Source organism: Acinetobacter sp. YH12132, assembly GCF_013418645.1.
Classification (GTDB): Bacteria; Pseudomonadota; Gammaproteobacteria; order Pseudomonadales; family Moraxellaceae; genus Acinetobacter; species Acinetobacter indicus.
Genome location: NZ_VPBR01000011.1, coordinates 1 through 57,671, shown reverse-complemented (window position 1 = coordinate 57,671; position 57,671 = coordinate 1). Strand labels below are relative to the sequence as shown.

Below are 57,671 nucleotides of genomic sequence, written 5' to 3'. Positions count from 1 at the left end.
GCCGATGGTGTCGATGGAACGGGCAGTATTAAGATCCAGACCTGGGCCAATGTGCGCGGTCTGTATATGCCAGATGCAATTGCCAGCTTTGACGTGGCCGGCAAAACCTATATTGTGACGGCCAATGAAGGCGATGCACGCGCCTGGGGTGAAGACACACCAGAATATTTTAATAACGACACCAGCAAAGGTTTTGTAGAAGAATGGCGAGTGAAACATCTGGTACATGCCGATGGCTTTGCCCGCCGTTTAGGCGATGATTTACCGGCACACTTAAGCCAGCTGGCCAAAGGTGCCGAGCTGAATCCGGACAATTTTGGCTACTGCGGTGCCACGGCAGGCAATGCTGGTGACTGCCGTAAAGATCATCTGCTGGGTCGTCTGAATATTACCTGGACTGAAGGCTACCAGAAAAATGCCGATGGTACGCCAAAGCTGAATGAACGCGGCAATCTGGTATATGACCATCTTTATAGTTTTGGTGCACGCTCGGTCAGTATCTGGACAGAAAATAGTGCGCAAAATGGTCTGGAACTGGTCTGGGATTCAGGGGATGATTTTGAGCAGTACATTGCCGAGCATCATCCGGAAATTTTCAATGCCAACCATGAAGAAGCAGGCATGGATAACCGCAGTGACAACAAAGGCCCTGAACCTGAAGGCGTGACGCTGGGCCAGATTGGCAGCAAAACCTTTGCCTTTATTGGTCTGGAACGTGCTGGCGGGGTGATGGTCTATGATGTATCGACTCCATCTGCACCAAGTTTTGTGCAGTATCTGAATAGCCGTGAGATGAGTGCGAGCACTGAACAAATTGAGCTGGGGCAGGCCGGTGATTTAGGCCCGGAAGGTCTGGTCTTTATTGCGGCAAAGGACTCGCCTAATGGCCAGCCATTACTGGTGGTGGGCAATGAAGTCAGCGGCAGCACCGCGGTATATCAGCTGAACCTGAAATAAGTGAGCAAAAAAGAGAAAGGGCACTACGGTGCTCTTTTTTTATTTTAAATTTTTATTGTCACTAAAATGTCATAGAACTGAAATAGTATTGTCATCATTTTAAGCTAATGCCAGCCCGATAGGGGGTGGTGTTCCCTTTTTGAACATAGGCTTTGTTCTTATGACAATTGAACTTTTAATGGTAATCGGCTTCTGTTTGGCGGCCTATTCTATTGTCGGAAATGATGTACCTCAAACCTTAGGGACTTTTATTTCTTCTAACTCCCATCGTCCTTGGTGGGTACTGTGGGTGTATATCAGCAGTATCCTGGTTGTGGTCTTGGTCTATGGCTGGTATGCATCGGGCGTCGGTGATGCCTCTTATGGGCGACTGGAAACCATTCCGTTCCCTGAAGGCGGAATTACCTGGCTGTATATTGTGCCGCCAGTTTTACTGTTGCTACTGACCAAATATGGTATTCCGGTCAGTACCACCTTCCTGGTACTAACCATCTTCTCTCCTGCGAGCTTGGGCTCGATGATGGTCAAATCCATGATGGGCTATGCCGTGGCCTTCTTGGCGGCGCTGATCATCTATCGTTTTGTGGCCAACAAAATGACGGTGTACTTTAACCAGACCAAAGATCAGGAACATTCGACCAAATGGGTGATTCTACAATGGTTATCTACCGGTTTCCTGTGGAGCCAGTGGCTGATTCAGGATCTGGCCAACATCTTCGTGTATGTGCCGCGTCAGGTACCGTTTGAATTCCTGATGTTTGCCATTACGGTCTTTGTGATCTTGCTGGGGGTTATTCTGTACCAGCGTGGTGGTGCCATCCAGAAGATTGTCGATACCAAAACCGATGTTACCGATGTACGTGCTGCGACCATCGTGGACTTTATCTATGCAATGATCCTGCTGATTTTCAAAGAGTGGAGCAATATCCCGATGAGTACCACCTGGGTATTCCTGGGTCTGTTGGCCGGTCGTGAATTTGCCATCTCAATGATTGTGAACGGGGTCAGCAAATACCGTACCTCACGCAATGTCAGCAAAGATGCGATGAAACTGATGTTTGGTCTGGCCATGTCGGTATTCCTGGCGACCACTTTGCCATGGTTCTATAACCTGATTTCAGGCTAAGCCTGGACTGAACATCAAGTACAAAAAAAGCGAGCTTCGGCTCGCTTTTTTCTTTCTGGATTTTTGGGTTCAAGCGCTTTAAATGGCAACGTGCTGTGGGGCATCCAGATTATGTAATGCAGTCAGGATTTCATCGGCATGATTGCAGATAATCAGCTTGGCGCGGTGCTGCGGCGGCAGGAAGCCTTCAGTCACGGCATGGTCAAGTTGGGCAATTAGCGCATTATAGAAGCCATTGACGTTATACAGCATCATCGGTTTTTGATGCTGGTTCAACTGGCCCCAGGTGGCAATTTCCAGAATTTCTTCAAAGGTACCCAGTCCGCCCGGCAAGGCCACAAAGGCGCTGGCACGTTCGGCCATGAGGGCTTTACGTTCATGCATGCTGTGTACAATATGCAATTCGGTCAGACGATGATGGGCAATTTCATAATCCAGCATAAATTCCGGAATCACCCCTACAGTTTCACCGCCGTGATCAACCACGGCATCGGCGACCTGACCCATTAAACCGATACTGGCGCCGCCATAGACCAGACCAAAGCCATTTTCCGCCAGACGGCGTGCCAGTGCCACGGCCTTTTCCTGATACACCGGTTTATTTCCGGAACGTGAGCCGCAATATAAAGCAATTAAAGGTTGTGTTGTTTTAGGAGAGGGATGTTTTAAATTATCAGTCATTTTTACTACGCTATTCATGATTCTTGTTTCACCTTAACATGTTCTTTTTGTCTGCTCTAGCTTATGCAAAAAATATGACAAACAATGCCAGCGCCGTGCAGTGTGATTGCAAAGAATTGTTAAAGCATGCAGCACAACCGTGACCAGGCCAAAAAAAGAGTGATTCTGGCGCCAATCTTTTCTATACTGAAATTGTGTTTGACAACAATAGAACCGTCATGGGTAGTGGACACTATCGCACCATACAACAACAGCCGCTTTTAATCTCTTTTCTTTTTCCCTTTCATTCCCCAGGTTTTGAAACAGCCGGTCTTGGCTGTCGCACAGCCAAAACGATACTCGTGGAGCATCGCCCATGATTTTTGAATGGATGTCTGATCCAGCCGCATGGGTGGGTTTGCTGACCCTGATTATTCTGGAAATTGTGCTAGGTATTGATAACCTGGTGTTTATTGCTATTCTGGCTGAAAAATTACCACCGGAACAGCGTAACGCCGCACGGGTGGTCGGGCTGATTCTGGCTTTGGGCATGCGCCTGATTCTGCTGGCGTCAATTGCCTGGGTGGTGACCCTGACCAATCCGCTGTTCCATATTTTTGATCATCCCTTCTCCGGTCGTGATCTGATCTTGCTGTTTGGTGGGGTGTTCCTGCTGTTTAAAGGCACCATGGAGCTGCGTGAGCGTATTGAAGGCAAGCCGCAACTGAAAGAAGAAAATCCGGTACACGCCACTTTCTGGATGGTGATTGTGCAGATTGTGGTACTGGATGCGGTGTTCTCGCTCGACAGTGTGATTACCGCAGTCGGTATGGTCAAAGAGCTGTCGGTGATGATGATCGCGGTGATCATTGCCATTGGTATTATGCTCTGGGCCTCTAAACCGCTGATGGACTTTGTTAACAAACATCCAACTGTGGTGATTCTGTGCCTGTGCTTCCTGATGATGATCGGTTTCTCACTGGTGGTGGAAGGTTTCGGTTATCACATTCCAAAAGGCTATTTATATGCCGCGATTGGTTTCTCGGTGATGATCGAGTTCCTGAACCAGGCCATGCGCAAAAATCAGGAAAAAATGGTCACCACCACTGACCTGCGTTATCGCACTGCTTCCGCGGTAATGCGGATGCTCGGCGGCAAACCGAACGGGCCGGAACCGGAGCATCCAAGTCCGGAAGAAGTGTTGGCGACACGTGCTTTTGCCGATGAAGTCTTTGCCGAAGAGAACAGCGTCTACCATACCGTGATGGTGCAGGGCGTACTCAGTCTGGCCGAGCGTCCGGTAAAATCGGTGATGACCCCGCGACCGGAACTGGAATGGTTGGATTTAGATGAAGACCAGGACAGTATTCAGGCCCAGCTGATGAATACCTCGCATTCACGTTTAATTGTGGTGCATGGCGAGCTGGACAATATTGCCGGGGTGGTGCTGACCCATAAGGTTATGAATGAATTTATTGAAACCGGCGTACTGAATTTTGAAAAACATCTGCGCGAACCGGTGATTGTGCATGAAAATGCACAGGTGTTGATGGTGATGGAACAGCTGCGTCAGGCGCCGCTGCAAATGGCAATTGTGCTGAACGAATATGGCTCGATTGAAGGTGTGGTCACCCCGATTGATGTACTGGAAGCCATTGCCGGTGAATTCCCGGATGAAGATACCCTCGACGCGGTTGCAGAAACCCTGGAAGATGGCAGCCTGATGCTGGATGGCTCGACTGATATCCGCCATGTCTCGTTATTGCTCGGTCGTGATCTGGTCAATGAGCTGGAAGAATATTCGACCCTGTCGGGTTATATCCTGTTCCATCTCGGCCGTTTGCCGGAAAATGGCCAACGTCTGCTGGCTGATGATCATATTTTTGAAGTGGTCACCATGGACGGGCATAAAATCGAGAAGGTGCATGTGCTGCCACAGCCGCCAGCCGAGTAGCACTCAGAATATTCCTGTTTTCAGCTCCAGTTCCGTTAAAATAGCCTGCATTGTCAGGCTATTTTTTTGGAAAATATTTATGTCAGAACAGCCTTGTCCTTGTGGCGCTGGGTTTTATCACAGTTGTTGCCAGCCTTTGCATTTAGGTCAGCAGCAGGCCCAAACTGCCGCTCAGCTAATGCGTTCACGCTATAGTGCCTTTGCCTTGCAGCAGATTGATTATATTGTCAAAACCACCGCAATTGGTCAGCAGCAGGCCCTGGATGTGGCCGCCATTCGGGACTGGAGCAGTGCCAACCAGTGGTTAAAACTGGAAATCATAAGTGCCCAGGAAAAGCTGGACAAAAGCCATGCCCAGGTCGAATTCAAGGCCTATTATCAGGATGGCAACCAGCCGCAGATACATCATGAAGTGTCGCATTTCGTCAAACATCAGGGTGTGTGGTATTTTCTTGATCCGACCACCGATCAGCAGATCACCATGAAACAGCCCTGTATCTGCGGTTCGGGCAAGAAATTTAAGCAATGTTGTGCGCAATTTTTATAACATTTGCCGTATTTTCGCTTATGATAACGCGCATCAATTCCCCTAGTGAAAGAAGGGCAGTTCATGTTGCTGTTGGTCATTTATATTATTGCCATTACTGCAGAAGCAATGACAGGTGCATTGTCGGCAGGACGGCGAAGCATGGACTGGTTCGGGGTGACCCTGATTGCCTGTGTCACCGCACTGGGCGGCGGCTCGGTACGTGATGTATTGCTGGGCCATTATCCTTTAACCTGGGTCAAGCATCCGGAATATCTGGTCCTGACCTGCGCGGCAGCCTTTGTCACCATTTTAATTGCCAAATGGATGCGCCATCTGCGTTCCATCTTCCTGGTGCTGGATGCCTTGGGCCTGATTGGCTTTACCATTATTGGCTGCCAGATTGCGCTGGAAATGGGCCACGGTTTTGTGGTGTCGGCGGTGGCCGGTGTGCTGACCGGCGTCTCGGGCGGGATTCTGCGTGATATTCTGTGTAATGATGTGCCGCTGGTGTTCCGCCGTGAGCTGTATGCCAGTATCTCTTTTGTGTCGGTGATCTGCTATTGGGTCTGTATTGAAATTGGCCTGTCGCTAGAACTAACCGTTATCGCCACGCTGATTTTTGGTTTTACCTTACGTTTAATTGCGATCTATTTTGGTCTGGAAATGCCAAAATTCATTTATAAGGATGATGATGAGCAGTCGGCCTCATCCAAAGATGCCTCCTAGCCACAAATCTCCTATAAATTAAACGGCATGACCGCTATCCAGATAGCGGTCATTGTCTTTAAAATCAAAGCTGATTGCTGTTGTCATAACAATAACCAGGCGCGCCATCCGCGTTTTCCTCTCCACCCTGTCAGAGCGTTTATTATGGATCTAGTTTCTCGTGTACAACGCTTACCGATTGGTAAGTTCCACTATACCTTGCTATGGGTCATCGGACTGGGCTGGATGTTTGATGCCATGGATACCGGTTTAATTTCCTTTATTCTGGCCAAAATGGCGGAAGACTGGCAAATGAGCCCGGCAGAAAAAGGCTGGGTGGTGTCAATTGGTTTTGTTGGCATGGCCATTGGTGCGGTGTTCTCCGGCGGGTTGGCCGACCGGATTGGGCGTAAAACCGTATTTGCCACGACCCTGGTGATTTATAGCCTGGCCACAGCGGCCTGTGCCTTTGCCCCAAATTTAAGCTGGTTACTGTTTTTCCGCTTTATTGTCGGTTTAGGGCTGGGCGGGCAGTTGCCGGTTGCGGTGACTTTGGTCAGTGAATATATTCCGGCGCATGTGCGGGGCCGTTTTATTGTGCTGCTGGAAAGCTTCTGGGGGCTGGGCTGGCTCTGTGCGGCGCTGGTGTCTTATTTTGTGATTCCGACCTTTGACTGGCATATGGCCTTTTTAATTGGTGGTTTGCCGGCGCTCTATGCCTGGGTCATCTGGAAAAAAGTACCGGAATCGGTGCCGTATTTGATTAACCGCGGCCGGGTCGAAGAAGCGCACAAACTAGTACAAAGTCTGGAACGCCGCTGCGGTGTCGAGGTGATTGAACAGCTGGAAGTGAAACCGGTGGCCGCCAAACAGAATATTTCTTTTGCCCAGCTGTGGTCGGGGCCATTTGCGCGTCGTACCCTCATGCTGTGGCTGATCTGGTTCGGCATTGTCTATTCCTATTATGGCATTTTTACCTGGCTGCCAAGTCTGCTGGTCAAGGAAGGCTATACCATTGTGCAGTCCTTTGAATATGTGCTGATCATGATTCTGGCGCAGTTGCCGGGCTATATTGCGGCGGCCTGGCTGGTGGAAAAACTTGGCCGTAAAGCCACACTGGCCGGCTTTATTGGGCTGTGTGCGGTATCAGCCTACTTCTTTGGACAGGCCAGCAGCGTCGGCATGATCGTGTTCTGGGGTTGCCTGATGTCCTTCTTTAACCTAGGCGCCTGGGGTGTGCTGTATACCTATACGCCGGAACAGTATCCAACCAATATCCGTGCCTTTGGTTCGGGCTGGGCTTCGGCGGTGGGCCGTATGGGCGGTATTGTTGCGCCTTTGGTGGTGACCCAGATGATAGTGATGCACAACGGCTTTAGCTATGTATTTATGATGTTTACCGCGGTGCTGCTGGCCGTGGCACTGGTGATTGTGCTGCTGGGTGAGGAAACCCGCGGCAAGACCCTGGAGTCGATTGGTTTATAAGCAGCCGCTCATACAGACAATGCAAGATGCGCTGGCTATTGTGCCGGCGCATCTTTTTTATTTCTGGAATATGTTTTTCAACGTGCAGTCAGACTTGTGTATTTTTCAGTTGATTGACGCACCTAAAATGGATATTTTTACGCCATAAGACATAAATTGTCGCAGAGTGTGATCGGCTACCCTTGTGCTGGCCGCGGCTGCGGCATAGCATAAGAACGTCAAAACTATAACGCATTAATTTAGGATTACAGGTTGTTATGACAAGCCTCGCGCATCATGCGACAGAAAACCGTTCCGTAGCAGAATTTACTGAACAAGCATATCTCAGCTATGCCATGTACGTGATTATGGACCGTGCATTGCCTCATATCAGCGATGGCCTGAAACCGGTACAGCGCCGTATCGTCTATGCCATGAGCGAGCTGGGTCTCAAGCCAAGCAGTAAACCAAAAAAATCTGCACGTACGGTCGGTGATGTGCTGGGTAAGTACCATCCGCATGGTGACTTGGCCTGTTATGAAGCGATGGTGTTAATGGCGCAGCCGTTTAGCTATCGTTATCCATTTATTGAAGGGCAGGGCAACTGGGGTTCACCGGATGATCCAAAATCCTTTGCCGCAATGCGTTATACCGAAGCCAAATTATCCGCATATAGTGACCTGTTACTGTCTGAACTCGGTCAGGGCACCTGCGACTGGCAGGACAACTTTGATGGTTCCCTAAAAGAGCCAGTGACCTTGCCGGCACGGGTTCCAAATATCCTGCTCAATGGCACCACCGGCATTGCCGTGGGTATGGCCACCGATATTCCGCCGCACAACTTGCGTGAAATCATTAAAGGCACCATCGCCCTGATCCGTAATCCGAATTTAAGCGATAGCAAGGTTGCAGAATATATTCCTGGCCCGGATTTACCGACCCGGGCTGAAGTAATTACCCCGCCAGATGAACTGTTAAAGATTCAGACCACTGGACGCGGCAGTTATCGCATGCGTGCGGTGTATACCATTGAAAAAAATGAAATTGTTATCAGTGATTTACCGTATCAGGTCTCTGGCTCAAAAGTCATTACCCAGATTGCTGACCAGATGCAGGCCAAAAAGCTACCACTGGTGACCGATGTACGGGATGAGTCGGACCATAAAAATCCGACCCGTCTGGTGATTGTGCTGCGTTCCAACCGGATTGATGCCGATGCAGTGATGAGCCATCTGTTTGCAACCACCGATCTGGAATCAAGCTATCGGGTCAACATGAACATGATTGGTGCCGATGGTCGTCCACAGGTGAAATCGATTCGCCAGATTTTATTGGAATGGATCGAGATTCGTAAACATACCGTCACACGCCGCCTGCAATATCATCTGAACAAGATTGAAAAACGCCTGCATATTCTGGCCGGCTTGCTGATTGCCTATTTAGACATTGATACCGTGATCCGGATTATCCGCGAAGAAGATCATCCCAAAGCAGAGCTGATGGCGCACTTTGGTATTGATGAGATTCAGGCTGAAGCCATTTTGGAACTCAAGTTGCGCCATCTGGCCCGACTGGAAGAAATGGAAATCCGTCGCGAACAGGAAGAACTCGAGGCCAAAGCTGCCACAATTCGTGAACAGTTGGCCAATCCGGAATCATTAAAAAACCTGATTATTACGGAGTTAAAAGACGACGCCAAAAAGTTTGGTGATGACCGCCGTTCACCAATTGTGCAGCGCGCTGAAGCCACCGCGATTAATGAACAGGACATGCTGCCGGCCGATCCGGTAACCGTGGTGCTGTCTGAAGCTGGCTGGATTCGCTGTGCCAAAGGCCATGATGTCGATGCCGAAAACCTGAATTTCCGCGCTGGCGACCAGTATTTAAGTCACGCCCAAGGCAAATCCAACCAGCGTGCCTATGTGCTGGATGACACCGGACGCAGTTATGGTGTAGCCATTAACAGCCTGCCATCGGCACGTGGTTTGGGTGAACCGCTCAGTTCACGTTTATCACCGGCCAGCGGGGTCGGCTTTAAACAGGTGTTTGTGGCAGAAGATCAGGCTGAAATTCTGGTCATGAGCAGCAAAGGTTATGGCTTTAAAACCCAAGCCAAACAGCTGGATACCAATGCCAAAGCCGGTAAGGCTTTCCTGAGCCTGTCTGAAGGCGCCAGCGTGATGAATCTGCAAACTATTGAGCAGTTCAGTCATGTTGCGCTACTCAGTTCTGCCGGCCGTTTACTGATTGTTGATCTGGCAGAATTACCGGTGCTGAACAAAGGTAAAGGTAATAAATTGATACAACTTGAACCGAAAGATCAGATTGTATCCATGACAATGCTAAATTTAGATGAAATAATTCAAGTGTTTGCAGGACAACAGCAGTTAAAATTAAAAGGTGATGACTTGCAGAAGTATATCGGTAAGAGAGGAACTAAGGGACAGCTTTTACCACGGGGATATCAAAAAGCAAATAAACTGTTGATTCAGAGATAAGACTAGCGTTGTTTACATAAAATACGTTATATATGAATCGAATTCGTGAAAATGGATCCACTGCTGTACATAAACAAGCCAAAAAATGAAGTGCGGCAGTGTATAAAACAGTTGAATACTAAGGATTACTGATTGGAGAGATTGGCATTATGGAAAAAATTTGGTTTGAAGAATACCGAAAGACAGGGATTCCAGAAACTGTAGAGTTGCCACCGGAGAATACGTCACTGGTTGATATCTTTGAACGTAATTTCCAGAAGTTTGGTTCACGTGATGCCTTTATCTTTATGGATAAAGTGCTGACCTTTGCTGAACTGGAAGAAGCAAGCCGTAAATTTGCAAGCTATTTGCAAGGTCTGGGCTTGGCCAAAGGCACACGTGTTGCAGTGATGATGCCAAACGTTCTTCAATATCCAGTGGTGGCGTTGGGTGTATTCCGTGCCGGTCTGGTGCTGGTGAATGTAAACCCGCTGTATACCTCACGTGAACTTGAGCATCAGTTAAATGACTCTGGCGCAGAAGTGCTGGTAATTATTGAAAACTTCGCTTCTGTATATCAGGCGATTCTGGGTAAAACCCCAGTCAAGCACGTCGTGGTTGCCTCTGTAGGTGACATGCTGGGCACCCTAAAAGGTACGTTGGTGAACTTTGTCTTACGCTCAGTGCGTAAACAGATTCCGGCGTGGGATCTTCCGGGGCATGTCAAGTTCAATGCGGCCATGTCGAAAGCCAATATCAGCAACTACAAGCGTCCAAGCCTGACCCTAAGTGATACGGCAGTACTGCAATATACCGGTGGTACGACAGGGGTATCTAAAGGTGCAGAACTGACCCACCGTAACCTGGTGGCCAACCTGATGCAGTGTGATGGCATTTTCCAAAGTAAATTTGGTGCTCAAGATGGCGCGCCAGATGACCGTATTTTCTGTGCCTTACCGCTGTATCACATCTTTGCTTTCATGGTGTGTGCACTGTACGGCATGTACAAAGGTCAGGCCAACATCCTGATTCCAAACCCGCGTGATTTACCGGCGGTAATTAAAGAATTGCGTAAATACCAGCCATCGTTCTTCCCGGCTGTGAACACGCTGTTTAATGCGCTGGTCAACAATGAAGAATTCAAACAGCTGGATCACAGCAAACTGAAGATGGCGATGGGCGGCGGTATGGCTGTATTACCATCTACAGCGGAAGCCTGGAAAAAAGTAACCGGTACCAACATCATTGAAGGTTACGGTTTATCTGAAACTTCACCGGTGGCTACTGCGAACCCGCCAGCGTCTGAAGCCTTCAGTGGTACTATTGGTATTCCATTGCCATTAACTGAAGTGGCGATTCTGGATGATGCCGGCAATGAAGTGGCACTGGGCGAGCAGGGTGAAATTTCAATTCGTGGTCCACAGGTCATGAAGGGTTACTGGAACCGTCCAGATGAAACCGACAAAGTCATGTTCAATGGTTTCTTCCGTACCGGTGATATCGGGGTGATGGACAGCCGTGGTTATGTGAAGATTGTTGACCGTAAGAAAGACATGATTCTGGTGTCTGGCTTTAACGTTTATCCATCTGAAATTGAAGAAGTTGTAGCGAAGCATCCAAAAGTGCTGGAAGTGGCGGCAATTGGTGTGCCAGACGAGAAATCAGGTGAAGTGCCGAAACTGTTCGTGGTGAAGAAAGATCCATCGCTGACCACAGAAGAAATTCTGGCCTTTGCCAAAGAAAATCTGACCGGTTATAAACGCCCACGTTATGTGGAGTTTATTGATGAACTGCCGAAGTCGAACGTCGGTAAAATCTTGCGTAAAGATTTACGTAAAACCGCTTAAGACTGTCATGAAAAAGCGCCGATTGATCGGCGCTTTTTTTATTTCTTTTGCGGGCTTTATTTTTTCATTAGCCAGCGGTCGAAGTAGGGACGTCCAACCCCCATCACCCCGAGGAAAATAAACATTGAGCCAAACTGACGGCTAAAACCGGAGGAATGGAAGCTGCCATAACTTAAAATATTATCAATCAGGCAATACACCAGAATTACGGTCATCCAGTGCCATAAAGGTAGACGTTTAATTCCCACAGCATACAGGGCCACCCACAGCACCACAAAGGTAAACAGGGTCGACCAGATATTCAGGTTGGAACAGATGACCGTTAATAAAAAGGCCACAATGGGAATCACAATTTTTAAGGCCCGATCGACTTGCAGCTGATGCTGGCGCTGTTTTTCAAGTACATCGAACATTTCTTTTTGATCAGGATTGACCATCATGAATCCTACACAATGAATAAAAACACCCTATTTAACAAAATTTATGCTTAAAACACCATGCTATGATAAAGTTTTGAAGAATTCCGATGAGAAAAAATAGATGCAAAGTATTAGTGGAATCGTCTATCTGATTCTAATCGCCTGCCTGTTGCCTTATTTATTTGCAGTAATTGCAAAAATGGCTGGCGGCTTTAAATCTGAAGATAATCAAAATCCACGTTCTTTTTTAGCCAATACTACCGGTCTGGCGGCGCGTGCCAATGCTGCCCAGCAAAACAGCTTTGAAAGTCTGCCGCTGTTTATTGCCGCCATTTTACTGGCCGAATATATGGTGATTCCGCAGTTTATTATTATGACCTTTGGCATTGCCTATCTGGTGTTTCGTCTGCTGTACGGGCTGTGTTATCTGGCCAACTGGGCGACGTTGCGCTCGATTATCTGGTTATTATCGTTACTTTGCCCGATCTGTTTATTGCTGCTGGTGATTAAACTGACCGCGTGATTGCACAGCAAAATATCTATTTTTATGTCATGAATGTATAATCGCGAAGTCATTAATAGCCGAAACCCGTTATAATTGACGCGGTTTAAAAAATTTAATTTGTGAAAGAGTGATGCCATGAGCTACAGCAATATCCCAGCGGGTAAAGATGCGCCAAATGATATCTATGTAATCATTGAAATTCCTGCCAATGCAGCGCCAATCAAATACGAAATTGATAAAGATTCTGATGCGTTATTTGTAGACCGTTTCATGGGTACTGCAATGTTCTACCCAGCAAACTACGGTTATGTACCAAATACTTTGTCTGAAGATGGTGACCCATTAGACGTATTGGTGGTAACACCACATCCGGTTGAACCAGGTTCAGTAATTCGTTGCCGCCCGGTCGGTAAATTGAACATGGAAGATGACGGTGGTATTGATGCGAAACTGATCGCGGTACCGCACGACAAATTGACTCCAATTTACAAAGACGTGAAAGAATATACCGATCTTCCACCGTTACTGATTCAACAGGTTGAACACTTCTTTGCCCACTATAAAGATTTAGAGCCAGGCAAATGGGTGAAATTGACCGGTTGGGAAGGCGCAGAGGTTGCCAAAGCTGAAGTATTAAAAGCGATTGAAGCTGCAAAATAATACGGCTTTTCCCCCCCCTCACTGATCTGTCTTGTTTAGTGAGGACGCCATAAAAAAAACCTGCACACTGTGCAGGTTTTTTTGATTTAGACCTTCGCTAGGAAATTAGAATAATTTCACTGGGATGTCTAGGAATAAACGCCATTCATTGGTGTCACCAATGTAGTTATTTTGGTAGTCATCACTTGCACGGTAATAAGAATGACGTACACGTAAGCTGGCATCTTTAGCAAAGCCAGATTGAACGGTGTATTTCACCTGGTTAAAGAATTCGCGCTCATGTTCATTATCACTGATCATGTTACCAACATTATCAGTAGCTTTAATATCCCAACCATAAACAAATGCACTGGTCCAGTTCAGGCCAGGAACACCGTATTGATCAAAGTTTAAAGAATATTGAAGCTGTACAGATTTCTCATCGTTACCAATAAAATCAGACAGGTAGGAGTTTGGCATATAAATGGTTTGACCACCATCTGCAATACCCGGACCCAGGTTATAGTCATAACCTGTATTACCTGTATTTTGCTGGTACGCCACCATGATGTTGTGTGGACCAGTGTTATAAGCAGTTGAAATCGCCCAGATCGAGTTCTGGAATTTATCATCAGCCGAGCCAATATGAGAATACAGGCGACCATTTGCTTCACGATCCCAATCAGTGTGGTAACCGCTAAAATCAAAGGTCAGGCTGCTTTGGTTTGCCAATGGAAGCTTATAGTTAACATTGGCATAGTGACGCTCTAAACGGTCTTTATTGTCTACACCAAAATACGCTGTATTCAGCTGATCATTCACCTGATAACGTGCACCCCACACAATGGCACGATCTAAATCATTTTGATCGGTGGCAATCTGGTCAGAGAACTGGTTTTTGGTAAATTTACCGGCAGTTAATTCCAGGCCATCAATTTCACGGCTCGTGGCTAAAACACCAGTGAAATATTCTGGAACTAAACGCGCCGTGTTGCTGGCCAATACCGGCAGGTCTAGAACTTGGGTACCGTAACGTACTTCAGTATTGGAAATACGTGCTTTGACATTGACACCACCACGAGCCCACTGGTCATATGGTTCGCCATTGTTGTCACGTGGAATCATATTGTTGGCTGAGTTGTTATTGCTGCCCAGTTTAAATGACCAGTCACCTACTGCACCCACACCCACGCCTACAGTGCCTTGGGTATAACCAGATTCAAGTTGAACAATTGCGGTTTGTGCATAAGAGCTTTGATCTTTTACACCGTTAGTTTTGTCACGGTGAATAAAACCAGTACGGAATAATACCGAGCCTTCTGCATCTTCAACAAAACCTTTAGCTTCGCTTTGCTCGCTGGCAACAGCTGTAGAAATTAAAGCAGCTTGTACCAGGACTGCTAATGTTAATTTTTTCGCGTTTAGCATTGGGAGAGAGCCTCATCCAGAATGTTATGTTTCAATTTGTTTAAAAAGAACCCAGAAACCGGAAGAATTTTATAGGGAATTTGTAAAAAAGATACCGTTTTATCCATTTTTCTTTGAGAAAAATGCAAACGCTAGCGTATACAGTTTCAATCCTTGCTCTTGTAAAACACCCTTCCTGGGTCATATTGCAGAAAATTTGCTTCTCAAAACAGGAAGGCAATTTTCGCGCTTTAATGTACTGTGTTTATACTTTTTATTCAAAAAATAATTTGTGATTATGCGGTTTTAGACAGTGTGAAGATGTGGAAAATTTGGCACTTTACAGGGAGTAAAACGTACATACAAGATTTATCTCGCTGAATTTTTTATGCATTTCGTTGAAGCTATGATTAGAACTATCTCATGAATCAGTGCATTTTAGTGGAATGCAAGATTGCACTTTTTTTAAGCAGCAAAAAGCTTTTGAATGATTAAGCGACTCAAAATAGCGCATGATGTAAGCAAATATAAATGATCTGGTTTATCTCCCAACGCAGCGAAAGGATCAGCACATCAGTGGGATTGAAAAAGTATCATGCTGTTCTTAAGTTTTTATCTGATATTAAAAGTTTATATAAAATAATAGGTTGAAACTAGTTAAAAGAAAATTGAAATTATTCTTTTTGAACAGATGCCAGTGTTGGCATAGGGATTGCTATCTCCTGTGTGAGTGAAACAAATACACAAAAGCATTGAAATATGCAGCAGGGGATCAAACAATGAAATTTTCTATCAAAACACTTTCACTGGCGCTTGTTGCCGTAACTGCCAGCTTCAGCGTGGCTGCAGCAGAAGACTCTTCGGCATCTGCTTTATCATTTAGCGGTACTGCAGCGCTGACTTCAGATTACCGTTTTCGTGGTCTGACCCAAACCTTTAATGATCCTGCGGTACAAGCCGGTTTCGCACTGTCACATGCGTCTGGTGTATATGCCGGGGTGTGGGGCTCGAATGTCGATTTCGGCGGTACGGCCCATTTAGAGCTGGACCCATATATCGGTTATGCCACAACCTTAGATGGATTTGTGAGCAAGCCATTACTGGATGTGGGCTTATGGTACTACGCTTATCCAAGTGAAAGTGATTTAAACTGGTTAGAAGCCTATGCAAAACTTGGCTTTAATGATGTGCTGGTCAAAGATGCCAGCTTGCTCACCGCAGTGAACTACAGCAATGACTTTTTAGGCGCAGATTTAGATGCCTGGTATTTCAATGCTACCTATAGCGTGCCTTTTGGTGCGACCGGTTTTGGTGGAGTGGCGGCTTTAGGCTATACCGTGGCAGATGAAGAGATTTTTGGTGATGATGACAGCTATGTGGACTGGAAATTGGGCGTAACTTATGCCTTTGCCGGTGTTGAAGGCTTAACTGCAGAACTGGCTGCGGTGGGTTCAGATATTGACTATGGTCCAGGAACACCCGATGCGGTTGAGCGTGGCGTAGAAACAGGTGCAGTCGTGACATTGACAAAGGCATTCTAATTTAAGGCTTCATATTGAAAAAATAGCCCATTTGAAATGGGCTATTTTTTTAGCTTGTTTTTAATGATGCGTTTTATGGGCTGGACTGCGCCCGATAAGACAGCGCTTCCGATAAATGAGCAGTTTGAATCTCGCTACTTTCGGCCAAATCGGCAATACTGCGCGCCACTCTTAAGACCCGATGATAGGCGCGAGCCGACAGGTTTAAGCGCTGCTGGGCCAGATCCATCATGTTCTGTGCTGGTGTGGCTAAGGCAGCAAACTGTTCCAGCTGTTTTGGACTTAAGTTCATATTCAGCATACCTTGGCGTTGCATTTGCCGTTCATAGGCCTGAATCACCCGCTGGCGAACCGTATCTGAGTTTTCCACCGCAGTTTTATCATGTAACTCATGGGCCTGTAATGGTGGTACATCAATATGCAAATCAATCCGGTCCAGGAGTGGGCCAGAAATGCGGTTCTGGTAGCGTTTAATACTTTCTGCGGAACATTGGCAGCGAATATCCTGATTAAATGCATAGCCACACGGGCAGGGGTTCATCGCGGCAATCAGCTGGAAACTGGCCGGAAAGGTAATCTGCCGCGATGCCCGGGAAATTACAATTTCCTTGGATTCCAAGGGCTGCCGCAATACTTCCAGCACTTTACGGTCAAACTCCGGCAGTTCATCTAAAAACAGCACACCTAAATGGGCCAGGGTAATTTCGCCCGGTTTTGGATGTGAGCCACCACCGACCAGCGCAATCGCTGAAGCGGTATGATGCGGGGCGCGAAATGGCCGCTGTCCAAAGCGATGCGGGGTATTGGCAATTGAATAAATACTGGCAACTTCAAGATTTTCCTGCATATTCAGGGGCGGCAAAATACTGGCCAGACGTGAGGCCAAGAGAGTCTTGCCTGTACCGGGTGGACCTTTAAAGAGCAAGGAATGGCCACCGGCAGCGGCAATTTCCAGGGCACGCCGAGGTCGCAGCTGTCCTTTGACATCCGCCAGGTCAAAAGCATAGCGTTCCAAGCGGGTTTCTGAGCTTGCTGCAAAAGGTTGTAGGGGCGCAGCCTGCGCCAGATGCTCACAGACCTGTTTCAGATGACTGGCCGCAAACACCTGAAAGTCGGGCAATTGTGCGGCTTCCTGTGCATTGGGTTCCGGTAATACCAGTTGATGGCCGGCCGCCTGACAGGCAATGGCAATACTTAAAGTGCCGGTGACCGGGCGTAACTGGCCATCCAGCGCCAGTTCACCAATAAATTCCAGGTTTTCTGCGGCCTGTTCGGGCAATTGTCCGGAAGCAATCAGAATGCCTAAGGCAATCGGTAAATCCAGACGTGAGCCATCTTTGGGTAAATCGGCCGGGGCCAGATTAATGGTCAAACGTTTGGTGGGAAACTGAAAACCACTGTTAATAATGGCCGAGCGAACCCGGTCTTTACTTTCACGGACCGCGGCTTCGGCCAGACCGACAATGGTTAAGGAGGGCAGACCCTGACTTAAATGGACTTCAACTTCAATGGACGGGGCATTCAGTCCAAGCAGACCCCGCGTATAAATTTTGGCAAAAGACATTGTTGTTATGTTCCGTTTTGGTGCGTTATTTTTGGTCGTTATGCGTCTTTTGTTGCACTAAGAAGGTGCTTATTCTTTGTTCAAAATCTTTTGTTCGAGTGCTTCTACCTGCTGCAGCAGTTCATTTAAACGAAGATTGGCATTATTCAGTGCAGTGCGCTGACGGTCCAGCTCTTCTTTGGACACCAGATCCATTTTGCTGACGGCTTCGCTTAGCAGGGCACGCAGGTTATGTTCTAAGTCTTTTTTCGGTTGATCGACCTGTTCTAAGATGGCCTGTAATAAGGTTTCTATCATCATAAATTCCATTCCAGTGGACTGAAAAGCGCAGTGTAGCATTGCTCTGGCCCAGACTATAGTGTTTCAGATGAAATATGGTTTTATTCGATGCCGGAGATCGTAAATCTCTACAGAAAAATGTTTATTTTTTGAAGATTGGTGCATGAGAAAGGTATAAAATAAGATATAAATAAATCACATGCCGTAACTTCTAATTTCCCCCGACCTTAGGAGTTTTGGCATGAAATTTGAACATAAAACCTTACTGGTGAAATAAGCCGAAGGAAAACACACATGAAGCTCGTAACTGCAATTGTAAAACCCTTTAAATTAGATGACGTGCGTGAAGCACTGTCAGAAATTGGTGTTCAAGGGATCACTGTCACTGAAGTCAAAGGCTTCGGTCGTCAGAAAGGTCATACTGAACTGTATCGTGGCGCAGAATATGTTGTTGATTTTCTACCAAAAGTGAAAATCGAAATCGCCATTAGTGATGAGATGGTGGATTCAGTGATTGAATCAATCACCCGTGTAGCAAGCACCGGCAAAATCGGTGACGGTAAAATTTTTGTGACGAATCTGGAACAGGTCATCCGTATTCGTACAGGTGAAACAGGTGCAGATGCTGTTTAAGTAATTGGCACGAAGTTTGCTGAGTACCTAATAACTCACAAAAACTAGGTTGGGGGATACGAATGAAAAAAATGCTACTTGCGCTCGGCCTGTCCGGCGCGCTTTTGGGTGGTTCTGTTACTTGGGCTGAAGAAGCCGTAACAGCGCCAACTCCTTCAGAACAAATCACAGTAAATGATACTGTGGAACCTGCGCTTATTGAATCAAGCGATATCATCACTACAGAAACTGCTTTACCTGAAGTGGCAGCGGCTGAAGAAGAAGCCGTGTTAGACACTGGTGATACCGCTTGGATTCTGGTCTCAACAGCACTTGTCCTACTTATGACCATTCCGGGCTTGGCCCTGTTCTATGGCGGTATGGTGCGCAAGAAAAACGTCCTCAGCACCATGGCGCACAGTTTTGTTGCGGCCGCAGTGGTCAGTCTGGTCTGGGTAATTATTGGCTATACCTTGGCCTTTGGCGAAGGCAATGCCTTTATTGGCAGCTTGGACAAGTTCATGCTGGCCGGTATTACCACCGATGCCTTGAGTGGCACCATTCCTGAAATTCTGTTTGTGATCTTCCAGATGACCTTTGCGATTATTACCGTGGCCATTATTAGCGGTTCGATTGCAGAGAGGATGAAATTTGGGGCCTTTGTTGCGTTCATTGCCATCTGGGTGGTGGTGGTCTATGCACCTATTACCCACTGGGTCTGGGGTGGCGGCTGGTTAGGCAACGACGGCGCGCTGGATTTCGCTGGTGGTACCGTGGTACACATTAACTCTGGTGTAGCCGGTCTGGTGGCTGCCTATATGCTGGGCAAACGTATGGGCTTGGGCCGTGAATCTATGGCACCGCACAATCTGACCTTAACTGTAGTAGGTGCGAGCTTGCTGTGGGTGGGCTGGTTTGGTTTCAACGGTGGTTCTGCGCTGGGCGCCAATGGTTCAGCAGGTTATGCTTTAGTGGTGACTCAAGTTGCCGCAGCTGCAGCCGCACTGGCCTGGTTAGTGACTGAAAAAGTGGTCCGTGGTAAAGCCTCTGTATTAGGCGGTGCTTCAGGTGCTGTGGCCGGTCTGGTGGTCATTACCCCGGCAGCAGGTTTTGTCACCGTCGGTGGTGCCTTAGCCATGGGGCTGATTGGTGGCGTGGTCTGCTTCTGGGGGATTACTGCACTGAAACGTGCCCTGAAAGCCGATGACTCTTTAGATGCCTTTGGCCTGCATGGCGTGGGTGGTATTGTAGGTGCAATTTTAACCGCCTTCTTTGCCAGCGAATTCATTATGGGCGATGCGGCACCTGCCAGCCTGATGGGTCAGCTGTGGGTGCAAGTGGAAGGTGTGATTGCCACCATTGTGTACTCTGCAGTATTAACCTTCATCATCCTGAAAGTGATTGATCTGGTAATTGGTATCCGTGTTGAATCTGATGATGAACGCATGGGTCTGGATTTAAGCCAGCATGGTGAACGGGTTGAATAATCTTTCAGCAGCATAATCAATATATTGTGTAAAACAGCCCAAAAGGGCTGTTTTTTTTCTATATATTGCGTAAAACTCTACAAAATCCTGTTTTTTTGCTACACTCTCAAATCAACTGGATTTGTTCAATTAAACCACTATGCATTGTCCATTTTGCAACGCCGCAGACAGTAAAGTGATTGATTCACGGCTGGCAGCTGAAGGCTGTCAAATTCGCCGACGTCGTGAATGTATTAGCTGTGGTGAACGTTTTACCACCTTTGAAAGTTATGAAGTGGTGATGCCACGCGTCATTAAATCGGACGGTAAAAATGAGCCCTTTGATGAAGCCAAACTGCGCCGTTCATTGATGCATGCCTTGCAAAAACGTCCCGTGACTCAGGAACAGATTGAAACGGTACTCAGTGATATCCAGCTGCAAATCCGCCGTCTGGGCGAACGTGATGTTAAATCACGCACCATCGGGGAAATTGTCATGCAGTCTTTATTCTCGCTGGATCATGTGGCCTATGTGCGTTTTGCTTCGGTGTATCAGGACTTTCAGGATGTGGAAGCCTTCCGCCGTCAAATTGAACAAATGCAGCAACGTGAATACTAAGCTCAACGCGCAAGAGTGGTGACATGTCCGAGTTAACTCAAGACCAAATCTGGATGCAGTGTGCCATTGAACTGGCACGACTCGGACAGTACTCGACCAAACCGAATCCGAATGTGGGCTGTGTGCTGGTTAAAGACGGACAGCTGGTGGGTGAGGGCTATCATCCGCGTGCCGGACAGCCACATGCCGAAGTATTTGCCTTACGTGATGCCGGCGATGCCGCCCGCGGTGCAACCGCTTACGTGACTCTGGAACCTTGTGCGCATTATGGACGTACCCCGCCTTGTGCCAAAGGTCTGGTCGAAGCCGGTGTGGCCAGAGTGGTGGTGGCCTGTCCTGATCCGAATCCGCTGGTGGCTGGTAAAGGCGTGCAGATTCTGCGCGATGCCGGAATTCAGGTGGAGGTAGGCGTGCTGGAACAGCAGGCGCATCAGCTGAATCTGGGCTTTTTAAAAGCCATGGCCACGGGTCAGCCTTATGTCCGCTTAAAAGTGGCGTCAAGTCTGGATGGCCGTACTGCCATGGCCTCCGGTGAATCGAAATGGATTACCGGCAATCCGGCCCGTCTGGATGTGCAGCACTGGCGCGCAATTTCAGCAGTGGTGATTACCGGGATTGAAACCGTACTGGCCGATGACTGTCAGCTCAATGTCCGCCAGCTGGCGATACATCAGGACATCAGCAGCATTGCCCAGCCGAAACGGCTGGTGCTGGACCGTCAGGGACGCTTGCCCTTAACCGCCAAGCTGCTCGAGCAGCCGGACAGTGTGATGGTGATGGGTCCGTATCGGGCCGAGCTTGAGGCGCTGGGCGTGATCCAGCTCGAGGTTCAGCCTTTGGATCAACTACTTCGAACTTTGGTGCAGCAGTATCAGCTGTATGATGTGCTGATTGAAGCCGGTGCGACACTATCGACCGCCTTTTTACAGCAGCAACTGGTCGACGAAGTGATCAGTTATGTGGCTCCGACCCTGTTAGGCCGGTCTGCACGTGCCATGTTTCAGGCAGAATTTGAGCGTATGGCACAACAACTTCGATTTAAACTTTGCGACGTCACTCAATTCGGTGATGATGTGCGCTTAAGGTTAACCCCTTCTCAAGAGACGTTATGAATTCAGAGTCTACGGTTTATCACAAACGTCGTCACGCCGCACGTACGACAGATGAATATCTTTTCCATCAGCTGGTTCCTTATCTGGGGAATAAACGTCGTCTGTTACATCTGATTCTGGAAGCGCTGGAGCAGACCGGCACCCTGAACAAAGGCGGCCGCGCGCCGATCTTCGCCGACTTTTTCGCCGGTTCAGGCGTGGTTTCGCGCTTGGCCCGACAAAATGGCTATCGGGTAATTGCCAATGACTGGGAACCGTATAGCCATGCGCTGAATCATGCGATTTTGGCCTGTGTAGAAGCGCCGGCATTTAAAGAGCTGGGCGGTTATCAGAAAGCAATTGATTATTTAAACCGTTTGCCAGAAGTCAAAGGCTGGGTCACGCATAACCTGTGCCCACGCAATGATGAAATTTATGATCCGACCCGCGACCGTTTATTCTTTAAACGCCGTAACGGGATGCGTATTGATGCCATCCGCCAGCAGATTGCCACCTGGCAGGCGCAAGGCGCGATTGATGATGTCGAGATGAGCGCGCTGCTGGCGCCTTTGCTGTATTCGGCCAGTTTTGTCAGCAACACCTCCGGGGTCTTTAAAAGTTTCCATCATGGCTGGGGCGGTAAAACCCAGACTGCACTGGAACGGATTGAATCTTTACTGTGGTTAACTCCAAGCCGCTTCTGTGAAATTGGTGATCCGAAACGTCCGGCTGCCGAAATGTGGTGTGTTGATGCCCAGCATCTGGCCAACCAGATGAGCGGTTTTGAAGTGGATGTGGCGTATTTAGATCCGCCGTATAACCAGCATGCTTATAGCAGTAACTATCATGTGTTAAATGCCTTAACCTTGTGGGATCAGGTCGATTTACCAACGCCAGATACCAAAGGCTTTAAGAGCGGCATTGACCGTGCCTGGCGTAAAGAGCGTCCGAGTCCGTATAACTCGTCCAAGCACGCCAAAGAAGCGTATGAGAAGCTGTTAGAGACCATTAATGCACGGTATATCCTGACCAGTTACTCCACCGATGGCAATATCAGTGCAGTGGATTTGTTGCAGGCCAATTTAAAACGTGGCCGGGTCAGCCTGTTAACCCAGGATGTACCACGTTACCGGGTCAGCAAGCAGCGTCAGTCTGAACGCGCACGGGTACTGGAGTTTATTGTGATTACCGATACCCACGCCAAATCTGGCCCGCCAATCCGGCAGTTGCTGGGGCAGTTGCATCACTTTGCCGAGCTGGGCGGGGTCGATACCAGCGGTGTTAGCACCCAACTGGCCTTGTGGTAAGCACTAGAGACAATAAGAGAAAAGACTATGTTTACAGGAATTATTGAAAGCGTGGGCAAAGTGGACAGCCTGCAAAGTGTCGGTGGTGATGTCCGCCTGCGTATTCAAACCGATCTGGATATGTCCGATGTGCATCTGGGGGATTCGATTGCCACCAACGGCATCTGCCTGACCGTGATTGAGTGGGGCGATAACTGGTACGCGGCCGATGTGTCACGGGAAAGTTTAAACCGGACTACCTTAGGTAACTGGAAAGTTGGCCAGCCGGTGAATGTGGAAAAAGCCATGTTACCGACCACCCGTTTTGGCGGGCATATTGTTAGTGGCCATGTCGATGCGGTCGGTGAAATTACCTTGGTGCGTGAAGATGCGCGTTCTTTATATTTTGAAGTGACTGCACCGGCTGAAATTGCCAAATATCTGGCCGAAAAAGGTTCGGTGACTGTAGATGGCATCAGCCTGACCATTAACCATTTACGTGGCAGTGTAATCAGCCTGAACCTGATTCCGCATACCGCAGAGCGTACCAATATTGGTACCTGGAAAACTGGCAGCAAAGTCAATCTGGAAGTGGATGTTTTGGCGCGTTATATCGAGCGTTTACTGCTCGGTGAAAAAGCCGCAGAAACCACGGCACAGTCAAAAATCAGCATGGACTTTCTGGCCGAAAATGGCTTCTTAAAATAAGTCCTGACGCTGCTGTACAGAACAGTCTGATTGAAAAAATTAGACTGTTTTTTTATTTTTAGCGATAATTCAGGCTGCGCGAAACAGAGTAACTTACGTTGGTTAAGTGTAGATGATTGATTTTTTGCTAAATTTTGAACAGTGGCTGCCTGTGTTGCTCAACAACTATGGGGTCTGGATTTATGCAATTTTATTTTTAATTATCTTTGCGGAAACCGGTTCGGTATTTATGTTTTTTCTGCCGGGAGACAGTCTGCTGATTGCCATTGGCGCCTTATGTTCAACCACCGACGTGGTGCATTTGCACTATATGGCGATTTTGCTGTGCCTGGCCTCCATTCTTGGCTATAGCGTGAATTACTATACCGGCAAGGTCTTGGGGCTGAAGTTTTTTAATGACCATTCGCGCTATTTCAAACCGGAATATATCGTCAAAACCAACCGCTATTTTATGAAGCATGGCGGTAAAACTATTCTTATTGCCCGATTTATTCCTTTTGTCCGTTCTTTCGCGCCGTTTGCCGCCGGTTCCGGACATATGCCCATCGCCAGCTTTACGGCCTATAACATTGCCGGTGGCATTATCTGGATTGTGTCTTTATTGGCCATCGGTTACGGTCTGGGCAATATCCTGTCGTGGCTGGGTCATATTTTTTAATATAAACAGTGCTGAAAAACCGCACGTACAAAAAAGCCCACGCGGGGTGGACTTTTATCTTGCGGGGAGAAATTCGCTGACCTTAGTGCTTGATCACTGTGACGGAAGTGCCGCCTAAACGTGGACTGGCTTCTGCAACCGGTGCCAAAGAAAATGTACCCTTTTCAGCTTCTTTGGTCAGGTAAATATAAAGCGACTGGAAATCTGCACGGCTGATTAATAAATCCTGAGCAGTAATATGCCATTGTTCACCACTATGCAGATGGTCAATTTTGCTCGATATTTGTGTCAAGATACCCATTTTAAACCCTAATTATAAAAATAATTTTTACTTTAAAAGGCAGCAGTACTGCTGTTTAAAGTATGACTATCTTGTGACAAAAATATTTCACTTTCATGACATGCGGGCGAGAAATTCTGCCTCACACCCGATTGATCTTTCAGATGGGCCGGTTTAAATCTGCATTTACTGACACCGTACCGGGTTTTTCACGCCAGAAGGCCGACATTTAGGCCTCTTTGGAAAATTGGGAATGTTTTAAAATATATTCAATTTCTTCCTGGGCAGCGGCTTGTAGCTGGCTGCGGAACTGTTGTACTGCTTCTTCAATCCGGGTTTCGGCTTCCAGTTCCAGACGTACCCGGACACTGTCGAGTTCCGACAGAATCTGTTCATCGGCAATACGCACGCCTTTGGCAAAATTGAAACTACCATTTTCCGGATTTTTTTGATAACGCGCAGTGTAGTCCAGAATCTCCTGATCCAGCTGGGTGCGTAAACTGGCCAGGGTTTCGGTCTGCGCGGCAAACTGTTGCAGTTCATCCTGATACAGAGCCTGCGCATACGCGGCCTGATCGGCGCGTTGTTGGGCCAGACGTTGCTCCAGCATCTGCTGGCGGCGAATACGCGCTTCTTCAATTAACTGGATTTTCAGTTCGGCATAGGCCTGATCAATTTTCTGAAAGGACTGTTGCTGTTGCTGCTGATCGTACTCTACCCAGCGTTTGAGGTCGCTGTCCGGTTGCAGTACCTCACTAATCCGATGCAGGTCATCAATAAAGGTCTGACGCACAGCTTCAGGCGCAGTTAACCAGCGCTGTTTAAAATCTGGACCAACATTTAATGCCACGCTGCATCTCCTTTGGGGTGGTTCTATAATTTGTGGGTTTGCGGCTCAATACCTAAACGACGATATTGTTTATATTTTTCCCGGCCAAGCTGTTTGGCGGTTTCATGATTTTCAATGATTTCGATAATGTGACTAAATTTGGCGAACTGTTCAAGAGCCTGTTCGTTAAAATTAAACACAATCCAATCATTTTCAGTTGGCAACTGCGCTGAAATACAGACCTGTGCCGTAGGCTCATCAATACCATGCGGAATAAAACTGCCGGCATCAAAGCTCCACAGCCGTTCATCCAGCGCCCGTTGCAATGCCGGGTCTGCGCTATACAGCCAGATGCGCTGTGGTTCACGCAGGATTTTCCGGCATAAACGGCAAGTGCTGTCCACTTGCCGTTCAGGACTTTTTTCAAACAGATAAAAGCTGACTTTAGCCATGCTGCTCTGCACGGTTGGCCAGGAATTGCATCAGTAGCGGTACCGGACGGCCTGTGGCACCTTTATGGGTTCCTGAATTCCAGGCAGTGCCGGCAATATCCAGATGCGCCCAGCGATAGTCACGAGTAAAGCGTTGCAGGAAGCAGGCTGCAGTCACAGAACCGGCTTTTGGACCACCAATATTGCCAATATCGGCAAAAGGTGAATCTAATTGTTCCTGATAGTCATCAATCACCGGCATACGCCATACGCGGTCAAAACTCTGCTGGCCGGCCTGGGTCAGTTCCTGTGCCAGTTCATCATCTGGTGTGAACAGACCGGTTAACACCGAACCGAGCGCAATCACACAGGCACCGGTTAAGGTCGCCACGTCAATGACCAGTGCCGGGTTAAAACGCTGGATATAGGTCAGGGCATCACACAGCACCAGACGGCCTTCGGCATCGGTGTTCAGGATTTCGACAGTCTGACCGCTCATGGTGGTGACAATATCGCCCGGACGGGTGGCTTTGCCCGATGGCATATTTTCCGCTGCGGCAATGGCTGCCACCACATGAATCGGCAAGCGTGATTCACACAGCGCACGTACGGTCCCCAAGACTGAGGCTGCACCGCACATATCGAATTTCATTTCGTCCATGCCAGCACCCGGTTTCAGGGAAATACCGCCGGTATCAAAGGTAATACCCTTACCGACCAGTACAATAGGTGCCTGCTCAAGATTGGCCTTGTATTCCAGGGTAATCATGCGGCCCGGACGCTCGGAACCCTTGCTGACCGCAAGGAACGCACCCATGCCCAGGTCAGCCATATGCTGTTCATTCAGCACGGTTACTTTGAGTAAATCCGGGAATTCTTCTGCCAGTGCCAGTGCCTGATCAGCCAGATATTCCGGGAAGCAGATGTTCCCCGGACGGTTGCCTAAATTGCGGGCAAAATTCTGACCAGTATGTACCGCTTCAATAAATTTCAGCTGATGGGCAGTTAACGGGCTTTGTGTGGCAATCAATTGAATCTGCTCTAATACAAATTCATTCTTTTTGGTTTTAAATTCATCAAAACCGTAGGCGGCCTGGGTCAGGCTCAAGGCAAAAATATAATGCAGTTCTTGTGGCAGGACTGATAGATCTACCGCAATACTGCTAAATTTCTTCTGTGCAGTTTTTACAATGGTTTGCGCCAGTTTGGCCAGTTTAGCCGGCTGTAATTCGCTGCTTGAACCAAGGCCAATCAGCTGGCTGAATGCCGGCAAGTTGTCCTGTGCTGTCAGGCTTAAGCTTTCATTAAAGCCGGATTTAAATTGTACGGCCTGGGTGATGCTATCTAAATTTTTGATTTTATAGTGATCTGCGGTTGTACGAAGGGTATTGGCATCGACCAGAATAAATAAAGCAGCTGCGGTGACATTGTCTTGGTATGTCGGATGAATCGTCAGTTTCATATGCGTTATATAGGCCTTTTAAAATTTTAAAACCATTAAACCATTGAAACATTTTCATGAATAGAGTTTCAATGTGAAACAACAGTATAGGTTTTATATTTTCAACATTCGGGTAAACTATCGCTAGTTTTATTCCCTCGTTTTCTGGAAGCATTAATTTGATTATTCGGCGTTATCTGGTCAAGCAAGTTGTGTCGACATCCTTGGTTGTGATTGCCTTATTGACCTTGATCATGATGGGTGGCCGGCTGATCAAGTATTTTGGCGTTGCCGCGCAGGGGCGTCTGGATGCGGGGATTCTGTTTAGCATTATTGGCTACCGTCTGCCGGAATTTTTAACCCTGATTTTGCCACTGGGCTTTTTTATTGGCCTGATGCTGGTGTTTGGCCGGCTTTATGTCGATCATGAAATGGCAGTGTTAAATGGCAGCGGTGTCAGTCGTAACCAACTGGCACGTTTATTAGTCCCGATGACGGTGGTATTTCTGGCGGTGCAGGCCATGCTGATGGTTTGGGCAGCACCGTGGGGGATTCGCCAGTTTGAAGAATTGACCACCAATCAGGCGGTCCGTACCGGTTTCGATCTGGTGCGGCCAAAAGAGTTTATTTCTTCGGGGCCCTATACCATTTATGCCGGCGACCTGTCAGAAGACCGGCGTAATCTGAAAGATATTTTCTTCTACCAGCGTGCTGACCGTCCGGGCAAACCGGATATCATGATTCTGGCCAAAGAGGCGACCCGGATTGAACTGTCCAATGATCCGGCCAATGTGGTCGATCTGGTCGAAGGGCGCCGTTATGAAATTTATCCGGATCGTCCGCAGTATTCTCAGGCTGAATTTGCCAGCTATCGTTTGCGTCTGGAAAGTGATCAGGAAGCCAAATTCCAGAGCACCGAAGTGGAAGCCCTGCCAATCGGGCAATTGTGGGATAACCGTCAGGACCCGGTGGTGGCCAGTGAGCTGGGCTGGCGCATCTTCGTACCGTTTTCAATTCTGGTGGCGCTGCTGCTGGCGGTGGCTTTATCAGAAGTCAGTCCGCGTCAGGGACGTTATTTAAAACTGTTTCCGGCCCTGCTGATTTTTGCCAGCCTGATTGTGGCGCTAATGGCGGTCAAAACCCGGATCAGTAAAGAAGAAATGGGTATCTGGGCCTATCCGCTGGTGCTGATGGTCTATGCCATTGCGGCGGCGCTGTTCTCGCGTAAACAGAAACTGGCACCCAAAATCAAGAAACAGATTCAGCGAGTGAGGTCTTAATATGTTCGCACGTCGTATAGTGGCCAAGCATGTGACCAAAACGACCGCACTGGCGATGTTGGGGGCAACCGCGGTGTTGTCCGGCTTACAGGTATTATTTACCTATCTGGGTGAACTCGGTTCCCTAAAAGAAGGCTATGGCGCGCTGGATGCCTTATGGCATGTGCTCTGGGGTGCGCCCGGTTATCTGTATGAAATTCTCCCGATTGCCGCATTAATTGGCGCGGTGCTGGGTCTGGGTACACTGGCCTCAAACAGTGAGTTGATTGTGATGCGTGCCGCCGGTATCAGCCTGTGGCGGATTGTCGGCTGGGTGGTGCGTTCGGCACTCATTCTGGTGGTGCTGTCTTTTGCCTTAAGTGAATGGGTGATTCCCTATACCAATGAGCGCGCAGAAAGCGTCAAGAAACATCGTAGCGTGGCTGAACTCGGTGAAGTCAAAGGCTACTGGACCCGTGAAGGGCAGCGCTTTATTTATATTGACTATGCCAACTCGCAGGGCACACTGAAGAATATTCAGGTCATCGACTTCGATGATAACTTCCGCTTACGCGGTACCTTAAATGCCGAGCAGGGCCAGTTTGTCGAAGATGGCGCCTGGTCACTGCAAAACAGCCGCCAAATGGACATTCTGCCAGAGGGCAATGCTATTGCTGATCAGCAGGCCACGCAGCCTTTATCGCTGGCCTTGCAACCAAAATATGTACACATGGTCACCATCGACCCGGAAGATTTATCACCCAGTCAGCTGGTCAGTTTCATGAGCTATATGCATGAGTACAGTCAGGTGCCGAAAAGCTATCAGCTGGCTTTCTGGCAAAAAGTTGGTTCTCCATTTGCCCTGATTGCGCTGGTGCTGATTGCCTGTTCCTTTATTTTTGGACCGCTGCGCCAGCAGTCGATGGGTTTCCGTCTGGTGATTGCCTTGTTTGTCGGCCTGGGCTTCTTCTATTTACAGGATTTCCTCGGTTATGCCAGCCTGATTTATGCGCCATCTCCGGCCTGGTTTGTGTTTATCCCGATTATTCTGATGTTTGTGGTGGGTGGTTATCTGCTGCAACGCGCCCGATAAGCCGGCAATTGAACAAAACGATAGTGTGGCACGGTTGAAACCATCAGCCGTGCATGGTGTCCGAACTGAAAATTCGGTAAGATATGCGATTAATTTGTAGACTAAAAGAGTGTGAACTATGACGGATGCAACTGCAGGCAAAATCCCTCACGTACTGGTCATTATGGATGGTATTGGGCATCGTGAAGCTGTTGAGGACAATGCGTTCCTGGCGGCACAACGTCCAAATTTGACCGCTATGCAGGAAAAGCATCCGCATGGGTTGATTTCAGGTTCAGGTGAAGATGTGGGCCTGCCAGATGGTCAGATGGGTAACTCCGAAGTGGGCCATATGAACCTGGGTGCCGGCCGTGTGCTATATCAGGACTTTACCCGCATTACCAAAGATATCCGTACCGGTGCTTTCTTTGAACATGAAGTGCTGGTCGATGCAGTCGAGAAAGCCAAAGCTGCGGGCGGTGCCGTGCACTTAATGGGCCTGCTGTCGGAAGGTGGCGTGCACTCACATGAAGACCATATTGTGGCAATGGCGGAGCTGGCGCTGAAACGTGGTGCAACTGTTTATTTACACGCATTTCTGGATGGCCGTGATACTCCGCCAAAAAGTGCGCAGCCCTCTTTGCAAAAACTGGATGCCCTGTTTGCCCAATATCCAGGCCAAGGCCGGATTGCCAGCATGATCGGCCGTTATTTTGCCATGGACCGCGACAATCGTTGGGATCGTGTAGAACAGGCTTATCGTCTGTTAACAGAAGGTGAAGCAGTCCGTACTGCAGCAACCGCCGTAGCTGGTCTGGACGCAGCTTATGCAGCCGATGAAAGCGATGAATTTGTTAAAGCTACCCGTATTGGTGAGGTTGCGGCAATTCAGGATGGCGACAGCGTGGTGTTCATGAACTTCCGTGCAGACCGTGCCCGTGAACTGACCAAAGCCTTTGTGGAAACCGACTTTGCCGGTTTTGAGCGTAAAGTGGTGCCGCAGCTGGCCAAGTTTGTGATGCTGACCCGTTATCAGGCCACCATTGATGCACCTGTGGCTTATATGCCAGAAGCACTGAAAAACTCGCTCGGTGAATATCTGTCAGACCTGGGTAAAACCCAGCTGCGTATTGCCGAAACCGAAAAATATGCACACGTGACCTTCTTCTTTAGTGGCGGCCGTGAAGATGAATATCCGGGCGAAAAGCGCATTCTGATTCCATCACCAAATGTAGCGACTTATGATCTCAAGCCAGAAATGAGCGCGTATGAAGTAACGGATGAGCTGGTCGCAGCGATCAATTCAGGTGAATATGACTTGTTGGTGGTCAACTATGCCAATGGCGATATGGTGGGTCATACCGGTGTATTTGATGCAGCGGTGAAAGCGGTAGAAGCAGTGGATACCTGTCTGGGCCGTGTGTATGAAGCTGTAATGGCCAAGCAGGGTCATATGCTGATTACTGCTGATCATGGTAATGTCGAGCAGATGCAGGACTATGACAGTGGTCAGGTTCATACCCAGCATACCACCGAGCTGGTGCCGTTTATTTATGCTGGCCCGACCCAGGCGGTGATTGCAGAAGGTGGTGTTCTGGCCGATGTAGCACCGACTTTATTAAGTCTGATGCAACTGCCAATTCCTGCAGAAATGCAAGGGCGTAATTTAATTACCCTGACTCCATAAACTGCCAACAGATAGGTGAAAGGATGGTTCCACACTGGAAACGCATGCTTGTTGCAACAACATTGATGATGTGTGTGAACCTGCCTGTCTGGGCGGCAGAAGATCAAGATCCGCTGGCACTAGAAGAAACCACTGAGCAGGACTATGTGGAAGTGCCGGTCGAATCGATCCAGCAGTTTGTCAAAATTTATGGGCTGGTCAAAGCCAATTATGTCACGGAAAAAAGTGACGAAGCTTTGTTTGCTCAAGCCATTCAAGGTCTGGTTTCCGGACTGGACCAGTATTCGCGTTATCTGAATGCCGAAGATTACCGTGCCTTGGTGCAATATACCGAAGGCGATCTGGCCTCGGTCGATTTTAATTTACGTTACGATGCCCAGCAGCATCAATGGCAGATTCATAATTTAAGACCCGATGCCGACTCGGCCAAACAAGGCCTGCGTAATGGTATTTCGGTTTTTAAAATCGACAATCAGGAACTGCAAAAGCTCAATCAGGATCAGGTCAATGCCTTGTTGATGGGCGCGGTTGGCTCTAATATCACCTTGCAACTGACCGCAAGCGCGCAGCCGATTCGTCTGGTACGCAACAGAAAAGTCGAAACCGATATTCAGGCGCAGATGCTGAGTAATCAGGTGTTACTGATTAAAGTCAAAGTCTTCCAGCAAGATACTGCCAATGAAATCAAGGAACTGATCGAACAGTACAGCACACCACGGCTAAAGGCGGTACTGTTTGACCTACGCAATAATCCGGGTGGTTTACTGTCCTCGGCGGTTGAATCAGCCGATCTGTTCTTGAATCAGGGCGTAATTGTTTCTACCAAAAGCCGCGCTGAAGGCGACCAGCAATTTCAGGCTTTACCGAGTTTTGAATTTCAGAACCTGAAAGTCGGTGTGCTGATTAACCAGCGTTCGGCCTCGGCTGCAGAAGTGTTTACTGCCGCCTTAAAAGATCATGGCCGTGCCTGGGTGATTGGTGAAAAAAGTTATGGCAAAGGGGTGGTACAGAAGCTGTTTCCGCTGTCAGATGGCACCGCCTTACAAATGACGGTTTCTCACTATTACACCCCGCAAGGCAAAATGATTGAAGGGGTCGGGATTGAACCGAACCAGCGCTATGCACTGCAACAGGATATGAAAGAAGACAATTATCTGGACCATGTTGCAGAGCTGCTGTTAAGTCATAAATAGGCGCAGGGTTCGCACCTTATTCATCGGTATCCAGTCCGAATTTCTTTAGTCGATAACGCAGGGAACGAAACGACATCCCCAGTTTTTTCGCAGCCAGGGTCCGGTTCCAATGGGTCAGATTCAGTGCATTCAGCAAAATCTCTTTTTCGATTTTCTCCAGAAACAGCTCCAGTCCTTCTTCCGGCAGTTTACGCGGAGCAGCGGGCAGGGCATCAGCTGTAACCGGTGTTGCCGGGTCAGCTTCTGGCTCGGCCAGCGGTGCCATTTTGCGTAAGGGTGCGGTCTGCAGATGTGGCAGATCAATCACATCATCATCACTCAAGGTCATGGCGCGTTCAATGATATTGCGTAGCTCACGCACATTACCCGGATAATACTGTTCCAGCAAAAACTGCTGGGCACGTTCTGACAGGGTTTTGCTGTGTATATCCCATTCCTGGGCAATTTTCTGAATAAAATGCTGGGCCAGCAATAAAATATCCTGACCACGCTCACGTAGCGGTGGCAACACAATATCCATCACATGAATCCGGAAGAACAGATCCTGACGGAACCGGCCTTGCTGGACTAACGCTTCCAGGTCCTGATGGCTGGCACTAATAATCCGGAAATCAACATCAATTTCCGTATCGGAACCGACCGGACGAATCCGTTTTTCCTGCACCGCGCGCAGCAGTTTTACCTGCATATTGAGCGGCAGTTCGGCAATTTCATCCAGGAACAGGCTACCGCCGTGTGCCGATTGAATCAGACCCTGTTTGTCCTGCGCTGCACCGGTAAAGCTGCCTTTTTTATGGCCGAAGAATTCGCTTTCCATCAAATCGCCCGGAATCGCGCCACAGTTAATGGCAATAAAAGGCCCGTCACTGCGGTTGCTGAGGCGATGCACCAGATTGGCCACCACTTCTTTCCCGGTGCCTGATTCACCGCTAATAAACACCGGTGCCTGCGAGCGGGCAATTTTTTTCAGGGTGGTGCGTAGTTGCTGAATTGGCAGAGATTGCCCGATCAGCATCCGCTGTTCCAGCTGGTCCGCTTCCTGGCTATGTGCTTTAAACAGCGGCTGATTCAGTGCTTTTTCCAGCAATTGTTCGAGGTGTTTCTGGTTAATCGGTTTGCTGACAAAATCAAAGGCTCCGGCTTTGAGCGCGGCAATGGCAATTTCCATATTGCCATAGGCCGTCAGCACCGCAACCGGCAGCTGCGGAAAATGCTGGGCAATCAGCTCGACCAGTTGCAGGCCATTTCCATCAGGCAAATTCAGATCGGTGATGCAAGCATCATAGTGATGACTGGACAGCAACTGCCGTGCCTGCTCCAGCCGGTGTGCCACGTGTGTTTGAATCCCCATGCGCGCCAATGTCATTTGCATGAGCGTGCATAAATCTTCCTCGTCATCGACGAAGAGAACGAGTGGTTGTTCCACTAAACTTCCCCAAAAAACTATTTATTTACGTCAACAGGTGAGCATTCAATCCTGAAACATGCTCCTTGTTTTTGTTCTACATAGCGCAACTTGGCCCGATTGGCCTCGCAGAAACTATGTGATAAGTATAATCCTAAACCAGTTCCACTAATTTCGGTACTAAAAAATGGTTGAAACAGGTAGCGAATATCATGTGAAGCCACGCCGCTGCCATAATCTTTGACATCCATATAGACCGTGTCCTGCTGGCGATAAAGTTGCAGTTCAATCGGATGATCCGGCGCATTGTGGCGCTGGGCATTACGGATCAGGTTAATCAGCACCTGACGCAGCTGGGATTCATCAAACAGAATCTGCAGAGGTTCGGGCTGGCTGACCTGAATCTGGCTGGCCAGATCGGCCAGATCATCCTGGATCAGCTGCGGAATAAAACGCGCCAGATCAATCTGCACCGGTGTGGTTTCCTTATTTTTCACCATGCTCAGGGTGTCATCAATGATCTTGTCAATGCGCTGCGACTGCTTGTCAATCATCTGGCTCAGCATCTGCTGCTGATCGGTATCGCTGCCAGCCAGCAGGCGATTGGCCTGGACAATGGCCGCCAGCGGATTACGGATTTCATGGGCAATACTGGCCGAAAGCTGGCCCAGTGCTGCCAGTTTCAGTTGCTGCACACGCTGGTTGATTTGCCGTGCATCCTGCAGCACCAGCAAGGTTAAGGTCTGCTGCGGCACCACCAGCTTTTGTACCTGAATCTGGATCAGGAAATGACTGAGCTGCGATTCAAACTGGAATTTTTCGCCGTTAGAGAGCTGGTCAAACTGCAATAATTGAAATAGGTCGGGCTGTACTTTATACAGCGGATATTTGTCAAAAGCATACAGTGGATTGATGCCGAGCAAATGGCAGGCGGCCGGATTACTGACCATAATATGGCAGTTTTCATCCAGCACCAGATAACCCATATCGGTCTGTTCCAGAATATAGCGGTTAATATTCTTCAGCCGGTTCAGTTCCAGTGACTGGGAAAAGTTCAGGTGTTCCAGAATCTGGAAACGGCGGACGGCAATCTGGCCAAAACGGTAAATAATAAAAAACAGGAACGAGAGCAGGGCACTTTGCCCGATGCGATCCAGAGAGGAAAAATCCAGTAATGTGCCAACAAAATGCTGATAGGTGACACAAATCATTGCCACCAGGGTAATGAACAGCGCCTTGCTTTTTTCCAGCAATAACGTCGCGGCGAAAATCGCAATCACAAACAGCAGGCTTAAATGCAGGCTCGGTCCATCCAGCGCAAAGGTCAGGCTGCTGAGCACCAGTACATCAACACTGAAAATCAGCGTGAGTTGTAGCGGAATCCTGTGCCGGACATAGCGAAAATACAGCAGCTGGGCACAGCTAAAAATAAAATACAGCACCAGACTGGCGGCGTACAGCCGTGGATGCTGATAATCATGATTGAGAGTTTGAGTGGTGAGTAAATAAATCAGCAGCAAACAGAAGGCAATTATCAGCCGATACGCCCCGTACCATAGCCCGAGATGGTACTGGTTCAGTTCAGCTTGCGTACGGCGGATATCCATGAGGCTTAAACCGCTTAAGGTTTAATTAATCCGTAGCGAATGGCCAGATGGGTCAGTTTGACATCACTGTCGATATTCAGTTTTTCAAAAATACGGTAGCGATAGGTGTTTACGGTTTTCACGCTGACGAACAGCTTGTCAGCAATTTCCTGCGCGCTAATACAGTTCACCACCATCATTGCCACCTGCATTTCACGTTCCGACAGGCTGTCGAACGGTGATTGCTGGGTGTCTGACAGGTAGGAACTGGCCAGTTGCTCGGCAATATCGGCACTAAAATATTTACCGCCCTGCATGACTTTTTTAATGGCACGCACCATTTCCGAGACAGGTGCACCTTTGGTGATATAGCCTTTGGCACCGGCTTTGAGTAATAAAGAAGGATAGGGTTCTTCGGCCAGACCACTGACCGCCAATACCTTGGTTTCCGGGGCAGTCTGTAATAAACGGCGCGTGGTTTCCACCCCGCCAATGCCCGGCATGTTCACGTCAAGCAGGACCACATTGGGATGATGCTGGCGCACCAGATTAATGGCTTCTTCCCCAGATTCAGCTTGTCCAATGACCTGAACATCGGTGTGGTCTTCGAGCATACGGCAGATGCCGGTACGAACCAATTCATGATCATCTACCACTAAAACTGTGATCACCTAGACTCTCCCTCTCACTAAAATCATCTTTTTTGTTACATATAGCAAAATTAGCTTGCAATCAACTGACAAAATTGGCCATCCTATTCTTAACCTAAAGTGAAAAATTCTGCACAATGTCGGAGGCTAAAATTGGTTCCGTGCTGTGTTGTAAATGTAAGGCATATTTGAGGTAATACGCAAATGTATCTTACCTCCCTGAGTTGAGTAAGCAATAGTGAAAAATTCTAAGAAGTTATTAATGCATGTGCTGGGAGCATCGGTTCTGCTCGGCATGAGTTCAGTCAGTACTGCTGAAATCGTCATGAACCCTTCCTCGGGGAGTAACGCCCAGGCAACGCTAAGCTGGTCATCTGAAGAAGCCAACCAGCTGCTGAATGGCGATGTGATGACCACCGCCACGACTTCTGTGACCGAGCAGGTGGTCGAACCGTCACCACAAGGCTCAACCAAAATTACCACCACGGTACGCAGTTCCAGCACACCGGCGCCCGCCAGCACGGTCAGTAGAACCAGCCCGATTTTGGATACTGCATCCTATAGCAACCAGCCCACTGTGAACGCACGTGCCGCACTGGTGATGGATGCCAATACCGGTGAAGTGCTGTACAGTAAAAATACCAATACCGCGTTGCCGATTGCTTCAATTACCAAAGTGATGACTGCGGTAGTGACGGCGGATGCGCGTTTAAATATGTCTGAGCAAATTACCTTGCAGCAGATTGATTTTGCCGGTGCAGCAGGCAAGAACTCGAGTTCGACCCTGCGTGTGGGCGACAAGATGAACCGTGCTGAAGCCTTATTATTTGCCTTAATGAAATCAGAAAACCCGGCCGCAGCAGCGCTGGCGCGTACCTATCCGGGTGGACGCAGTGCATTCGTGGCTGCCATGAACAACAAAGCGCGTGAGCTGGGCATGCATTCGACCCGCTTTACCGAATCGACCGGTTTGGACCCACGCAATGTATCATCGGCGCGTGATTTAGGTATTCTGGTCAGTACCGCGTCACAATATGGCCTGATTCGCCAGTTTTCGACCACGCCAAGCTATGACTTTAACCTGGGTTATCGGGTGCTGAAATCGAACAATACCAATTCGCTGGTGCGTAATGGTGGCTGGAATATTAACCTGTCTAAAACCGGCTTTATTAATGAAGCAGGGCGTTGTCTGGTGATGCACACCACTTTAAATTCACGTCCGGCGGTGGTGATTATTTTAGGGGCCAGCAATACCCAGGCGCGTAATAACGATGCCACCCGTTTAATGTCCTGGACCAGCCAGTTACCAAAACGGATTTAAGCTGAACTGTTCTGTGCGAAATCGTGCAGAACTTAAAACCTCAGCCATAAAAAAATCCCTGCATGAGCAGGGATTTTTGTTTCAAACCGGAATTATTGATCCATGTTTGAAAGGATAGAATCACGAACCTGATCCATGGTGGCATCAATCGACAGCATCACCGCATCCTGGCACTGTTTCATTGCTGTGTCTGGATCTTTCAGACCGTTACCAGTAACAGTACATACAATCACCGAACCTTCTGAAATTTTACCGGCTTTAATGTCACGCATCGCGCCGCCAATGGAGGCTGCAGATGCAGGCTCAACAAACACGCCTTCGTACATGGACAGCATGCGCTGAGCTTCCAGAATTTCTGCATCGGTCAGTTCATCGAACCAGCCTTGTGAATCACGAACTACAGCTTTGGCATGGTTCCAGCTTTGCGGGTTACCAATACGGATTGCAGTGGCTACAGTTTCCGGGTTTTCAACTGGCGCACCACGTAAGAATGGCGCAGCGCCAGAGGCTTGATAACCGACCATAACTGGTAAACCTTCCGGTTTTGGACCAGTAAAGGCATCCGTTGCCGCATCATACACCACTTGTTCAAACTGGTCTGCAGGCTGGTTAGCCACAGCTTCGGTATAACCCATCCAGTGTGCAGTGATGTTGCCCGCGTTACCAACTGGCAGGCAGTGGTAGTCTGGTGCACGGCCGAGTTCATCCACGATTTCGTAGGCAATGGTCTTTTGACCTTGCAGACGGTACGGGTTGATCGAGTTTACGATGGTTACCGGAGCCTGATCGGCCACTTCTTTCACCAGACGCATACCATCGTCAAAGTTACCGCGAATCTGCATGGTGATGGCACCGTACATCATGGCCTGTGCCATTTTACCCATAGCAATTTTGCCTTCAGGAATCAGCACAAACGCTTTGATACCAGCACGCGCTGCATAGGCTGCTGCCGCTGCAGAAGTGTTACCGGTAGAGGCACAGATAATGGCTTTTGAACCTTCTTCAACCGCTTTGGTTACGGCCATGGTCATACCACGGTCTTTAAATGAACCTGTCGGGTTTAAGCCTTCATACTTCACATAAATTTCAACGTTCTTGCCAATAATACGTGGAATGTTCTCAAGCTTGATTAGCGGGGTATTCCCTTCACCGAGAGAGATTGCACGTGTAGTTGCAGACACTGGTAAACGGTCACGATAACGGTCAACTAAACCAGTATAACGATTGGCATTCGACATGATGATGTTCCAATTGTGTGTAGAGCTTGGCAAGGGGAAATATTCCCCTTGACCCGATTAATTATCAAGCGATTCTAAACGAATTCGTACAATTTCGCCATGAATCACAGGCAAAGCTTGAATTTGTTGTAACGCTTCATCCATTTTTGATTCCTGAACTGGGTCCGTCAGAATCACGATAGGAATAAGGTCTTTTAAGCGAGATTGCTGCATGATGGCATCAATACTGATACCGGCACGGCTTAAAATAGTGGTGACATCGGCCAGTACACCGGTCTGGTCTTCGGCATTAATGCGAATATAGTAACCCGTGGTCATCTGTTCACGGCTTAAAATTGGCAAGTCGGTTAAGGCTTCGAAGGCCAGTTGCGGAATTGTTCCTGCACCGTCTTCGGTATAGGAGATGTCACGGACAATATCGACCACGTCAGCAACCACTGCTGAAGCGGTTGGGCCTGCACCGGCACCGGCGCCATAATACAGGGTTGGACCGACTGCATTGGCCTGCACCAGCACCGCATTTTTCACGCCATTCACATTGGCAATCAGTTCTTCTTCAGGAATCAGGGTTGGATGCACACGCAATTCAATACCGGCATCGGTACGGCGTGCAATCCCTAAATGCTTGATGCGGAAACCTAAATCTTCGGCATATTTGACATCTTGCGCGGTAATTTTGCTAATGCCTTCGGTATACACCTTGTCAAATTGCAGCGGAATACCAAATGCACATGAGGCCAGAATGGTCAGCTTGTGCGCTGCATCAATACCTTCAACGTCGAAGGTTGGATCGGCTTCGGCATAACCCAGTTCTTGCGCTTCTTTCAGCACATCGGCAAAGGCACGGCCTTTTTCACGCATTTCGCTTAAGATGAAGTTACCGGTACCGTTAATGATACCTGCCAGCCATTCAATCTTGTTCGCGGCCAGACCTTCACGGATCACCTTGATGATTGGAATACCACCAGCTACCGCAGCTTCATAGGCGATCTGAACGGCATGATCATCAGCGGCTTTAAACAGTTCGTTGCCGTGTTCAGCCAGCAAGGCTTTGTTCGCGGTGACAATATGTTTGCCGTGTTTCATCGCTTCCATAATGACTTCATATGCAGGATGAATCCCACCCATGACTTCAACCACGACATCTACATCCGGTTGACGCACGATATCCAGCAGGTCCGAGCTTTGTTTGACCGTTTCTGGCAGGTTCAGGTCTGGACGCGGACGACGGGTGCCGACATAGGTAATTTCAATTTCACGACCGGTGCGACGTTTAATCTCAGCAGCATTTTCTTTTAATAGTTTAAGGGCACCACCACCCACAGTACCAAGACCGAGGATTGCCAGACGAACTGGTTTCACGTCACACTCCATATTTAATCAATTTTAAGCGAGCTTAGATCATAGCTAAAAAAAGCTGAAGACTCTAGCGTAGAAATCACTTTCTCTTGATCTATAAAAAACAGTAATTCAACCCATTAAAATTAGTTATTTAAACGCTTCAGCAATTCGCTTGGCGACAGATAACCACCAAGGTAAACCCCGTCTGCACTATAGATTGCCGGGGTACCGTTCACCCCGATATTCAGACCCAGCTGATAGTGTTCACGTACTGGCGTTTTGCAGCTGGCGGCAGGCAGTTCAGCACCGGCAATGGCCTGATCAAAGGCCGCATGGCGGTCTTGGCTACACCAGACGCTTTCCATGGCTGGAATAAACTGTTCGCCACGTGGCCAGGCAATATAGCGTACTTCAATGCCTTGGCTGTTCAGCTCATCCATATGTTCATGCAGCTTGTGGCAGTATGGGCAGCTGACATCGGTAAACACATAAATGATGTGTTTGGTTTCACCCTTGGCTTTATAGATCAGCAGGTCCTGCTCTTTCAGGCTGGCAAAAATCTGTTTATTGGTGCCGGCTTGCAGGCTCTCACCGACATTATGCAGCTGTTTGTCGCCTAAACGGATCACATCGCCCTGGAAAATGTATTTGCCATCGCTGGTGGCATAGACCGCAGACATGCCTTCCAGGCTGACCCAGTATAGATTCGGGACTTCCGTGGTTTTAACTTCAGTGATTTTGGCCTGAATGCCAGCAGTTTTAAAATGCTGTTCCAGGGTTTTGACCAGACGCTGCTGGGCATTACGTTCAGAAAGGGTAGAGGCTTCCCCGGTTGCCGGTGCACTGGCCGTAAGCGTGGTTTGTTTTTTCTCATCATTATTGCTCGAGCATGCCGTCAGGCCCAGGCCTGCAGCAAGTGTCATGGCCATTACAATTTTCGCGCGGGTAAATGTCATTGCTAACCCTTTTCTTATCGATATAAAAACAAGGAGGCTAGCATAACAAAAAAAAATGACCGATCGAAAACTTCTTGGTCGTATTTCGGCAGTGCGGTTAAGCGCGAGGATGATGGGTCGCGTGCAGCTGCTGCATGCGAATCTGCGCGACATGGGTATAAATTTGTGTGGTCGACAGGTCGCTATGCCCCAGCAGCATTTGCACCACGCGCAGGTCCGCGCCATGATTGAGCAGATGCGTGGCAAAGGCATGGCGTAAGGTATGCGGCGATAATTCGGCCTGAATCCCGGCCTGTAGTGCATAGCGTTTAATCGCATACCAGAAGTTCTGCCGGCTCATGATGCCGCCATGCTGGGTCAGAAATAAATAATCTGTGCTGGTTTTATACAGCTGCGGCCGCGCCTTTTGCAGATAGTGTTCTACCCATTCACAAGCGACCTGCCCCAAAGGTACCAGACGTTCTTTATTGCCTTTGCCGACAATGCGCAAATAACCCTGTTTCAGGTTAATCAGCTCCAGACGTAAATTCAGCAATTCAGACACCCGTAACCCACAGGCATACAGCACTTCAAACATGGCCCGGTCACGCAGGCCCAGCGCTGTATTGACATCCGGTGCCTGAATTAGCGCTTCAACATCGGCTTCGGACAGATCTTTGGGCAAGGCCCGGCCCAGTTTTGGGGTTTTATGTGCGGCGACCGGATTGTCGGCGCGCAGTTTCTGTTCACGCAGAAATTTATAAAAAGCCCTTAAGGCCGATAGGCAGCGGGCAATCGAACGTGGGCTTTTTTGCTGTTTGGTCAATTCAATCAGGACATCGGAAATATCATCATGGTTCCAGTCCAGCATCGAACTGGGCACGCAGGCACTGCATAAAATTAAATCGGACAAATAGGCATTGCGGGTGTGCGGACTGACGGTTTGTGCTACCAGATGATCGCGAAAGCCCTGCAAATAGCTTAAATGTTCCGGAATGGTGACAGGTGCAGGAATGCGGGGCTTTTTATTGAGCATGTGGATCACTTTAATTTAAGAATTCGATCAAGATCATTGGAATTCTCCAATGTAGAGTAATTTTTCCGGGCTGTCGATGTGATATAAGAACGGAAACGTAATCAATCCTTATTTGTTAATTATTCTCATTTGTTTGTATACTATTTAAAAGAGCTTAGGAATTTCACAGTGCGTTTATCAGAGTTAAAGGTAAAGCAGACGGCCATTATCCGCCAGATTATCCGGCAGGATGAGGGGGGCGAGTCACACAATGACTTGGTGGCCAGCCGTCTGGAAACATTGGGGTTTGTGCCGGGCACGCGCGTTCAGGTCATTACCAAAGGTGTTTTTGGCGGAGACCCGATTCTGATTCAGGTCGGTTTTACCCGTTTTGCCTTACGCAAAAATGAAGCAGAGAAAATTGAAATTGAAGATGGAGTCACTACATGAGTGATGCCTTACGTATTGCCCTTGTAGGGAATCCTAACTGCGGTAAAACCTCATTATTCAACCATTTAACCGGTACACGCCAGAAAGTTGCCAACTATGCCGGCGTAACGGTCGAACGTAAAGTCGGTCATTTTAATTTACCTTCAGGCAAGCCGGTACGGGTGCTGGATTTACCTGGCACTTATAGCTTGAATGCTGCCAGCCCGGACGAAGCCATTACCCGTGATGTGGTACAGGGCAAACTGGCAGAAGAAGGCCAGCAGGATGCTTTCCTGTGTGTGGTTGATGCCACCAATCTGAAGCTGCATCTGGGTCTGGTACTGGAAATGATTGAACTGGGTCGTCCAATGTTGCTGGTGCTGAACATGATGGACGAAGCGCGTCGTCGTGGCATGCAGATCAACACCCAGAAACTGTCTGAGCGCCTCGGTGTGCCGGTGGTAGAAACCGTGGCCGTGCGCCGTTCCGGGATTGAAAACCTGATGAATGCGCTGGATCAGGGTAAATATGCGCTGCCACATACCGAATTGACCGGTCTGAAAGGCGATGCCCATCAGAAGGTCGAAACCCTGCTGAATGATGTGGTGCAATACGTCGATCAGGAAGATAAACGTTCCGATTTCCTCGATAAGGTGTTCCTGCATCCGGTGCTGGGTCTGGTCAGTCTGGCGGTCATGATGTTTATCATTTTCCAAGCGGTCTTTGCCTGGGCAGCCCCGTTTATGGACGTGATTGAAACTTTCTTTGGCTGGCTGGGTGAAGTGATTGGCGGCAGTATTGCCCATCCTTTACTGAACAGTCTGGTGGTGGACGGGATTATTGCCGGCGCCGGTGGCGTGGTGGTGTTCCTGCCGCAAATTCTGATTCTGTTCTTCTTTATTCTGGTGCTGGAAGAATCCGGCTATTTACCGCGTGCCGCATTCCTGCTGGATAAACTGATGTTTAAAGCCGGTTTAAGTGGTCGTGCCTTCATTCCATTACTGTCCAGCTTTGCCTGCGCGATTCCGGGGATTATGGCAACGCGCAGTATCAGCGACCCGCGTGACCGTTTAACCACTATTTTTGTGGCACCGCTGATGACCTGTTCCGCGCGTTTACCGGTGTATGCGCTGTTAATTGCTGCCTTTATTCCGGAACAAACAGTATGGGGCCTGTTTAACCTGCAGGGCCTAGTGCTGTTTGCGCTGTATATGGCTGGTATTTTAAGTGCGCTAGGCGTGTCTTTTGTGCTGAAGTTTTTCCAGAAAGACAAGTCCGATCACATGCTGTTGATGGAACTGCCAAGTTACCGTTTCCCGGACATCAAAAACGTCTGGATTGGTTTGCTGGATCGCGCCCGAATCTTCCTGAAACGGGTCGGTGGCATCATCTTTGCCCTGTCGATTCTGCTCTGGTTCCTGTGTACCTTCCCGCAGCCGCCAGAAGGCGCGACCATGCCGGCGATTGATTATACCTTTGCCGGGATGCTGGGCCATATCATGCAGCCAATTTTTGCCCCACTGGGCTTTAACTGGCAGATCTGTATTGCCTTGATTCCAGCAATGGCAGCCCGTGAAGTGGTGGTGGCTGCACTGGGTACCATTTACGCCCTGTCAGGGGACGAAGATGCCATGGCCGATGGTCTGGCCAGCATCATCAGCAGCGGTGGTGACTTGGGCTGGTCATTGGCGACCGGTTTATCGCTACTGGTCTGGTTTATTTATGCGCCACACTGTCTGGCGACGCTGGCCACGGTACGCCGTGAAACGGCATCGTGGAAAACAGTGGGCTTTATGACCGTGTATCTGTTTGGTCTGGCCTATTTGATGTCATTCCTGACCTATCAGATTGCATCCAACCTGTTGGCTTAAGCCGAAACAAAAAAAAGGAGACTGAAATGATTGAAGTATTGATTGTGGCGGTATTGGTGATGTGGAGCACGCTGGTGGTCTTCAAAAAGGTATTCCCGAAGACTTCAAATTCAGTCTTTCTGAAGTTGTCGGATGCCTGTACGGCAAAAGGCTGGCACACGCTGGGCAAATGGTTCAGACCGAAAATGGCTGCCGGTTGTGGTGGTGGCTGTGATTGTCCGGTGTCGGAGCAGGCCAGCAAGAAAACTGAAGTACAAGGGGTCAAGTGGAAGTAAGCCCTTGAGCATCAAAAAAGCCGTCATCTCTATGACGGCTTTTTTACGCACTGACACAAAATTTTTTCCAGAAACTGCAAACAGAAAAAGCATTCAAAACCCCAAAGTGCTAACATTTCCGCAGTTTAAAATCCAAATCATTGATGGAGCTCAAATGTTAATACAACGCGGTGGATTAAAAGTTGTGGCAGGTCTTGGCATTTCAGGTGTTGCAGCAGTCAACTTCTTGCATGATCAGGGCTACCGCGTTGCCGTAACAGACTCTCGAGCGACACCCCCCGGCTATGACCAGATTCCGGCCGAGGTTCAGACCAGTTTTGGCCAGTTTGACCAGGAACTGCTGTTGTCTGCTGAAGAAATTATCATCAGTCCGGGACTGGATCCAAAACTGCCAGAAATTCAGACGGCAATGGCGCAGGGCATTCCGGTGGTCAGTGAAATCCAGATTTTACGCCGTGCCACTGACAAGCCAATTGTGGCCATTACCGGTTCCAATGCCAAAAGTACCGTAACCACACTAATTGGCCTGATGGCTGCCGATGCTGGTAAGAAGGTCGCGGTTGGGGGCAATCTGGGCCGTCCAGCGCTGGATTTAACCAAAGATGATCCGGAGCTGTATATTTTGGAACTTTCCAGCTTTCAGTTAGAAACCACTTCAAACCTGAATGCTGAAGTGGCGGTGGTGCTGAACATGAGTGAAGACCATCTGGACCGTCATGGTGACATGCTCGGTTATCACACCGCCAAACACCGTATTTTCCAGGGTGTGAAACAGGTGGTGTATAACCGTGATGATGCACTGACCCGTCCACTGGTGCCAGATACCACCCCTATGCAGAGCTTTGGTCTGAATGCCCCAGATATCAACCAGTTTGGTATTTTAAAAGAAACAGATGGCACCATTTGGCTGGCGCGTGGCCGTGAACGTCTGCTGAAAAGCAGCGACATGTATATTCAGGGTACGCATAATATTGCCAATGCCTTGGCCTGTCTGGCGCTGGGTGAAGCGATTGGCCTGCCGATGGACAGCATGCTGAACACCTTAAAAAGCTTTAAAGGTCTGGAGCATCGCTGTGAATTCGTCAAAGAGGTCGCAGGCGTGCGTTATTATAACGACTCCAAAGGCACCAATATTGGTGCCACCCTAGCGGCACTGGAAGGCTTGGGTGCAGCAATTCAGCCGTATGGTGGTCAGGTGGCCATTATTTTAGGCGGGCAGGGCAAAGGCCAGGACTTTAAGGCACTGCGTCAGGCGCTCAGTCAATATGCCAAACTGGCAGTGTTGATTGGTGAAGATGCCGCACTCATTGAAGCGGCGGTACAGGGCACTACCACGCTGCTCCATGCCGACAGTCTGCAACAGGCGGTCACACTGTGCCAGCAGCATACCCAGCCGCAGGATGTCGTGTTATTGTCACCTGCATGTGCAAGTTTTGATATGTTCTCGGGCTATCCGGAACGTGGTCGTCAGTTCGTGGCTTATGTCAACGAACTTGGTCAAGAATAATAAGGATTTGGGATATGGCTGGCTTTGCTCAGACAACGATCAATAAAATCAATCAGGTCTATGAGCGCTGGTTACCGCGATTACCGGCCGAAGTGAATGTGCGCAATGTGCTCATTTTTAGCGTATTGGCCTTGCTCTGTATCGGCTCGATTATGGTGGCGTCTGCCTCAATGCCCTATGCCGAGCGTATGCATGAAAATGCCTTCCATTATGTACTGCGGCATGGTATTTCAATTGCGGTAGCGCTAATTGCCGCCTATACCGTGTATAAAGTTCCCTTAAACCTCTGGTTCAATAACACCTTCTTTTTATGGATTATTACCATTGCCTTGCTGATTGCGGTACTGGTGGTCGGTACCGAAGTCAATGGTTCCAAACGCTGGATTCGGGTGGCCGGGTTTACCTTGCAGGCTTCAGAAGTGGCCAAGGTGATGATGGCGATTTTTACCGCCGACTACGTGGTACGTCGTGCCGAAGAAGTGCGTAATAATATTAAAGGTCTGGTACGGCTGGCAGTGATTATGGCGGCGACTGTGGGCCTGATTATGGCAGAACCGGATTTGGGTGCGACTGTGGTGATTGCGTTGACCATGCTCGGGGTGTTCTTCCTGGCCGGTGCACCACTGATTCAGTTCGGGATTGCCTTGGGTGCGATGCTGGGTGCGTTTACCTTCCTGGTGGTGTTTGAGCCCTACCGTTTTGAACGTTTAATGTCTTTCTCTAACCCGTGGAATGATCCGCTCGGGGCCGGTTATCAGCTGTCAAATGCCTTAATGGCTTTTGGCCGGGGTGAATGGGCCGGGGTGGGGTTGGGGCATAGTATCCAGAAAATGTCCTATCTGCCGGAAGCGCATACCGACTTTATGCTGGCCGTTTTAGGCGAAGAATTTGGCTTTTTTGGTATCCTGGTGGTGCTGAGCCTGTCTTTCACCATGCTGGTCTGCTGTATTCGCATTGGTCATCGTGCCTTGCGACATCAGTATTTACGTGCTGGTTATCTGGCCTATGGCATCAGCATCATCTTCCTGTTACAGATTCTGGTGAATGCCGGCATGAATATGGGCATGTTGCCGACTAAAGGGCTGACCCTGCCATTTATCAGTTATGGTGGTTCATCGCTAATTATGTGTGCGGTGATGGTCAGTCTGATTCTGAAAATTGAAAGTACTACCCAGCAGACCAATCCAAGCCGTGAGGAATCAAGCTTCTAGATTGCTCTGCTGAAATGGATCTGGCTGAGCATGGTGCAACACTGTGCTTGGCATTTCCGTTTTACAGTTCAGACATTTGACAAAGCTGCCTTTGGCTTTGGATAGCGGAATTAAAGGAATAAAAAATAAGGAAAAATAATTGCGCTGCTGCTTCAGTTCATAGCTGGTGCGGGTGCGACAGACCGGACAGACAAACTGGTTTTTCTCCAGCACTTTGGTTTTTGGACCAATCCCGAAAATAAAAAACATAGTAATCCCATCTTGCAGTTATTTTTTTCTAGATTAGCGCAAATTGTGTAGTTATGCGTAGCTGCCCTGTAGCTGAGTTGTATGTGGAATGGCGTCAATTGACCACTGGGCAATGGCTTGCTGCAGCATACGTGCCGGGGTGTCTAAAACTACCGGGGGTTGGTGCAAAGCCGTGAGCGCCTTTTGTAATAGCAGAGGAGCCTGATTTAAATCCAGCGGCTGGGCCAGGTTCTGCTTGGAGAGTTTTTGCCCCTGATCATTCATGGCCAGCGGCAAATGCAGATAGCGCAGTTCCGGATAGCCCAGCACCCGCCCAAGCCAGATCTGTCGTTCGGTATTGTCCAAGAGGTCTGCGCCGCGGACGACATCGGTAATGCCTTGCAGATAGTCATCGACCACCACGGCCAGCTGATAGTTAATAATCCCGTCACGGCGTTTTAAGACAAAATCCCCCAGATCTTGTTGCAGGTTGGAGCAATGCCGGCCCTGCAAGCGGTCTTCAAAGCAGATGTCTGTATCGGTCACTTTCAGGCGGATGGCCTGCTGTGCAAAGGGGAGTTGCAGATTGCGACAGGTGCCAGCATAAATATGATTGGAACCGAGCATTTTACGCGTGCACTGACAGGCATAGACCCAGCCTTGCTCGGCGAGTTGCTCAAGAACGTCTTCGTAAATGGCCAAACGGTCTTTTTGAAACAGAATCTCGCCATCCGGCTCGAACTGAAAGGCATCTAGAGAACGCAGGATATGCGCTTCACTGCCGGGATAAATACGGGGAATGTCAGTGTCTTCAATACGGACCAGCCAGTGCCCATGCTGGGCCTTGGCATCGCAATAACTGGCCACCGCGGTAATGAGGGAACCAAAATGCAAAGGGCCGGTTGGCGATGGCGCAAACCGGCCCACGTAATTCTCTTCAGCTTTCCCTCCCTTTATCAAAGGGAGGGGCAGGGAGGGATTACGAATAGACATGCTTAACCGTTATTTTGCTTCTCTTTGATTTCTGCCAAAGTTTTGCAGTCAATACACAAAGTCGCAGTTGGACGCGCTTCTAAACGGCGTAAACCAATTTCGATTCCGCAGGTTTCACAGAAACCGTAGTCATCGTTTTTAATGGCTTCAATGGATTGTTCAATTTTACGGATCAGTTTGCGTTCACGGTCACGGGTACGTAACTCGATAGCAAACTCTTCTTCCTGAGTGGCGCGGTCGTTTACGTCAGGCAATGCAGTATTTTCATCTTGCATTGTGTTTAGCGTACGATCAACTTCAGACATCAGCTCGGCTTTCCAGGCCAAGAGAATCTGACGGAAGTGCTCAAGCTGGCCCTCAGACATATATTCTTCATTTTTTTTCGGCTGATAAGGCTCAATACCAAATAAGCTAGCAGTAGAACCACCTTCTGACGCCTTTGGCTTTGTCTTACGCACGCGCTTTGTAGATTTTTCCTCTACAACATCTGTTTGTTCGTCCAAGACTTGATTTTGGTTGTCATTCGCCATGTAGGGCATTCCTCATCATATACGTATTATCTATACGCAAAAAATATGGTGATATGCAAGTGTTTTTATCCACTCCCAAGGAGAAGATTATCCCTTCGGGGGTCGTCATCATATAGACTTTTTATGTATATTGATAGTCTTTGATGTTTGGATTTCGTCGTATCACGTTTTCCTTCGCAGCCATAACTTAAAGCAAAAAGATTAAAATGAAAAGTTAATAACCTGAAATTTCATTATTTATTTGACCGACCAAATTTTCAACACGATGCACCTGTGTGTCGAACTCGCCATTGTCCTTTAAATGCAAGACCCGATAGCCCGGTGCTTCCTGTCCCAGGGCAAAATCATCACTGTGTGGTTTAAACTGCACTGAAGTCGAAGGCGTTGAATAAAAAGGAATATTGTTCCAGATGTTCAGTGAATCCTGATGCACGTGGCCAAATAAAACCGCTTTAATATTCTGGTGCTTGACCATCACTTCAGTCAGATCGGCGGTATTTTTCAGTTTATGCTGATCGACCCAATGCGACTGCATGGCAAAAGGATGATGATGACAGGCCAGAATCACATGCTGGCCGGCATGTTCGGTTAACAGCTGGTCCAGTTGCGCGAGCTGGGAGGGTTCAATCCGGCCATCAATCTGATTCTTGACCGCACTGTTCAGCAGCATGATGGTCCAGCGACCCAAATGAATGGCATGTACCCGGTTTTGCTGCTGGTGAAACGGAAAATACTCCACCTCATCATGATTGCCCGGAATCTGATAAAACGGAATATTCAGGCGGTGCATAAATGCCAGATAGCGCGCATAGGTCGCCGGCACTGGCACCTGTGCCAGATCCCCGGTATGAACAATGGCATCCAGCTCAGGATAACGTTGCTGAATATCACGCATGATGCCATGAAAGCTGTGTTCCGGATTCATCTGCACAAATTTAAGGTCTTCCTGATCCATTAAATGTGTGTCTGAAATCTGGACGATGGTCCAGCTTTGTGTATTTTTGCTTATAAAAGTCATGCCTGACCCCTTAGACATTCCTTATGGTTTGATTTGTTGTTGTAACCATTGCAGGGCGATGATCAGCGGCGCATTCCTGAGCCGACCATTGGCCAATAAGATCGGTAAGTGCTCATACTCAAAAATATGCAATTGAATATTTTCGCCTTCCTCACTAAGACCAAACACACCGCCTTGTTCAGGCAAATTTACTTTCGCACTATATAAATGAAAGATTTCCGCACAAGCTCCTGCAGAAGGATAGAAGGTAAACAGATGCTGCAGTTCTTCAACTTCGCAGCCTGATTCTTCTAGGGTTTCACGGCGAATGCAGCTTTCCGGTGATTCATCACCATCGAGTACGCCCGCAATGACTTCGAGTTGCCAGGGAGAATCCTGATCATCCATTGCCCCAATACGAAATTGTTCTATTAATGCAAATTTATGTTTTTTTTCATCATATAACAATACACCGGCTGCCTCCGGGCGTTGAATCAACTCCCGATGAATGACCGGTGTATAGTGGTTTTGATTAAACAGGCGATGGCTCAGACTGACTTTTTCAACCTGAATAAAGCCACGAAACAAGAATTCACGCTGTTGAATGCGCAGTTCATTTCGACCATAGGTCGCCTGTTTAAGTATTTCCATAAAACATCATACGGATGAAGAACATCAGTTTTCATCCTAACTGAGATTAAATGGAACACAAACTCTTTTTCGATAGTTTAGACGTCGTGGTACAATTTTTGACCAGTCTGCTGATAGGTCTCCTTCATGGCTTTGAGACCTTCCGCAACCTCTGTGTCGCTTTGCATGGCTTCTTTAGCAAGATTCTGATTTTGCGCATAATCTCTCACATTTTGGGTGATTTTCATGGAGCAGAATTTCGGTCCACACATCGAACAGAAGTGCGCCGATTTGTGTGCTTCTTTCGGCAAGGTTTCATCATGCATACTGCGCGCCGTATCCGGGTCCAGACTCAGGTTAAACTGATCTTCCCAGCGGAATTCAAAGCGGGCTTTGGACAGGGCATTGTCACGCGCCTGCGCACCCGGATGGCCTTTGGCCAGATCGGCGGCATGTGCAGCAATCTTGTAGGTGATAATACCGTCTTTAACATCTTTCTTGTTCGGCAGACCTAAATGCTCTTTTGGCGTCACGTAGCACAGCATGGCCGTGCCATACCAGCCAATCATAGCGGCCCCAATGGCCGAGGTAATATGGTCATAGCCCGGTGCAATATCGGTGGTTAGCGGACCAAGGGTATAGAACGGTGCCTCTTTGCAGACTTCCAGTTGCAGGTCCATATTTTCCTTGATCATATGCATAGGCACATGGCCCGGGCCTTCAATCATTACCTGTACATCATGTTCCCAGGCGCGATGCGTTAACTCGCCCAAGGTGCGAAGTTCGCTGAATTGTGCTTCATCATTGGCATCCTGAATACAGCCCGGACGCAGGCCATCGCCCAGACTGAAGGAAACGTCATAGGCTTTCATGATTTCGCAGATTTCATCGAAGTGGGTATACAGGAAGTTTTCTTCATGATGCGCCAGACACCACTGTGCCATGATTGAACCACCACGTGACACAATACCGGTGAGGCGGTTGGCGGTCAGCGGTACATAACGCAGCAGTACCCCAGCATGAATGGTGAAGTAGTCCACACCTTGTTCGGCCTGTTCAATCAGGGTGTCTTTAAAGATTTCCCAGGTCAGGTCTTCTGCTACACCGTTGACTTTTTCCAGCGCCTGATAAATTGGCACGGTACCAATTGGCACGGGTGAGTTACGGATAATCCATTCACGGGTTTCATGAATATTTTTCCCGGTCGATAGGTCCATGATGGTATCGGCGCCCCAGCGGGTGGCCCAGGTCATTTTCGCCACTTCTTCGGCAATGTCGGAACCCAGTGCCGAGTTACCAATATTGGCATTAATTTTCACCAGGAAATTACGGCCAATAATCATCGGCTCAATTTCAGGGTGGTTAATGTTGGCGGGAATAATGGCGCGGCCGGCAGCGACTTCCTGACGTACAAATTCCGGGGTAATTTCACGCAGATTTTGTGCGCCAAAGTTTTGTCCCGGATGCTGGCGCATATCGACGCCTTGCTGCTGGCGCAGGTTTTCACGGATGGCGATGTATTCCATTTCCGGAGTAATAATGCCCTGTTTGGCATAGTGCATTTGGGTCACGTTATGCCCGCGTTTGGCCCGGCGCGGTTTCTGGATATGGGCAAAACGGATGTCGGCAGTGCGGATGTCACGCAGGCGTTCCTGACCGAATTTAGAACTGAGCTGATCCAGAATTTCTGTATCGTTACGCTCTTCAATCCAGCGTTCACGCACATTCGGTAAACCCTGGTTCAGATCAATATTGACTTCCGGGTCGGTGTAAACGCCAGAGGTGTCATAGACCATTACCGGCGGATTGTGTTCACCGCCTAAACTGGTTGGGGTCTCGGTCAGTTCAATCTGGCGCATCGGGACACGGATATCCTCACGTGAGCCCTGGATATAGACTTTGCTCGAAGCGGGTAAAATACGGGTGAGGTCTTTGGCATCTTGCTCGTGTTGAGCAGAAATAGCCTCGGAAGAAAGATTCGTTAATTGGTTCATATCATGATCCTTATGAAGAGCATCAACGAATCAAGCACGACCAAAACGAAACGGATTTATCCTGAATAATAAATCGAAACTTAAGGTTTAGTTGCGCTTGATTCCTACGCAGGTGTTAACCTGATCAGGTTCAACGGTACTTGTGCTTAATCATCTATACGGTTAGACAATTACACAATCTCAGCGAGGATTTACTCGCGCTCCGTCAAGCTGCTTAAATCTTAACAGGTTGGCTTAAAAAGGCCAGTGATAAAACTGCCAAATTGGTGGTGGCTTAGTTATTCTGATAAGGCATACAGACCGCATCGCTAAAACAGTCACGGGTCGGACTTAAGCCGTTTAGCGGTAAATCCAGATAATGGGACAGCTGCTTTAGCGCCAGGGTGTTGGCACGTTCATTGTTTTGTTCCTGTGCGGTCAGGCTGACTGGAATACGGTTACGCCGTTCCTGTGGCGACATCTGTACAAAGCTGCGGAATTTACGCGCCTGATCTGCCAGTCGTGACTGCTCCAGCTTGGCCAGCTTTTCAATTTCATACCAGACACTGGGCTGAATCGCATATTCTGCTTCATAGCTGTCTGAAACCGGGGTATTTAAGGTGCCTTTAAACAGGAACATACGATAGACCTGATCCAGATAACGCGCATCGCGGATATAACTGCTGTCAGGATAGTTTTTGACATAATCTTCCCAGAACAGGGCGCGACGCACCACTTCCTGGGCATCAATGGTCAGGCCGCCATCACGAATCGGACGCTGCATATTCTGTTCGGCCAGATTTTCAATAAAAATCCGTTCGGCATCGGGCAGATAAGGCGCAAAAATACGAGCCAGGTACTGCGGATTACGCCGATAGACCAGTTGCCCTTCACCGGCATCATACAGGTCGACATAGGCCTGACCTTTGTGTTTCAGCAGATACTGGTCGCGTAAGGCAAACTGTTCGAAATGGCTTTGCTGAATGGTGGGATGCTGGGCCAGATCAAAGGCATACTGATCAAAAGCGGTCTGCTGCTGGGCGGTACGTTCGACTTTCAGAAAATTCTGGTACATCTGGGCAGACAGTTCCAGCAGATGCTGCTGGTCGGGGAAATCCATTAGTGGCAAACAGACTTTTAAATCCTGGTTAATCTGTTCCAGGGCAAAGGTGGTGCGCTGCTGGTTAATCTCGCGCATTTCCTGTTCAATACCGCGGCAGATCGACTTTAAATCGACCGCCTGTTCAGCCACAGCCTGCTTCGGCTTCTGTTCAATGACCACAGGGGGTTCTGGCCTTTGACACGCGGTCAAAACCATTGCAGAACATAAACTGAGCAGTAAAGTACGCCAGCGGGGAGAAATAAGCTTCACGATAACCCAATTAAAAAAAGCAGCAAAAAACAACAAGTGCGGAATGTATGGCGCTATTGTAACCAGCTTCGGGCCGGCGAATTGTAGCGTTGTGCTGAAGTTTGGTTACATGGCTGTGAGTGCGCTCCTGGCTCAACTCAACTGGACAGCTTGCTGCTCGGGTTAAAGCGGTAAAATATAAAAAAATAATCAAAAACATACGAAAAAAATGCGATAAATCGCTACTATGGAGCAAATTGAGTCAATGCTTGACTGAGACATGGCCATTTTGGCGAGATGAGTTAAACGAATAAAATGAAGAAAAAAATATGTATATTGGGCCTGCTGTTGTTTAGCCCTTGGACGCAAGCCTTGGATCTGGTCGAGGCCTATGAGCGTGCCAAAGCCACCGACCCGAACTGGCAGGCCAATCTGTTGCAATATGAAGCCGATCAACTGAATTTAGGCATTGCCAAAGGCAATTTGCTGCCGACCGTGACTGTGTCTGGCAATATCACCCGGCGCAGTCAGGACGCCAATGCTGCGACAATTCCAGGTTTTCCAGTCAGCTCTGAAAGCCTGTCGCCTTCAGCAACCACCACCCGTCAGGTGAGTGTCACTGCACGCCAGCCTTTATTCCGCTGGGATGCCTGGGAAGGCCTAAAACAGGTCAAAACCTCACTCAGTCTCAGTGAAGTCACCTTAAGACTGCAAAAGCAGGAGCATATCTTAAATGTGGCCGAGGCCTACTTTAATGTGCTACGTCAGCAGTCTTTAACCACCGCCTATTTACAGGAAGAGCAGGCGCTGCTGGAACAGCTGAACATGATGAATGCCAAGCTGCGCGAGGGACTGGTCGCGCGCAGTGATGTCAGCGAAGCCGAGGCGCAATATCAAAATGCCAAGGCCAACCGGATTGCTACCCATGTTCAGCTGGTGCTGGCACAGGAACAACTGGCACAGCTGATCGGGCCATATCGTGAAAATCTGGCGGTACTGCGAGATGACTTTCAGTTCCAAAAACCTTATCCGGCCAGTTTAGAGGCATGGACCGAGTTGGCGCAAAGTCAGAACCTATCCATTTTGCAGGCCCGCTTGCAGCAGCGTTATGCTGAAGACCAGAAACGGGTCGAGCAGGCCGCGCGTTATCCGCAAATTGAAGCGGTCGGCACTTATGGCTATAACAAGCAGACGCCACAAAGCCTGATTTCTCAGGATGGCCAGTTTGATCAGGTCGGCATTGAAATGAACTGGAATGTGTTTACCGGCGGCCGTACCCAGCGCAATATCCAGAAAGCAGCGGTGAATGTCGATAAAGCCGAAGCCGAGCTGGATGCGGCCATCCGTAAAGCCAATACCGATGTAAAAAGTGCCTATTTGCAGGTGGAAACCGATCAATCCAAGTTACAGGCACGACAGGCGGCCATGCAATCGGCAGAACTGGTATCGCGCGCCTCCCGTGCCCAATATCATGAAGGCCTAAAAACCATGGTCGATGTCCTGCTGGCCCAGCGTAATGCTTTTTCGGCCAAGCAGGACTATTTGAATGCCAAATATGATTATCTGATTAATGTGCTGCGCCTCCGGGCATCGGTGGGGCAACTCAGTGAAAAAGATCTGGCCGAGATGAACTTGTGGTTAATAGAAAAACCTTAAATTTCAATAAAATAAAATGATGCAATCGGGCACTTGTTTAAATTGTCATAAAAGCTTAATGTTTAATGTGATTTAATAATCAATGATCAAATAAGTCCGTTATTATTGCATTGGAGTACATCTCTTGAGTCCAAATAATCCTGTGTTAAATCACCATATTTCCTCTCAATTTAATGAAGATCTACAGGATGTCAATACAAAATTCATGACCATGGGTGGCTTGGTAGAGCAGCAGGTGGCCAATGCGATTCATGCATTGCTGGACACAGATGCCGCGATGGCAATAGAGGTGCAATTTCAGGACAATGCAGTGAACCGTCTGGAAACTGAAATTGATGAAGCATTAACCCTGATTCTGGCACGCCGTCATCCCGCTGCAATTGACCTGCGCATGGTGATTGCCATGAGCAAGGCCAATACCGACCTGGAACGTATTGGTGATGAAGCGGCCAAAATTGCCCGAATTGCACAAAGCTTGTGTGAGGAAGGTGGTTCGCCGCGCGGTTATATGGAAACCCGCCATATTGGTAACCAGGTGCGAGTCATGATTCATGATGCGCTGGATGCTTTTGCTCGTTTAGATGTCGATCAGGCTTTACGTGTACTGCTGGCCGATGCCGATATCGACCGTGAATACCAGTCGGCCACCCGGACCTTAATGACCTATATGATTGAAGATCCGCGTCATATTTCCCGTGTCATCAATGTAATGTGGGTACTGCGTTCCCTAGAGCGGATTGGTGACCATGCGCGTAATATTTCCGAGCAAGTGATTTATATGGTCAAAGGTCTGGATGTGCGTCATACCAGCATGGAAGAAATTGAACAGAAAGTTCAAGAACGCTAAGTTTGAATACCAGAAACAGCCTGAAATAATTTCAGGCTTTTTTTATGGATTACGCAAAAAATGGATAAAAAAAATCCCAGATTTTGGGGGAAATCTGAGATCGAAATCGGGGATATTTATATCTATTATAAGAGATGCTTCCATCTCCTTGATTGTTATTATAGGAAGATGATGCGCGGAAATCTTTAAGCTTATTGTAGTCTAATGTTGAGTTTTATGAACAAATGTATCGGCCAGTTACAATACCAAGCGGTTAAATAGGTTAATTTTAATCTAAATTATAAACCCCTGATTTTGGTGAAGTAAAACTTTATAGTTGTCCAGATATACCTGTCAATTCAATAAAAACCAATCACCTTAAGCTCACTATAAACAGGGAGCTTGCGGCTGGAAAACAACAGAGTTCATCTACTTTTTCTGTGCCAAGCCTGAAATGGGTGAATGAAGAGGAATTCATTTTTTATCGATGAAATTTTTTTGGATTAAAGGCTAAAAGCATCTTCCGAGATAAAACCCTATGTGCAGTGGTTGATCTTGGGTTTGGATAGAGTAAAAGAAAAGCTCCATTTCTGGAGCCTTTCAAATTTAAGCCTACGCGCTTCGCTTGTCTTACGTAATTTTTACAACCGTGCATAAAAAAATCCCCAAAAAATGGAGATTCTTTTTGCATGAAAGCCTACGCGGACTTCGTCCTTGTCTTGCGTAAAACTTAAAGCAGCGCTTTCTTTTTACTCGAAGCACAGCTTCTCGTCTTGCGGCGTGGCGGAGCAGTATCGAGTATAAAAAAGGAGCCTCTTCAGACTCCTTTGAGACATTTGAAACTACGCGCTTCGCTTGTCTTACGTAATTTTTCTCTGTACACGACAAATTTCACAGAACCCTTATCCTATCAGGATTCTGCTTTCTTAAAATTGCCAAAATTTCCTTAAACTCTTCTTTTTTCCCAAAACCAATTAAACGCTGAATCGCCATTTGAA

53 protein-coding genes and 1 riboswitch (1 of these 54 running past the window's edge) are annotated in these 57,671 nt (G+C 48.3%); of the genes, 30 read left to right on the top strand and 23 right to left on the bottom strand.

All coding sequences use genetic code 11. The annotated features are described in order from the left end of the window. Nucleotides 1-957, top strand: partial view of a choice-of-anchor I family protein gene (locus FTU67_RS11055; protein ID WP_218946101.1) — the 3' portion only. Its footprint begins 858 nt before the window's first position; 957 of the gene's 1,815 nt are visible here — the last part of the coding sequence; the start codon falls outside the window, past its left edge; it ends in the stop codon at nucleotides 955-957. Between the two features lie 160 nt (nucleotides 958-1,117). Then, nucleotides 1,118-2,083 carry a hypothetical protein gene (locus FTU67_RS11050; RefSeq protein ID WP_016659723.1) on the top strand — a complete coding sequence of 322 codons (966 nt, stop codon included), beginning with the start codon at nucleotides 1,118-1,120 and terminating at the stop codon, nucleotides 2,081-2,083. A 78-nt stretch (nucleotides 2,084-2,161) separates the two neighbouring features. Here FTU67_RS11050 and FTU67_RS11045 read toward each other — a convergent pair whose 3' ends face one another. Further along, entirely contained in the window at nucleotides 2,162-2,782 is a 621-nt protein-coding gene (locus tag FTU67_RS11045; protein WP_005181508.1) for a TIGR00730 family Rossman fold protein, read from the bottom strand. A 337-nt stretch (nucleotides 2,783-3,119) separates the two neighbouring features. On the opposite strand from FTU67_RS11045, the gene FTU67_RS11040 reads away from it, so the two are divergent. The 6 genes from FTU67_RS11040 to FTU67_RS11015 all read left to right on the top strand — a co-directional run bounded on the left by FTU67_RS11040 (nucleotide 3,120) and on the right by FTU67_RS11015 (nucleotide 11,719). Next, nucleotides 3,120-4,697 carry a TerC family protein gene (locus FTU67_RS11040; protein ID WP_104489126.1) on the top strand — a complete coding sequence of 526 codons (1,578 nt, stop codon included), beginning with the start codon at nucleotides 3,120-3,122 and terminating at the stop codon, nucleotides 4,695-4,697. A gap of 79 nt (nucleotides 4,698-4,776) precedes the next feature. Beyond that, nucleotides 4,777-5,244: a YchJ family protein gene (locus FTU67_RS11035; protein WP_075167840.1), complete on the top strand. Its 468-nt coding sequence runs from the start codon at nucleotides 4,777-4,779 to the stop codon at nucleotides 5,242-5,244. Nucleotides 5,245-5,307: 63 nt separating this feature from the next. Then, nucleotides 5,308-5,952, top strand: coding sequence for a trimeric intracellular cation channel family protein (locus FTU67_RS11030; protein WP_005181518.1), 645 nt, complete (start codon nucleotides 5,308-5,310; stop codon nucleotides 5,950-5,952). 144 nt (nucleotides 5,953-6,096) lie between these two features. After that, nucleotides 6,097-7,416, top strand: coding sequence for an MFS transporter (locus tag FTU67_RS11025; RefSeq protein ID WP_127801547.1), 1,320 nt, complete (start codon nucleotides 6,097-6,099; stop codon nucleotides 7,414-7,416). Nucleotides 7,417-7,673: 257 nt separating this feature from the next. Next, nucleotides 7,674-9,893, top strand: coding sequence for a DNA topoisomerase IV subunit A (parC, locus tag FTU67_RS11020; RefSeq protein WP_075174924.1), 2,220 nt, complete (start codon nucleotides 7,674-7,676; stop codon nucleotides 9,891-9,893). Between the two features lie 149 nt (nucleotides 9,894-10,042). After that, nucleotides 10,043-11,719 carry an AMP-binding protein gene (locus FTU67_RS11015; protein ID WP_163146218.1) on the top strand — a complete coding sequence of 559 codons (1,677 nt, stop codon included), beginning with the start codon at nucleotides 10,043-10,045 and terminating at the stop codon, nucleotides 11,717-11,719. 56 nt (nucleotides 11,720-11,775) lie between these two features. On the opposite strand, the gene FTU67_RS11010 is transcribed toward FTU67_RS11015, so the two are convergent. Next, nucleotides 11,776-12,156 carry a hypothetical protein gene (locus tag FTU67_RS11010; protein ID WP_180061733.1) on the bottom strand — a complete coding sequence of 127 codons (381 nt, stop codon included), beginning with the start codon at nucleotides 12,154-12,156 and terminating at the stop codon, nucleotides 11,776-11,778. A gap of 103 nt (nucleotides 12,157-12,259) precedes the next feature. Here FTU67_RS11010 and FTU67_RS11005 point away from each other — a divergent pair, with 103 nt between their 5' ends. Both FTU67_RS11005 and ppa read left to right on the top strand, forming a co-directional pair. After that, entirely contained in the window at nucleotides 12,260-12,661 is a 402-nt protein-coding gene (locus FTU67_RS11005; RefSeq protein WP_005181530.1) for an MAPEG family protein, read from the top strand. A 117-nt stretch (nucleotides 12,662-12,778) separates the two neighbouring features. After that, nucleotides 12,779-13,303 (top strand): inorganic diphosphatase, encoded by a 525-nt coding sequence (ppa, locus tag FTU67_RS11000; protein WP_016659718.1) that lies wholly within the window; start codon nucleotides 12,779-12,781, stop codon nucleotides 13,301-13,303. A 105-nt stretch (nucleotides 13,304-13,408) separates the two neighbouring features. On the opposite strand, the gene FTU67_RS10995 is transcribed toward ppa, so the two are convergent. Beyond that, nucleotides 13,409-14,710, bottom strand: a complete 1,302-nt coding sequence (locus FTU67_RS10995) for an OprD family outer membrane porin (RefSeq protein WP_180061732.1) — start codon at nucleotides 14,708-14,710, stop codon at nucleotides 13,409-13,411. Nucleotides 14,711-15,468: 758 nt separating this feature from the next. Between FTU67_RS10995 and FTU67_RS10990 the strand changes: the two genes are divergently transcribed. Continuing rightward, on the top strand, nucleotides 15,469-16,230 hold the full coding sequence (locus FTU67_RS10990) for a TorF family putative porin (protein WP_180061731.1): 762 nt from the start codon (nucleotides 15,469-15,471) through the stop codon (nucleotides 16,228-16,230). A gap of 73 nt (nucleotides 16,231-16,303) precedes the next feature. On the opposite strand, the gene FTU67_RS10985 is transcribed toward FTU67_RS10990, so the two are convergent. Both FTU67_RS10985 and FTU67_RS10980 read right to left on the bottom strand, forming a co-directional pair. After that, a complete protein-coding gene (locus tag FTU67_RS10985) occupies nucleotides 16,304-17,794 on the bottom strand; it encodes a YifB family Mg chelatase-like AAA ATPase (RefSeq protein WP_075167834.1) in 1,491 nt (496 codons plus the stop codon). Nucleotides 17,795-17,863: 69 nt separating this feature from the next. Beyond that, nucleotides 17,864-18,091: an accessory factor UbiK family protein gene (locus FTU67_RS10980; protein ID WP_005181545.1), complete on the bottom strand. Its 228-nt coding sequence runs from the start codon at nucleotides 18,089-18,091 to the stop codon at nucleotides 17,864-17,866. A 276-nt stretch (nucleotides 18,092-18,367) separates the two neighbouring features. Here FTU67_RS10980 and glnK point away from each other — a divergent pair, with 276 nt between their 5' ends. The 7 genes from glnK to FTU67_RS10945 all read left to right on the top strand — a co-directional run bounded on the left by glnK (nucleotide 18,368) and on the right by FTU67_RS10945 (nucleotide 24,513). Beyond that, nucleotides 18,368-18,706: a P-II family nitrogen regulator gene (gene glnK / locus FTU67_RS10975; protein WP_004650081.1), complete on the top strand. Its 339-nt coding sequence runs from the start codon at nucleotides 18,368-18,370 to the stop codon at nucleotides 18,704-18,706. Between the two features lie 62 nt (nucleotides 18,707-18,768). Further along, nucleotides 18,769-20,172, top strand: a complete 1,404-nt coding sequence (locus tag FTU67_RS10970; RefSeq protein ID WP_075174920.1) for an ammonium transporter — start codon at nucleotides 18,769-18,771, stop codon at nucleotides 20,170-20,172. A gap of 139 nt (nucleotides 20,173-20,311) precedes the next feature. Continuing rightward, nucleotides 20,312-20,770: a transcriptional regulator NrdR gene (nrdR, locus tag FTU67_RS10965; RefSeq protein WP_005181550.1), complete on the top strand. Its 459-nt coding sequence runs from the start codon at nucleotides 20,312-20,314 to the stop codon at nucleotides 20,768-20,770. Nucleotides 20,771-20,793: 23 nt separating this feature from the next. Continuing rightward, complete coding sequence (gene ribD / locus FTU67_RS10960) at nucleotides 20,794-21,882, top strand: bifunctional diaminohydroxyphosphoribosylaminopyrimidine deaminase/5-amino-6-(5-phosphoribosylamino)uracil reductase RibD (protein ID WP_180061730.1); 1,089 nt, start codon at nucleotides 20,794-20,796, stop codon at nucleotides 21,880-21,882. Beyond that, a complete protein-coding gene (locus FTU67_RS10955; protein ID WP_005181555.1) occupies nucleotides 21,879-23,168 on the top strand; it encodes a DNA adenine methylase in 1,290 nt (429 codons plus the stop codon). Before ribD ends, FTU67_RS10955 begins: the two co-directional genes overlap by 4 nt. A 27-nt stretch (nucleotides 23,169-23,195) precedes the next feature. Further along, the gene (locus FTU67_RS10950) at nucleotides 23,196-23,855 is read left to right on the top strand and encodes a riboflavin synthase (RefSeq protein WP_005181557.1); all 660 of its coding nucleotides are present in this window, start codon (nucleotides 23,196-23,198) and stop codon (nucleotides 23,853-23,855) included. Nucleotides 23,856-23,967: 112 nt separating this feature from the next. Further along, nucleotides 23,968-24,513, top strand: coding sequence for a VTT domain-containing protein (locus FTU67_RS10945; protein WP_005181559.1), 546 nt, complete (start codon nucleotides 23,968-23,970; stop codon nucleotides 24,511-24,513). An 82-nt stretch (nucleotides 24,514-24,595) separates the two neighbouring features. On the opposite strand, the gene FTU67_RS10940 is transcribed toward FTU67_RS10945, so the two are convergent. The 4 genes from FTU67_RS10940 to FTU67_RS10925 all read right to left on the bottom strand — a co-directional run bounded on the left by FTU67_RS10940 (nucleotide 24,596) and on the right by FTU67_RS10925 (nucleotide 27,515). Further along, complete coding sequence (locus tag FTU67_RS10940) at nucleotides 24,596-24,814, bottom strand: hypothetical protein (RefSeq protein WP_005181560.1); 219 nt, start codon at nucleotides 24,812-24,814, stop codon at nucleotides 24,596-24,598. 208 nt (nucleotides 24,815-25,022) lie between these two features. After that, on the bottom strand, nucleotides 25,023-25,643 hold the full coding sequence (locus tag FTU67_RS10935) for a hypothetical protein (protein WP_016659708.1): 621 nt from the start codon (nucleotides 25,641-25,643) through the stop codon (nucleotides 25,023-25,025). Nucleotides 25,644-25,666: 23 nt separating this feature from the next. Beyond that, nucleotides 25,667-26,074, bottom strand: a complete 408-nt coding sequence (locus FTU67_RS10930) for a DNA polymerase III subunit chi (RefSeq protein ID WP_005181563.1) — start codon at nucleotides 26,072-26,074, stop codon at nucleotides 25,667-25,669. After that, nucleotides 26,067-27,515 carry a leucyl aminopeptidase gene (locus FTU67_RS10925; protein ID WP_180061729.1) on the bottom strand — a complete coding sequence of 483 codons (1,449 nt, stop codon included), beginning with the start codon at nucleotides 27,513-27,515 and terminating at the stop codon, nucleotides 26,067-26,069. Before FTU67_RS10925 ends, FTU67_RS10930 begins: the two co-directional genes overlap by 8 nt. 158 nt (nucleotides 27,516-27,673) lie before the next feature. Here FTU67_RS10925 and lptF point away from each other — a divergent pair, with 158 nt between their 5' ends. The 4 genes from lptF (at nucleotide 27,674) to FTU67_RS10905 (ending at nucleotide 32,705) form a co-directional block, all read left to right on the top strand. After that, nucleotides 27,674-28,774 carry an LPS export ABC transporter permease LptF gene (lptF, locus tag FTU67_RS10920; RefSeq protein WP_005181567.1) on the top strand — a complete coding sequence of 367 codons (1,101 nt, stop codon included), beginning with the start codon at nucleotides 27,674-27,676 and terminating at the stop codon, nucleotides 28,772-28,774. A gap of 1 nt (nucleotide 28,775) precedes the next feature. Beyond that, nucleotides 28,776-29,846, top strand: coding sequence for an LPS export ABC transporter permease LptG (gene lptG / locus FTU67_RS10915; protein ID WP_005181568.1), 1,071 nt, complete (start codon nucleotides 28,776-28,778; stop codon nucleotides 29,844-29,846). Between the two features lie 118 nt (nucleotides 29,847-29,964). Continuing rightward, entirely contained in the window at nucleotides 29,965-31,512 is a 1,548-nt protein-coding gene (gene gpmI / locus FTU67_RS10910) for a 2,3-bisphosphoglycerate-independent phosphoglycerate mutase (protein WP_005181570.1), read from the top strand. Between the two features lie 23 nt (nucleotides 31,513-31,535). After that, nucleotides 31,536-32,705: a S41 family peptidase gene (locus FTU67_RS10905; RefSeq protein ID WP_005181572.1), complete on the top strand. Its 1,170-nt coding sequence runs from the start codon at nucleotides 31,536-31,538 to the stop codon at nucleotides 32,703-32,705. Between the two features lie 16 nt (nucleotides 32,706-32,721). On the opposite strand, the gene FTU67_RS10900 is transcribed toward FTU67_RS10905, so the two are convergent. The 3 genes from FTU67_RS10900 to FTU67_RS10890 all read right to left on the bottom strand — a co-directional run bounded on the left by FTU67_RS10900 (nucleotide 32,722) and on the right by FTU67_RS10890 (nucleotide 36,367). Further along, nucleotides 32,722-34,077 (bottom strand): sigma-54 dependent transcriptional regulator, encoded by a 1,356-nt coding sequence (locus tag FTU67_RS10900; protein ID WP_171526345.1) that lies wholly within the window; start codon nucleotides 34,075-34,077, stop codon nucleotides 32,722-32,724. A 71-nt stretch (nucleotides 34,078-34,148) separates the two neighbouring features. Then, on the bottom strand, nucleotides 34,149-35,717 hold the full coding sequence (locus tag FTU67_RS10895) for a PAS domain-containing sensor histidine kinase (protein WP_104489117.1): 1,569 nt from the start codon (nucleotides 35,715-35,717) through the stop codon (nucleotides 34,149-34,151). 14 nt (nucleotides 35,718-35,731) lie between these two features. Continuing rightward, on the bottom strand, nucleotides 35,732-36,367 hold the full coding sequence (locus tag FTU67_RS10890; RefSeq protein WP_005181577.1) for a response regulator: 636 nt from the start codon (nucleotides 36,365-36,367) through the stop codon (nucleotides 35,732-35,734). A gap of 217 nt (nucleotides 36,368-36,584) precedes the next feature. Between FTU67_RS10890 and FTU67_RS10885 the strand changes: the two genes are divergently transcribed. Then, a complete protein-coding gene (locus tag FTU67_RS10885; RefSeq protein WP_127799456.1) occupies nucleotides 36,585-37,667 on the top strand; it encodes a serine hydrolase in 1,083 nt (360 codons plus the stop codon). A gap of 92 nt (nucleotides 37,668-37,759) precedes the next feature. Here FTU67_RS10885 and thrC read toward each other — a convergent pair whose 3' ends face one another. From thrC to xerD, 4 genes are all read right to left on the bottom strand, one after another. Beyond that, nucleotides 37,760-38,905 (bottom strand): threonine synthase, encoded by a 1,146-nt coding sequence (thrC, locus tag FTU67_RS10880; RefSeq protein ID WP_180061728.1) that lies wholly within the window; start codon nucleotides 38,903-38,905, stop codon nucleotides 37,760-37,762. A 57-nt stretch (nucleotides 38,906-38,962) separates the two neighbouring features. After that, the gene (locus FTU67_RS10875; protein ID WP_016659702.1) at nucleotides 38,963-40,267 is read right to left on the bottom strand and encodes a homoserine dehydrogenase; all 1,305 of its coding nucleotides are present in this window, start codon (nucleotides 40,265-40,267) and stop codon (nucleotides 38,963-38,965) included. Between the two features lie 122 nt (nucleotides 40,268-40,389). After that, a complete protein-coding gene (locus FTU67_RS10870) occupies nucleotides 40,390-41,202 on the bottom strand; it encodes a DsbC family protein (protein ID WP_005181584.1) in 813 nt (270 codons plus the stop codon). Between the two features lie 97 nt (nucleotides 41,203-41,299). Next, complete coding sequence (gene xerD / locus FTU67_RS10865) at nucleotides 41,300-42,217, bottom strand: site-specific tyrosine recombinase XerD (RefSeq protein ID WP_180061727.1); 918 nt, start codon at nucleotides 42,215-42,217, stop codon at nucleotides 41,300-41,302. Between the two features lie 168 nt (nucleotides 42,218-42,385). Here xerD and FTU67_RS10860 point away from each other — a divergent pair, with 168 nt between their 5' ends. The 5 genes from FTU67_RS10860 (at nucleotide 42,386) to ftsW (ending at nucleotide 47,489) form a co-directional block, all read left to right on the top strand. Next, nucleotides 42,386-42,646, top strand: a complete 261-nt coding sequence (locus tag FTU67_RS10860) for a FeoA family protein (RefSeq protein WP_005181588.1) — start codon at nucleotides 42,386-42,388, stop codon at nucleotides 42,644-42,646. After that, nucleotides 42,643-44,496, top strand: coding sequence for a ferrous iron transporter B (locus FTU67_RS10855; protein ID WP_180061726.1), 1,854 nt, complete (start codon nucleotides 42,643-42,645; stop codon nucleotides 44,494-44,496). The genes FTU67_RS10860 and FTU67_RS10855 overlap by 4 nt, the downstream gene beginning before the upstream one ends. 26 nt (nucleotides 44,497-44,522) lie before the next feature. After that, a complete protein-coding gene (locus FTU67_RS10850; protein ID WP_016659699.1) occupies nucleotides 44,523-44,771 on the top strand; it encodes a DUF6587 family protein in 249 nt (82 codons plus the stop codon). A gap of 154 nt (nucleotides 44,772-44,925) precedes the next feature. Then, nucleotides 44,926-46,278, top strand: a complete 1,353-nt coding sequence (gene murD / locus FTU67_RS10845) for a UDP-N-acetylmuramoyl-L-alanine--D-glutamate ligase (protein WP_180061725.1) — start codon at nucleotides 44,926-44,928, stop codon at nucleotides 46,276-46,278. A 14-nt stretch (nucleotides 46,279-46,292) separates the two neighbouring features. Next, the gene (gene ftsW / locus FTU67_RS10840; RefSeq protein ID WP_016659697.1) at nucleotides 46,293-47,489 is read left to right on the top strand and encodes a putative lipid II flippase FtsW; all 1,197 of its coding nucleotides are present in this window, start codon (nucleotides 46,293-46,295) and stop codon (nucleotides 47,487-47,489) included. Here ftsW and FTU67_RS10835 read toward each other — a convergent pair. The 7 genes from FTU67_RS10835 to FTU67_RS10805 form a co-directional block, all read right to left on the bottom strand. Next, on the bottom strand, nucleotides 47,478-47,738 hold the full coding sequence (locus tag FTU67_RS10835) for a zinc-ribbon domain-containing protein (RefSeq protein ID WP_005181597.1): 261 nt from the start codon (nucleotides 47,736-47,738) through the stop codon (nucleotides 47,478-47,480). The genes ftsW and FTU67_RS10835 overlap by 12 nt on opposite strands. 51 nt (nucleotides 47,739-47,789) lie before the next feature. Then, nucleotides 47,790-48,710 carry a tRNA glutamyl-Q(34) synthetase GluQRS gene (gluQRS, locus tag FTU67_RS10830; RefSeq protein WP_180061724.1) on the bottom strand — a complete coding sequence of 307 codons (921 nt, stop codon included), beginning with the start codon at nucleotides 48,708-48,710 and terminating at the stop codon, nucleotides 47,790-47,792. A gap of 2 nt (nucleotides 48,711-48,712) precedes the next feature. Then, the gene (dksA, locus tag FTU67_RS10825; RefSeq protein WP_016659695.1) at nucleotides 48,713-49,240 is read right to left on the bottom strand and encodes an RNA polymerase-binding protein DksA; all 528 of its coding nucleotides are present in this window, start codon (nucleotides 49,238-49,240) and stop codon (nucleotides 48,713-48,715) included. Nucleotides 49,241-49,454: 214 nt separating this feature from the next. Further along, nucleotides 49,455-50,258 (bottom strand): metallophosphoesterase, encoded by an 804-nt coding sequence (locus FTU67_RS10820; RefSeq protein WP_104989208.1) that lies wholly within the window; start codon nucleotides 50,256-50,258, stop codon nucleotides 49,455-49,457. A 21-nt stretch (nucleotides 50,259-50,279) separates the two neighbouring features. Continuing rightward, the gene (locus FTU67_RS10815) at nucleotides 50,280-50,888 is read right to left on the bottom strand and encodes an NUDIX domain-containing protein (RefSeq protein WP_005181612.1); all 609 of its coding nucleotides are present in this window, start codon (nucleotides 50,886-50,888) and stop codon (nucleotides 50,280-50,282) included. 77 nt (nucleotides 50,889-50,965) lie between these two features. Beyond that, nucleotides 50,966-52,861, bottom strand: a complete 1,896-nt coding sequence (thiC, locus tag FTU67_RS10810) for a phosphomethylpyrimidine synthase ThiC (RefSeq protein ID WP_005181616.1) — start codon at nucleotides 52,859-52,861, stop codon at nucleotides 50,966-50,968. Between the two features lie 84 nt (nucleotides 52,862-52,945). After that, nucleotides 52,946-53,076: riboswitch (TPP riboswitch) on the bottom strand. Between the two features lie 59 nt (nucleotides 53,077-53,135). Further along, nucleotides 53,136-54,158 carry a hypothetical protein gene (locus tag FTU67_RS10805; RefSeq protein WP_042119428.1) on the bottom strand — a complete coding sequence of 341 codons (1,023 nt, stop codon included), beginning with the start codon at nucleotides 54,156-54,158 and terminating at the stop codon, nucleotides 53,136-53,138. Between the two features lie 348 nt (nucleotides 54,159-54,506). Here FTU67_RS10805 and FTU67_RS10800 point away from each other — a divergent pair, with 348 nt between their 5' ends. Both FTU67_RS10800 and phoU read left to right on the top strand, forming a co-directional pair. Then, complete coding sequence (locus tag FTU67_RS10800; RefSeq protein WP_168383639.1) at nucleotides 54,507-55,847, top strand: TolC family outer membrane protein; 1,341 nt, start codon at nucleotides 54,507-54,509, stop codon at nucleotides 55,845-55,847. 124 nt (nucleotides 55,848-55,971) lie between these two features. Further along, complete coding sequence (gene phoU / locus FTU67_RS10795) at nucleotides 55,972-56,694, top strand: phosphate signaling complex protein PhoU (RefSeq protein ID WP_005181619.1); 723 nt, start codon at nucleotides 55,972-55,974, stop codon at nucleotides 56,692-56,694. Nucleotides 56,695-57,671 lie beyond the last annotated feature (977 nt).

Coding starts and splice junctions, on each gene's coding strand:
- FTU67_RS11050 (WP_016659723.1), top strand. CDS start 1,118: ATGACAATTGAACTTTTAATGGTAATCGGCTTCTGTTTGGCGGCCTAT.
- FTU67_RS11045 (WP_005181508.1), bottom strand. CDS start 2,782: ATGAATAGCGTAGTAAAAATGACTGATAATTTAAAACATCCCTCTCCT.
- FTU67_RS11040 (WP_104489126.1), top strand. CDS start 3,120: ATGATTTTTGAATGGATGTCTGATCCAGCCGCATGGGTGGGTTTGCTG.
- FTU67_RS11035 (WP_075167840.1), top strand. CDS start 4,777: ATGTCAGAACAGCCTTGTCCTTGTGGCGCTGGGTTTTATCACAGTTGT.
- FTU67_RS11030 (WP_005181518.1), top strand. CDS start 5,308: ATGTTGCTGTTGGTCATTTATATTATTGCCATTACTGCAGAAGCAATG.
- FTU67_RS11025 (WP_127801547.1), top strand. CDS start 6,097: ATGGATCTAGTTTCTCGTGTACAACGCTTACCGATTGGTAAGTTCCAC.
- parC (WP_075174924.1), top strand. CDS start 7,674: ATGACAAGCCTCGCGCATCATGCGACAGAAAACCGTTCCGTAGCAGAA.
- FTU67_RS11015 (WP_163146218.1), top strand. CDS start 10,043: ATGGAAAAAATTTGGTTTGAAGAATACCGAAAGACAGGGATTCCAGAA.
- FTU67_RS11010 (WP_180061733.1), bottom strand. CDS start 12,156: ATGGTCAATCCTGATCAAAAAGAAATGTTCGATGTACTTGAAAAACAG.
- FTU67_RS11005 (WP_005181530.1), top strand. CDS start 12,260: ATGCAAAGTATTAGTGGAATCGTCTATCTGATTCTAATCGCCTGCCTG.
- ppa (WP_016659718.1), top strand. CDS start 12,779: ATGAGCTACAGCAATATCCCAGCGGGTAAAGATGCGCCAAATGATATC.
- FTU67_RS10995 (WP_180061732.1), bottom strand. CDS start 14,710: ATGCTAAACGCGAAAAAATTAACATTAGCAGTCCTGGTACAAGCTGCT.
- FTU67_RS10990 (WP_180061731.1), top strand. CDS start 15,469: ATGAAATTTTCTATCAAAACACTTTCACTGGCGCTTGTTGCCGTAACT.
- FTU67_RS10985 (WP_075167834.1), bottom strand. CDS start 17,794: ATGTCTTTTGCCAAAATTTATACGCGGGGTCTGCTTGGACTGAATGCC.
- FTU67_RS10980 (WP_005181545.1), bottom strand. CDS start 18,091: ATGATAGAAACCTTATTACAGGCCATCTTAGAACAGGTCGATCAACCG.
- glnK (WP_004650081.1), top strand. CDS start 18,368: ATGAAGCTCGTAACTGCAATTGTAAAACCCTTTAAATTAGATGACGTG.
- FTU67_RS10970 (WP_075174920.1), top strand. CDS start 18,769: ATGAAAAAAATGCTACTTGCGCTCGGCCTGTCCGGCGCGCTTTTGGGT.
- nrdR (WP_005181550.1), top strand. CDS start 20,312: ATGCATTGTCCATTTTGCAACGCCGCAGACAGTAAAGTGATTGATTCA.
- ribD (WP_180061730.1), top strand. CDS start 20,794: ATGTCCGAGTTAACTCAAGACCAAATCTGGATGCAGTGTGCCATTGAA.
- FTU67_RS10955 (WP_005181555.1), top strand. CDS start 21,879: ATGAATTCAGAGTCTACGGTTTATCACAAACGTCGTCACGCCGCACGT.
- FTU67_RS10950 (WP_005181557.1), top strand. CDS start 23,196: ATGTTTACAGGAATTATTGAAAGCGTGGGCAAAGTGGACAGCCTGCAA.
- FTU67_RS10945 (WP_005181559.1), top strand. CDS start 23,968: ATGATTGATTTTTTGCTAAATTTTGAACAGTGGCTGCCTGTGTTGCTC.
- FTU67_RS10940 (WP_005181560.1), bottom strand. CDS start 24,814: ATGGGTATCTTGACACAAATATCGAGCAAAATTGACCATCTGCATAGT.
- FTU67_RS10930 (WP_005181563.1), bottom strand. CDS start 26,074: ATGGCTAAAGTCAGCTTTTATCTGTTTGAAAAAAGTCCTGAACGGCAA.
- FTU67_RS10925 (WP_180061729.1), bottom strand. CDS start 27,515: ATGAAACTGACGATTCATCCGACATACCAAGACAATGTCACCGCAGCT.
- lptG (WP_005181568.1), top strand. CDS start 28,776: ATGTTCGCACGTCGTATAGTGGCCAAGCATGTGACCAAAACGACCGCA.
- gpmI (WP_005181570.1), top strand. CDS start 29,965: ATGACGGATGCAACTGCAGGCAAAATCCCTCACGTACTGGTCATTATG.
- FTU67_RS10905 (WP_005181572.1), top strand. CDS start 31,536: ATGGTTCCACACTGGAAACGCATGCTTGTTGCAACAACATTGATGATG.
- FTU67_RS10900 (WP_171526345.1), bottom strand. CDS start 34,077: ATGCAAATGACATTGGCGCGCATGGGGATTCAAACACACGTGGCACAC.
- FTU67_RS10895 (WP_104489117.1), bottom strand. CDS start 35,717: ATGGATATCCGCCGTACGCAAGCTGAACTGAACCAGTACCATCTCGGG.
- thrC (WP_180061728.1), bottom strand. CDS start 38,905: ATGTCGAATGCCAATCGTTATACTGGTTTAGTTGACCGTTATCGTGAC.
- FTU67_RS10870 (WP_005181584.1), bottom strand. CDS start 41,202: ATGACATTTACCCGCGCGAAAATTGTAATGGCCATGACACTTGCTGCA.
- xerD (WP_180061727.1), bottom strand. CDS start 42,217: ATGCTCAATAAAAAGCCCCGCATTCCTGCACCTGTCACCATTCCGGAA.
- FTU67_RS10855 (WP_180061726.1), top strand. CDS start 42,643: ATGAGTGATGCCTTACGTATTGCCCTTGTAGGGAATCCTAACTGCGGT.
- FTU67_RS10850 (WP_016659699.1), top strand. CDS start 44,523: ATGATTGAAGTATTGATTGTGGCGGTATTGGTGATGTGGAGCACGCTG.
- murD (WP_180061725.1), top strand. CDS start 44,926: ATGTTAATACAACGCGGTGGATTAAAAGTTGTGGCAGGTCTTGGCATT.
- ftsW (WP_016659697.1), top strand. CDS start 46,293: ATGGCTGGCTTTGCTCAGACAACGATCAATAAAATCAATCAGGTCTAT.
- FTU67_RS10835 (WP_005181597.1), bottom strand. CDS start 47,738: ATGTTTTTTATTTTCGGGATTGGTCCAAAAACCAAAGTGCTGGAGAAA.
- gluQRS (WP_180061724.1), bottom strand. CDS start 48,710: ATGTCTATTCGTAATCCCTCCCTGCCCCTCCCTTTGATAAAGGGAGGG.
- dksA (WP_016659695.1), bottom strand. CDS start 49,240: ATGGCGAATGACAACCAAAATCAAGTCTTGGACGAACAAACAGATGTT.
- FTU67_RS10820 (WP_104989208.1), bottom strand. CDS start 50,258: ATGACTTTTATAAGCAAAAATACACAAAGCTGGACCATCGTCCAGATT.
- FTU67_RS10815 (WP_005181612.1), bottom strand. CDS start 50,888: ATGGAAATACTTAAACAGGCGACCTATGGTCGAAATGAACTGCGCATT.
- thiC (WP_005181616.1), bottom strand. CDS start 52,861: ATGAACCAATTAACGAATCTTTCTTCCGAGGCTATTTCTGCTCAACAC.
- FTU67_RS10805 (WP_042119428.1), bottom strand. CDS start 54,158: ATGGTTTTGACCGCGTGTCAAAGGCCAGAACCCCCTGTGGTCATTGAA.
- FTU67_RS10800 (WP_168383639.1), top strand. CDS start 54,507: ATGAAGAAAAAAATATGTATATTGGGCCTGCTGTTGTTTAGCCCTTGG.